This window comes from Sinorhizobium sp. BJ1 (assembly GCF_002531555.1).
Lineage (GTDB): Bacteria > Pseudomonadota > Alphaproteobacteria > Rhizobiales > Rhizobiaceae > Sinorhizobium > Sinorhizobium fredii_B.
In genome coordinates this window covers 1-57,000 of sequence record NZ_NWTH01000030.1, presented here as the reverse complement: position 1 = coordinate 57,000, position 57,000 = coordinate 1, and the positions used below count along the sequence as shown (strand labels likewise).

Below are 57,000 nucleotides of genomic sequence, written 5' to 3'. Positions count from 1 at the left end.
CGACGGCGATCCGGCACGGCTGCCAATGCTTCTGAGATGTACGGGCCCGTTGACCGACCCATCGGAGATTGTGGCGAAACGCTTTGCGAAGGGCGTTTCGCGCATCGTCGCCGCCACCATGCCAGACATGCTGATGATGGGCGGCGGCGACACGGCCTATGCTATCCTGCGGTCGCTGGGTGCTGGCGTCCTTTTGCCGAAGAGCGAGATCGAGGCCGGCATCCCCTGGTTCGAGACAGTGCGCCCGAACGGCGGCCGGATGCGCTGCGCGGTAAAGTCGGGGGGCTTCGGCAATGCGCAATCTCTGCTAAAGGTTTTGCAGGATGCGCCGGATTTGCGGTACGTCGGGCGATGAACAGGATGGATAAGAGAATGGCGGAGAATGTCGGCGTTGGCCAGGAGGCGGCAGCCGAAGCGAAAACCGAACGCGGCAAGTCGGTGAAACTCGTCGACCGCGTCTTCGACCAGTTGCACGAGCGGATTCGCACCGGCAACTACGCGCCGGACTCGCGGCTTCCGGGCGAACACGAACTCGCATCGATGCTGGGCGTTTCCCGCCCCGTCGTGCGCGATGCGCTCGGCCGCCTGCGCGAACAGGGCATGATCTATTCGCGTCAGGGCGCCGGCACCTTCGTCAGCGCCCAGGTCTCGGCCGCCGCCCAGCTTGCCTATTCACCCGTCAAATCGATCGCCGATATCCAGCGTTGTTATGAATTCCGCCTGACGATCGAGCCCGCCGCCGCCTACTATGCCGCCCAGCGACGCGACGAGGCGGCGATCGCAAGAATCGCGGCGGCGCTTGCCGAACTGCGCGAGGCGACCAGCCATCAGTTGCACCGCACGGACGCCGATTTCCTCTTTCACAAAGCGGTCGCCGAAGCGGCGAACAACCACTACTACACAGCCTCGCTCGAAGCCTTGAGAGCCCACATCGCCGTGGGCATGCACCTTCATGGCCTGTCGCTGATGGGTCCGCGGCCCGGCCTTGAGCAGGTCTACGAGGAACACCGCCAGATCTACCGCGCCGTTCAAGAGGGCCGCGCCGAAGACGCTCGCGAGCTGATGCGCAAACACCTCGAAGGTTCGCGCGATCGGCTCTTCGAGGGCAGGGTCCTCGATCTTTCCTTTTAGGCAAGAAGAAACTCAGCGAACGAAAAAGCCCGGCACAGAAGTGCCGGGCAGGAAGCAGGGTTTTGGCAATCCCTGCGGGGAAGCTAGGTTTGGCGGAGTTCGCGGATGCCGGCGGCTGCGGTCGATCAGTCCTGATCCTCCAGCCGCCCCACCCTTGGGAGCCTATCGCCCATAGGCACCGGCCGGCGCACCCTCGACGGCGCGCCGCTTGAACTGGCGGATCGACGCGTTCATCCAGATCATCGAGATCGCGACGATCGCGAAGAGCAGCATGAAACAGCTCGACCAGAGGCCGGTCCAGTCCTTGAGGAAGCCGAAGGCGACCGGCAGGATGAAGCCGCCGAGGCCGCCCATCATGCCGACGACGCCGCCGACCGCGCCGACATGCTCCGGATAATAGGCGGGAATGTGCTTGTAGACGGCCGCCTTGCCGAGACTCATGACGAAGCCGAGCACGAAGGTGACGCCGACGAAGACGACCGGAGTGATCTGGAGCAAGGTGCCGCCCTCAGGCACGGAGAGAATGAGCGTTGCCACGGCGGACACGGCGAACATCGCATACATGATCTTGCGCGCGCCGATCCTGTCGGAAAGCGCGCCGCCATAAGCGCGGAAAATGCTGCCGGGAATGGAGTAGGCCGCGGCGATCATGCCCGCCGTCTCGATGTTGAAACCGTAAACGCCGACCAGGTAACGCGGCAGCCACAGCGCCAGGGCAACGAAGCCGCCGAAAGCGAAGAAGTAGTAAAGCGAGAAGCGCCAGACCTGGACATTCCTGAGCGGGGCGAATTCGCTGAGGAAGCTCCTGCGCGGCTGGTTCACCTCGCGGCGGGCGCGGAACTTCGGGTCGTCCTCGGTCGTGAACCAGAAGACGATTGCGGTGAGCAAGAGCACGGCCGCCCAAACCTCTGCAACCATTTGCCAGCCGAATGCAACGAGAACGAACGGCGCCAGAAACTTGGTCACCGCCGCACCGACATTGCCGGCACCGAAGATGCCGAGTGCCGTGCCCTGCTTTTCCGGCGGGAAGAACGGCGAGACATAGGCCACGCCGACGGCGAAGGAGCCGCCCGCAAGGCCGACGCCGAGGCCGGCGAGCAGCATCTCGGGAAAGGTCGTTGCATGGGCAAGGAGGAAGGTCGAGAGTGCGGCCGCCACCATGGTGACCGTATAGACGAGCCGGCCGCCATAGCGGTTGGTCCAGATACCAAGCACGATACGGATCAGCGAGCCGGTGAGGATTGGCATGCCGATCAGAAGACCGAACTGCGCTTCGCTGAGGCCAAGCTCCTGCTTGATGCGCACGCCGATGATGGAAAAAATCGTCCACACGGCAAAACAGATGGTGAAGGCGGTCGTCGAGACCCACAGGGCGCGCGCCTGTTGCTTTGCTGTAATCTTCTGTGTCTCGTGAACAGCGGACATAGCTTCTCCCGGCGCAACAGCGCCATTCGATCGTTGATCCTGGAAATGCCCCGAACAAAGCGCCTCGCTTGATCAGCGATTGGCGCTTCCACCGTGCTTAAGCAACTTTGCTTCTGGTGCGCGACATTGGGCACCGCCGGCGGCCTGCTCGGGCTCGGTTTAAGGAACGCAAGTGACGTGCCAACTGAAGACTTCCGGGAAAATAAAACGAATTCAAATGATTGCCCTGCCAAGCAATCAAGGTCCGCACTTGAGGTGCTTAAATATTAGCCCGACACACCAGCCGTGATGAATTAATGGGCATGAACTAAGATCCCAACTGCATCGAGCTTCGCTGCAGCCCAGTTTGCCCCTTACAATGAGAGGCCAGACAGAAGTGCAGACCTCGTGCGGTCTGCGCCGGACGGGCAGGCGCTTGTGGCGGCCTGCCCGGCGAAATCGGTACAAAATACGCAACGAAATCCACGTTGCGCTGCAACACTCACCGTTCGAGCGCAGGAAAGTAATTTATTAACCTTTATAATAGATTACGTGCATGTGCATGCTTTGGTTGCAAGACCTTGCAGACATCCATGGCGAACGAACGCGACCACTGCCGCGCGAATGACTCGATCGGTACTTCTCACAGCTTTACCGGACAGGGGACATGACGACTTCCTGGATTTCGTTTTGACAGGAGGATCGGATGAACCGAATTTCAATTTCTCTCAAAGCGTCGCTGGTCGGCGCCTTCGCCTTGCTGCTGCTGCTGCTTGTCGGGCAGGGCCTCTTTGCTCTGTCACTCGTCGGCGGGGTCTATGAGGACGTCGAGACTCTGGCGACCCGCTGGGTGCCCAGCGTCGACATCACCAACAAGATCAACACGGCCATTTCTGACCTTCGCGGCTCGCAAAACCGCCATATTGTGAACCGCACGGACGCCGGCATGAAGCGCGCCGACGAGGCAATCGCCGCCGATGTCAAGAAGCTCGTCGAGAGAATGAAGATCTATGACGGGCTGGTTTCCGGATCGGAAGAGCGCGCGCTCTACGGCAAGTTCAAGGACGTGCTCGCCACCTATCTGAAGCAGCATGACGAGCTGATCGCGATGTCCCGCGCCGGCAAGAAAGACGAGGCGGGGGAGTTCCTGACAAGCGCCATGCGTCAGAGCTATAATGAACTGGATAAGCTCGCCGACGGCTTCCGCGATATCAATCTTGCCGGCGCGAAACAGAGCTACTTAGATAGTACGGCCGATTTCGCCAGTGCCCGCCTCACGACATTCGTGCTGCTCGGCATCGCCTGCCTTTCCGGACTCGGCGCCATGGCCTTTGCAATCGTTGGCATCTCGCGGCCGATCAATCGCACGACCGAGGTGATGCGCACGCTTTCTGACGGCGATCTCTCGGTCGAGATCCCCTTCACCGACCGGACCAACGAAATCGGCGAGATGGCGCGGGCCGTCGAGGTGTTCAAGCAGAACGGCATCAGGGTGCGCGAGCTGAACGCCCAGGAAGCGGCGCTGCAGGCGAAAAGCGCTGACCTGCAGTCGAGCATCGGTCAGGTCGTCTCGGCGGCGGTTGCCGGCGACTTCACCAAGCGCATCAGCAAGGCCTATGAAAACGCCGATCTCGACCGCTTCGCTGCCCAGGTCAACGAGCTCATCACCTCCGTCGACCGCGGCGTTGCCGAGACCCGCCGCGTCATCGCGGCGCTGGCCAAGGGTGATCTGACCGAAACGATGCGCGGCGAGTTCCAAGGCGCCTTCGGCGAGCTCAAGGACAACGTCAATCAGACGATGACGAATCTGCGCTCGGTGCTCGGTGAGGTACGCACCGCGATCGACACGATCAATGGCGGCGCCGGCGAGATGCGCATTGCCTCGGGCGACCTCTCGAAGCGCACCGAGCAGCAGGCCGCCTCCCTGGAAGAAACCTCTTCGGCGCTCGAGGAGATCACCGCCGCGGTGAAGAGCTCGACCGAGCGGGCGCTCGAGGCAAGCCACATGGTCGACGAGGCGCGGAAAAGCACCGAGCAGTCGAGCGCCGTCGTCAAGGATGCGGTCTCGGCGATGGGCAAGATCGAGCAGGCTTCCGGCGAAATCGGCCAGATCATCAACGTCATCGACGAGATCGCCTTCCAGACCAATCTCCTGGCGCTCAATGCCGGCGTCGAGGCGGCGCGCGCCGGCGAGGCCGGCAAGGGCTTTGCCGTCGTTGCCCAGGAGGTGCGCGAGCTGGCACAGCGTTCGGCCAATGCCGCGAAGGACATCAAGGCGCTAATCTCGCGTTCGGGCGAGCAAGTCGGCGCTGGGGTGAAGCTGGTGACGGCGACCGGCGCGGCGCTGACCCTCATCGAGAGCCATGTGATCAAGGTCAACGAGCACGTGCATTCGATCGCGACTGCCGCGCGCGAGCAGTCGACTGGACTGTCGGAGGTCAGCACGGCGGTCAACCAGATGGACCAGGTGACGCAGCAGAATGCGGCGATGGTGGAGGAATCGACGGCGGCGACCAACCGACTGGCCGACGAGGCGGCGAACCTCGCCCGACTGATCGCCCGCTTCCAGCTCGAAATCGGCGCAGCTCCGCGCGCTGCCGGCGCCGGCACGCGGCCAGTCGCCTCACCCGCTCGGGCCCTCACCCGTAAGCTCGCCGGCGCCTTCGGCGGCCGTGCGGCAACAGCCGCCGCCGCGGATTGGGAGGAGTTCTGACCGGGGGGCCGTCTCTCTTCCGGAAGGCAGGGCAACCAGCAATTCTGCACGATAGTCGATCCACGGGTCCACGAAGGGGCAGCGGCAACGCCGTTGCCCCTTCGCCGAGAACCGGCTGTTGCCCTCGGGAATCGCAACGAAACCGCCAAGCGCCTGCAGCAGGCCGAAAACGATGCCGAAGGCGAGAAGTCTGCGCAGGAAAGACTCGCCGCGAGGGTATCGGCGCTCGCGCCAACGCTTCTAGATAAAAACGCCTTCTAGATAAAATGGAATTACCAGATGGACCGCTAAGGCGAAGGCGAGGCCGAGCGGAACCGCCGCCGCGAATACCGTGCTCGCAGCCGCCGAGGCGGCAGAGTGGCGGCCAGCGCCAAGGTGACGGGCCAGCAAGGTGGCGAGACCGAAACCCAGCCCCTGCCCCACGGCCGAGACCGTGAGGAAAAGCGGCATGACGAGGCTGACGCCTGCGAGCGCCTCCGGTCCGAGAGCGCCGACGAAGAGACCTTTGATCGTATGGTGCCCGGCACTCGCGGTAAGTGGCTTTCCGAGCGGAGGTGATGACGGTCGCACCCGACCTCGCGTGGAGGGCAGGACCAGGCATCGAACACTCAGCTGGCCCGGTCGGGAACCGCTCGCGCGCGATTTCGTTCTCCCTTGTGACAAACGGAGTGTTGTACGATGTTCACCCGAAATGATCGCCAAACGCCCGAAAAGCGGGCCTCAGTCAGCTTCCCAATCGGGGTCCTGCTGCTCGCCATTTGCGCCATCTTCGTCTACCTGACGATCGGCGGCGGCCTCTTGGAGGACGGAACCGACGCGGTTGTCTACACGCCGCAGGTCGCAGACACGACCGGTAGGTGAATAGCCTGGATGCGAAGGTCCGACAAACGGTCGCGCGTCACCATCAGGCAAATCATTTCTGTAGGAACAATCGCAAGAACAGTGGGTTGTGCCGTCATATCAGGAGTTCCAGACGATGACACCCGACCCTCTTGGCCCCGGCCCCGGCCCCGGACCGGGAATAATCCCGCCCAATCCGGTCCCGCCGCTCGGCATTCCCGATCCGCCGACAAAAGAGCCGCAACCGGACAAGCTTCCCGACGAAGAGCCCGGTAAGCCTCCACGGGAAACGGAAGAACCTCCAAACGCGACCGAAAAAACCGGCGGTTTCCTGTAAGTCATCCGCTTTTGCAAGCGTGCGCGCTGACAAGACACCAGCCCGTTCCGGGGTCGCATCAATACAAGCGGCGATAGACGCTTGGGAACGAAGAGCATCGGCGGCAGTTAGGTGCGCCAAAAGCCAAGGGACGCCGACATGTTCAAGGCATGGAACGAATGCGTCATCGTGGATTTACCCGCTCTCGACGGTGTCCAGATCGTCTGGACACCGGCTGAAGCGGCAAGATTGCTCAGCGAGCATTGGCCGGTTACCCACGGGCGCGCCTACAACGCTGCCCTTAACGCCTGTACCGATGCCATGCTGGGAACCGCCTCAGACGATCAAGCGCGGCGGACCTTTATCGCCGCGGTCGAGGAGGCGAAAATCAGGACGATGCGGTGAGCCCACCACGCGCGGGCCGCCGCCCGCGACGTCGAGCGACGATATAACCCGATCCGCCAGAACCATCAACGCTCGTCGTCCGTCACCTTCGGGGGAACGCGGCCGGTATGGTGGACAGGATTGTCCTTTCCGCCTGCTTCAGTCGGCGTCTCGCGCCGCTCCGCAGTTCCGCTTCTGGCCGGCGGCCCGTCAGCCTGCTCGGTACCGGACTCCCGAGCCTGATCTGACAAGGGCTTCGGCTCCACAGGCATCTCCTTCGAATCCGGCTTCCACGTCGGAGACGGCATCGGCTGATTTGTGAGCTCGTCGCGCTTGGGATTGCTCATCGTCGTGATCCTCCTGCTCAGAGATTGAACCCCCGGTCCGCCCGAAGGTTCCTTGCCGCCGTCGAGCGTCTCGCAAATGGAACCTATCTTTTGACAAGTCCGTTCGGGTGGCGCCAAACTGCTTACAAAGGAGCGATTTCAGGTGGCGAAGGACGTTTCGGGCGAGGTAAAAGAAGCTCCAGATCAATTGCTGACAGCGCGACGCTCGCGGGCATTCGTCATCCTTGTCGCGATCGCGGCCGGAATCGTCGTCTGCTACCTGTTGGCCCTGCCCTTCCTGCCTGCCCTGACCTGGGCCTTGGTCCTTGCGATCATGTTCCACCCGCTTCACCGGCGGATCTCGAAGGACCTGCGCTATCCGGAAATCGCCGCCGCCGCGACCGTGGCAATCGCCGCTTTCATTGTCGCCGTGCCACTCACCTTGATTGCCGAGCGGCTGGTCAATGAGGCTGCCAGAGGCGCGCAGATCGTCGCGGAAGCGCTGAGGACCGGGAGTTGGCGCGACACCATCGCGAGCTATCCGCGCCTCGGGCTGGTCCTGCTCTGGATCGAAACCCAACTTGACCTTGCCGGCCTCGCAGGCAATGCCGCAACACTGCTTACCAATTTCAGTGCGTCCCTCGTCCGCCGCTCGGTGGCGCAGATCGTCGATGTCGTCCTGACGTTCTACTTCCTGTTCTATTTCCTGCGCGACGGGCGCGAAGCCTTGAACATGCTCAAGAACTACTCTCCTCTGACCTCCGCAGAGATGAACAAGCTGTTCCTTCGCGTCAGCGAAACGGTCCATGCGATCGTTTTCGGAACCTTCGCCGTGGCGGTCGTGCAGGGGATGTTGGGCGGTCTGATGTTCTGGCTGCTTGGTCTGCCGTCGCCGCTGCTCTGGGGTCTGGCCATGGGCCTACTGGCGATGGTGCCGGTTCTCGGCGCCTTCATCGTCTGGATTCCGGCCGCGCTGTCGCTCGCCTTGACCGGTGAATGGGGCAAGGCGTTGATCCTGACAGTCTGGGGAGCCGGCGTGGTCGCGACGGTGGACAATCTGCTCTATCCGATGTTCGTCGGAGATCGGCTGAAGCTGCACACGGTGTTGGCATTCATGAGCATGATCGGCGGTATCATCGTTTTCGGGCCGGCGGGATTAGTGATCGGGCCGGTGATCTTCACGATGACACTGCTGTTGCTCGACATCTGGCGCGCTCACAACAAAGAAACCGACATATAGTCAATCGCCGCATCGTCCATGTCAGCTTCGCTACCGCAGAACTGCTGTTGCCTCGTTGCCATGGAGTTGCTCCGCCCTCCGCGCGCCTCCTTTGGCAGGCGGCTCGATTTCCAGCTCCACCAGGATCGGGAGATGATCGGATGCGACCCGCGCCAGCGCACTACTGTGCACCTTGCATCCGCCCACGCCTATCCCTTTGCCGACGAAGACGTGATCGAGCCGCAGGAGCGGCAGTCGGGAGGGGAAGGTTGGGCGCGGCTTGGCATTCGACTGGAGTTGCACGTCCTTCATATGCGCGGCCAACAGCTTGTAGGCGGCCGAGCGTGCAATGGCGTTGAGGTCGCCCGCCAGGATCACCCGCGAGTCCGCCTGCGCAATTCCGCCGAGCCAGCCGGGGCCGAGCAAGGTCGTTGCCTGACGGACCCGTTCCGAACCGCGCAGCCCGAGATGCGTGACGATGACCTGAAGCGTGATGTCAGCGAGCTCTATCTCCACCCAGAGCGCACCGCGCGGCTCTCCGGACGACGGCAGCACGCCCGCCTTGACCAGGCGCATCGGCAAGGCCGTCAGTACCGCGTCGCCGTACCGCTCGTCTTTCAGGTGAAGGGCGGGATGAAAGTGCGCCTCCATGTTGAGGTGCGTGGCGATCATATGCGCCTGGTCCACGCCGCCGCTGCGAGCACGGCCGACGTCCACCTCCTGCAGGGCTATGATGTCGGGCCGGCATTCGCTGATGACCGCGGCGATGCGCGCCGGGTCGAGCTTTCGGTCGGTCCCGAAGCAGCTGTGGACGTTGTAGGTCAGGAAACGTAGCGGTCGAGGCATGATCCAGTTTCGGCCCTGTCTTGCCGTTCGGGAACACGCGGGACCTGCTTTTCGTTCCGATGGACGGGCACAGGAACGAGGCCGATGCCGAAGAAAATCATTGCCAGACTATTCATAGTCGCTGCCATTGGCGTCGCTGCCTGGCTGATCTACCGGACACTCCGCCAATATACATTCGACGAAATCGTCCGCTCCGTCCTGCAGATCCCCCTTGCGCATCTGTTGGCGGGGATCGCCTTCGTCTTCCTCTCCTATTTCTGCCTGACGCTGTTCGACACGCTCGCGGTGCGCTATGTCGGTCAGAAGCTCCCCTATCGTCACGTGGCGCTCGCCTCCTTCACCAGCCTGTCGATCGGCCACAATGTCGGCGTCGCAGCCCTGAGCAGCGGGGCGGTGCGATACCGATTCTATTCACGTTGGGGATTGAGCGTCGAGCAGGTCGCGAAAATCATTCTCTTCTGCGGCGTCACCGTCGGCCTCGGCCTCATGACCCTTGCCGGTCTTTGTTGCCTGATCATGCCGGGGAGCGTCGCGCAGATCATCGGCTTATCGGAAAGCGGCGCTCTATTTCTCGGCGTCACCTGCCTCGCCGGCGCGTTCGGCTATGTGACGCTCTCCGGTTTCTTGCGCGGTTCGCTTCGCCTGTTCCGCTGGTCGTTCGAAATGCCGCCGCTCACGATTGCCGCCGGCCAGGTCGTCGTCGGCACCGCCAACTTCCTTTGCGTCAGCGCCTGCCTGCACCAACTGGTGCTCGCGTTCGGAAACGCCGGCTTCTTCGTAACCGCGACGGCCTATGTCGGCGCCAATCTGACGGCGCTCGTCAGCCACGTCCCGGGCGGCATCGGTGTGCTAGAGGCAACGATTGCCTTTTTGCTCGGGCAGTCGGCGAGCATCGGCGCACTGATCGCCTTCAGGGCGATCTATTTTTTCCTGCCGCTGCCGCTCGGCTTGATTTCGCTGTCGATCGCGGAGTTGCGTCGCTGGGACAATGCAAGGAGCCTGGAAAGCAAGGCGAAAAGCTGAGCGACCCAGCGCCTGAGCAGGGCGCGGGTACGATGGAAGGGCCTGACCGGACTGTGCGGATCGACGATGTCGGTGGCCCAGACAAGGGCCGTCGCACCCTGGTTTTCGATCCCGTCGAAAGCCCGCAGACCGCGCTGACCCGTGCTCAGCCCGTCGACGACGGCGACGAGAGAACCGGTTTCCTGCAACATCCGTTCGACCTTGCGCGGCTCGACGTCGAGATGCTCCGCCAGGAGCGCGTTGCGCATGCCTGCGATCGCGGCACTTTGCTCCTCGTTCGCCGCCTCCACGGCGACGTCGCACTCCGTGTCGAACCCTTCCGAGCGATGGTTGAAGTTCGATGAGCCGACACGGAGGAACCGCTGGTCGATAACGACCACTTTGGAATGAATAATGACCTCCTGTTCCGAGCCGTCCGCTGCCGGAACGACAGGGTAGACGACCCGCAGCCTGCCATGGCGATCAGTCTGCTTCAGCCGCCGGATGAGGCGGTCGCGATTGCCGCCCATCACCACCCTTTCGAGAAAGCCATGCGAGCTGCGGGTGGTAACGACGATGATCTCCGGACCGTCGGGCTCCTGCAGTCGCTGGCCCAGCAGCTTACCGATCCGATGCGAGGCAAAATACTGGTTCTCGATGTAGATGTGGCGCCGGGCGCTGCGCAAAGCATCGAGACTGAGCCGCAGCGCCTCCTGTCGGCCCCGTCTTTTGCCGAAGCCCGGCTCGGTGCGGGCGATGGCAATCCGGCAATCCGTCAGAACCGGCTCAATGCCGGGCGGCCATGCGACCGCCGTTGAACTTGGAGCGCTTATGGCTTCGCCGACCGAGGACTTCCAGCGGGAGCGGCAGAGGTCTCCGATCGCTCGGCTCGCCTCCCCTTCCAGCAGCACCTGGATGTCATGCACCGGATCGTAGGCATTTCCGTCCGGATCGCGGCGCAGGTCATTCTCGGCCAGATGATCCGGCGTATCCCAGCGCCGCGCGGTCAGATCCATGCCGCCGGCGAAAGCGATGCGGTCGTCGATCGACACGAGCTTCTGGTGATGGGAGCCGCGCAGTGCGCGGTGGCTGGCGAAGCGAAGCTCGATCTGGGGATGCGAAGCCCATTCCTGCCTGCGAAACAACCGCAACGACTTTCCCGAATAGATCGGCCCCATCGCCCAAATCAGGATTTGGATTCTAAGCTTCGGCTTTTGCGCCACCAACCGCTCCAGCTTCGTGCCGAGCGCCTCGGCGTCCGGATCGTCCGGACGCAGCTTGATGCGTGGATCGAAATCCCATCCGGTGATCCAGACCTGCTCTTCCGCCTGTTCGAGCACTCGATCGAGACAGGCATAATAGGCGGCCCCGTCGATGAGGAAGGACACCCGCTCGGCGGGCGCGCTGCGCCAGATATTCTTCGCTTCTCTGATGATCGGTCGGCGTGCCCGGCGCCATCGGTTGGGCGGGCTTCCGGTGAAAGCGGTCTTCCAGGCCAAGCTTTTTTTCCCATCGGTGGCGGACTGCAAAAAGAATCCATTTCAACCGAGATTGTTCCCGTTGCACCTTCGCGGAACAAAGCTCGCGCGAATGGTGTTGTGCCGCAAGAGATGTCAAACCGACCCGCCATGCCTCTGCCCAACGCGACATACCGGCTGCAATTCCGAAACGGGATGGACTTCGAGAAGGCCGCCGGGTTGATCCCGCATCTCGCCGGGCTCGGCATCTCTCATCTTTATGCCTCGCCGATATTTTCCGCGGTTCGCGGCTCGGGGCACGGCTACGACATCGTTGACTTCGACGAGATCGATCCCCTTTTGGGCGGCCTCGACGGATTTCGCCGGCTCGCCAGCGACCTGAAAGCCCATGGGCTTGGGATCATCCTGGACATCGTGCCGAACCACATGGCCGCGCATTTCGAAAACCGCTGGTGGCACAGCGTCGTCGAATGGGGCCGGTCGAGCGGCTTCGCCGGTCATTTCGACATCGACTGGCGGCAGCCGCTCACCCTGCCCTTCCTGGGCGGGAGCTTCGAGGAGGAGCTCGCGGCTGGAAAGATACGGCCGGCATTCGACCGCGACCGGAACTGCCTGGCCTTCGCCTATCATGACGCGCTCTATCCTCTCAATCCGGGCTCCTATCCGGTCGTTCTTGAAAATTGCAGTCCCGCTCTCGACAGGCTTATCGCCGTCGCCAACAGAGCGGAACCGAGCGATGCGGCAGCCTTTCGCGCCGGGATAGCCTCGGCCGTGGAGACGCCCTCGGTCGCAGCCGCCCTGGACGAGCATCTCCAACGCGTCTCCGCCGACAGGCCGTTCTTAGAGCGGCTGCACCAGATGCAATCCTGGCGGCTCACAAGCTGGATAACCGCACGGGACAATCTCAGCTACCGGAGGTTCTTCGAGATAGCCGGCCTAGTCGGGCTGCGCGTCGAAGATCCGGCCGTCTTCGAGGCCACCCATCGATGCGCCCTTGGTCTCGTCGAGGCCGGTATGATCGATGGGCTCCGGGTGGATCACATCGACGGGCTTGCCGATCCCGAGGATTATCTTCATCGGCTGCGTGAGCGCGCCGGCGAGCACACATATCTCATCGTTGAGAAGATATTGGAAGCCAGCGAGCTACTGCCGGAGAACTGGCCGGTCGATGGTACCACCGGCTACGAGTTCATTTCGACTCTCGCCGAGCTCCTCACCGACGAGTCTTCCAAGCTTTGGAACGACGGCCACCGATCCGCGACGAAGATGGCCGTCACCGCATGCAAGCTCCAGGTGCTGCGCCACAATTTCAACACTGAAGTCAAAAGGCTCGCCGGACTTGCGGCTTGCCTGCCGGACGATGATGCTCCATCGACCGACGACAAACGGATGGCCGAGGCCATTCGTTTGTTGATCGCGGCGATGCCTGTCTACAGGACCTATCTCAGCGGTCGCGGCGCAAGCGAGCGCGACCGGCAGATACTCGGCGAGATCGCGCCCGAGGCGCGCGCTGCCGCACCGGAGGTCGGCGCTGAGATCGCTACGATCGTGGCTCGCCTGAAGTCGATTGACGGTTGCGCGGATCGACAAATGGCGGCCCAGTTCCGGACGCGCTTTCAACAGTTGAGCGGCGCCGTCATGGCCAAGGCCGTCGAGGATACGTTCTTCTATCGCCGAGGCGACTATCTCGCCGCGAACGAGGTGGGGGCCGCGGCCGACTGGACACCGCGTGGCGTCGACCGCTTTCATGAGAGGATGCGGGAGCGCGCCAGCAGAAGCCCCAGCGGCCTGTCGGCGACATCGACCCATGATACGAAGCGTGGCGAGGACGCACGTGCCCGGCTCCATGTGATCAGCGAGGCGCCTGAGCTCTGGGCCGCCGCAGTTGCCCGCTGGCGCGACATGAACCGCGCTCGCCATCAGCAGGGAGCCGACGCGCCGGAAGCATCGGTCGAGCAGTTCCTCTACCAGAGCCTGCTCGGCACCTGGCCCCTCGAGCCGCTGAGTGACCCTAAGGATCTCGCCTTCTTGCAAGAGCGCATGTCGAACTTTGCCGTGAAGGCGCTCCGCGAGGCCAAACTGAGGACGAGCTGGGACTCGCCCGACGAGGAATATGAAGCGGCGGTCACCGCATTTCTGCGCGACATGCTCGATTGGCGGCACCGAGAGTTTCTCGACGACTTCGAGAAAACGGCCAAACCGTTTGTCCATGCCGGGCTGATCAACAGCCTTTCGCAAACGCTGGTGAAACTGACTGCGCCGGGCATTCCGGACATTTATCAAGGCAGCGAGCGCCTCGATCTCTCCCTGGTCGACCCCGACAACCGCCGCGCTTTCTCACCGCGGCCCTCGCTGTCCGAACTGCCGCAACGGCCGACGATCCGCGACTTCGAAGACTGCAAGCAGGCCCTGATCGGGCTTTGCCTGAACTATCGCCGCGGCAGGGGTGCGGAGCTCCTGGCGAAGGGCGGATATCTCCCCCTGGACGTCCAAGGCCCCGCCGGCCGACACGCGGCTGCCTTCATGCGCTGCGCGCAGGATGGTCTTTCCGTCACCGTGGTCCCGCGGCTTGTCTTCCGCCACCTTGATGGGGACAGCCTGTTCCTGCCCGCCGGCCTTTGGCAGGACACCCATCTCCTCTGGCCCGAAGACCGTGCGCCCACACGATTGCGGAACCTCGCAACCGGCGAAACCGTCGAGCCTCGGCGCAGCATCCCAATGAGGGAACTTCTCGGCAGCTTCCCCGTCGCGTTCCTCTTTCCGGAATGATCCTGGCCGGACTCTCAGCGAACCCGGCGGAACCAGTCCTGCTCCTGCAGGGCCTTGATCCGGTCCAGATCGAAGTCCGCGATCACGAGCTCCGGCTGCGGTCCGCCCATGGCGAGGACCTTGCCCAACGGATCGACGGCAAATGACCGCCCGTCATCCTTGGGCGCCGGATAGTTCGCTACGGCCACGCCAAGGACGGACTGGAAAGCTAACGCCCGCACCCCTGCGACGCGCACGTCCCCGATCGCCGGATCGTCGACCAGCGGACAGCTGTTCGGAACGAGAATGAGCTCGGCGCCGTCTCGCACGAGGTCCGAAGCAACGTCCGGAAACTCCCGATCCATGCAGATCATGATGCCGATAGCGACCTCTCCGGCAGCCGTACTAAGCCGGGCTACCCTCGAGCTCTCGCCGGCGGCGCAGGCCTCTTCCGGAACGTCGAAAAAGCAGATGTGCCGCTTCCTCTGGTGGAGGAGCACGTCGCCATTGCTGTCGATCAGGACGGCCGAGTTGAAAGGTTTGGGGTCGCCGCACTCGAGAAAGGTCGCCACGACCGCCAGGCCGTTGCTGCGCGCCGCCTGCCGGAAACGCTCCACATAGGAGCAGTCGATCGGCACCGCCGCTTCGATCCAAGCCCGCCGGGCGGCCTCGTCTTCCGGATCGAAGCGGCTGTACCCGTTGGAAAACATTTCCGGAAAGACGACGATGTCGGCGCCTCTTGCGGCTGCCGACGCGAAGAGTGCGTCGACATCCGCATCGTTCGTCACCTGCGCCATCGCGACACGAAGGGACTTGCCTGCCAACGGATTTCTCCCAATGACCATTTAAACCAGCAGGCATCTAGGGGCTGTTCGGGCAGAATCAACGCTCAGACCCCTATGCTGCGCCTCGTGGCCAGAACAAAGAGCGCGCTGGCAAGCGTTGCGGCGGCACAATAGCTGATGGCGCCAAGCGGTCCGAAGCCGTCGACGAAGAGACCACCCAGAACGGCTCCGCCGGCAATCGCCACCTGAAAGGTCGCGACGATCAGACCGCCAGTGCTCTCCGCATGGTCCGGCGCGGCACGCACCATCCAGGTCTGGACGGCCACCGGCAAGGCCCCGAAGGCGAAACCCCAGAGGGTCACCGCGCCGGCCGAAACGAGCTTATTCGAACCGAAGACCACTAATGCCAGCGCCATGGCCGCGATGAGAAGGGTGCCGAGGCTGACGGCGGCCGTGATGCTGCGCTCAATGATCAGGCCGCCTGCAAGATTGCCGAAGAAGCCGCCAACGCCGTAGGCGAGCAGGATCAGCGAGATCGCCTCGATGCCAAGGGCAGGCACCTTTTCCAGGAAAGGGCGCACATAGGTGAAGCCGGCGAAGTGACCGGAGACGAAGAGCAGGACGGTCACGATACCGATGCTGATGCTCGGCCGGCGCAAGAGGTCGAACAGGAGCCTGAGGCTCGGCGCCGATTGCGGCGGCAGCCGCGGCACGCTTGCCATCTGCACGAGCAGGGTGACGGCGCCAAGTGCTGCCGCTACCAGGAAGGTGACGCGCCAGCCCCAGAGGTCGCCGATATAGGCGCCGAGGGGCGCGGCGCAGACCGTCGCGAGCGAGACGCCGGTGAAGATGATCGACATGGCGCGCGGCACGAGACGCATCGGTACGAGGCGCAGCGCAATCGCTGCCATCATCGACCAGAAGCCGCCAAGCCCGATCCCGAGGATGACCCGAGCGGCAAGCAGCATGGTGAGATTGGTGGCGAATGCCGCCAGCAGGCTGGAGAGGATCAGGGCAAGGGTGAAGCCCCACAGAACAAGCCGGCGATCGAAGCCGCGGGTGACGATCGCGATGGTTGGTGCTGCGATGGCGCCGACAACGGCGGTCGCCGTGACCGTCTGTCCCGCCGTGCCGTCGCTGATGCCGAGATCGGCCGCCATCGGCGTCAGGATGCTCGCAGGCAGGAACTCTGCGGTCACGAGTCCGAACACGCCTAGCGCCAGTGAAATGACGCCGGCCCAGGTCGGCTCGCTGCGTTCGTCGGTCGCATTCGCCACAAGGGGCGCATCGATGCTTGTCGCTATGTCTGTCATGGGGAATCTCCAACAATCCGGGTCCCGGTTAGATAAGCCGCGACGTCATGGACATTCCATGTTAGAAATTCCGGAATGCTTGATCATTCGTCCAAATTTCCGGCCTCAACCGCGGACGATTCCCTCACGGAGATGCTACGAGGCCTGCGCCTCGACGGCGTCGATTACGGCCGCTGCGAATTGGCGGCGCCCTGGGGAATCCGTTTCCCGCCACAGGAGGCGGCGCGGTTCCACTTCATCTGCGGCGCCTGCTGGCTGCGTGTTCCGGGTGATGAGTGGATCGAATTGAAGCGCGGCGACGCGGTGCTGCTGCCGCGCGGGATCGAACATGCGCTGGCGAGCGAGCCGGGTGAGCCTCTATCGCCGCTCGAAGCCTATTCCGTCCGCGAGGTCTGCCACTGCGTTTACGACGTCTGCGGAGGCGGGCGGGGCGAGACGACGATCCTGTTCTGCGGCAGCCTGACATTCAACGTCGATGCCATGCACCCCCTCTTGCGCATGATGCCCGACGTGATGCGCATCGATGCGCTGACCGCCAGCGAGCCGGCGATCCCGCACCTGCTCGACGCGATGGCGCGTGAAGTCGGTGCAAGCCGCGTCGGCTCGGGCGGCGTGCTGGCGCGCCTCGCCGATGTGCTCGCCGCCCTGATCATCCGCTCCTGGGTGGAGCACGGATGCGGCGACACGAGCGGCTGGATGGCCGCGGTCCGCCATCCGGCCATCGGCCGCGTCATCGCCGCCATTCATCTCGATCCCGAAAAGAACTGGACGGTGGATTTGCTCGCCAAGGTGATGGGCGCCTCGCGATCCGGCTTTGCCCAGCAGTTCCATTCCGTGGTCGGCGAAACGCCGGCGCGCTACCTGACGCAGGTGCGCATGCATCAGGCGCGGCAGTGGCTCAGCCGCGATCGGATGCGGATCTCGGTGGCGGCGCGGCGCTTGGGCTATGACTCGGAGGCGGCTTTCAGCCGCGCTTTCAAGCGCGTCATCGGCGTTCCGCCCAGCCACTATCGCGGCGCCGAGGAGCCCAAGATCGGTATCGGAAGCGACCGGTAAATCGGTAAACGCAAACACCCGGCATTGCTGCCGGGCGTCGACGCCGCACCGCACGAGGGAGGATCACGAGCGATGCGGAAATGAAGCTCTATTTACCGGCGTCGAGGCGATCGATTGCCTGGACATTGCCGGCCGAAGGGCCGTGCGGATCGAATTCGGAGGCGAGCCAGGTATCGACGATCGATTTCGCCAGCTCCGGGCCGATCACCCGCGCCCCCATGGTGATGATCTGCGCGTTGTTGGACTTGGCCGCGCGCTCGGCCGAATAGGTGTCATGGGTAAGTGCCGCTCGAATGCCGGGCACCTTATTGGCGGAGATGCAGACGCCGATGCCGGTGCCGCAGATCAGGATGCCGCGGTCGTTCTCCCCGGCCGTAATTGTTTTTGCGACTTGCTCCGACAGGTCCGCGTAGTAACCGGCCTGGCTCAGATCCTTGATCTCGACGTCACTCCGCGCGGCGAGATGCGCGGCGATGACGTCGAGCAACGGCTTGCCTGCACTATCGGCTCCGATCACGATTTTCATGGGGTTTCCTTTCCGCACTTGTTTTAATCCCTCAGCCGGTCAGATCGCGCCGGCGACACGCTTCAGAATGTCGAGATAGCCACCGACCTCCCAGGCGGAGCGGCCGATGAAGAGGCCGTCGATATAGGGCTGGGCGATCAGTTCCTCGCAGTTGCCGGGATTGACGCTGCCGCCGTAGAGCACCGGCACAGCGACGCCGAGAGCGGCCTCGGCCACCTCGGCAATCCGCCGGTGGCGGGCGTCGGCATAATCGGCGGTCGCCGGGATGCCGTTGACGCCGATCGCCCAGACGGGCTCGTAGGCAAGCAGGATCGACGCCCGCTTCGCGTCACCATCAAGGAAGGCGAACGCTCCTTCCACCTGACGCTTCAAGACCGCATCCGCCTCGCCCGCCTCCCGCTCAGTGAGCGTCTCGCCGATGCAGATCAGCGGAACGAGACCGTGCCTGACGGCCGCCGCCGTCTTGAGACCGACGGTGCGATCGGTCTCGCCGAAGTGTTCGCGGCGCTCGCTGTGACCGAGTTCGACGAGATCGAGGCCGCAATCCTTCAGCATTAAAGGAGAAATCTCGCCGGTCCAGGCGCCGGCATCCTCCCAATGCATGTTCTGCGCACCGACCTTGACGCTCGTCGCCTTCAGTCGCTGCTTGACCTCGCGGACCGTCGTAAAGGGCGGAATAACGAAACGCTGGATGCGCAGGTCGCGCTCCGCGTCGGCCGCCGCCAGGCCATCGGCGAAGGTCAGCGCCTCCGCAAGCGTCTTGTTCATCTTCCAACTGGTGCCGACCCAGAGCCGCGATTTGCTCATGCCTCTTCCGCCATTTTCCGATTGCTGACTGTGATGAGCGTGACACCGGCATCGCTGAGCGCTGCAGCGTCGCCTTCCGAGACCTCGCTGCCGGTCAGCACCGCATCGAAGACGTCGAGCCCGGTCAGGAAATGCAAGGCCGAGCGCCCGAACTTGCCGTGATCGACGAGCAGGTATTTGCGCGTCGCCGATTTCACCATCTGCCGCTTGGTCTGCACGACCTCCTCGTCCTGGTGGAAGGCGGTCGCGCCGTCGATTGCGGAGCTCGACAGGAAGGCGACGTCGGCGCGCAGCGAGCGCAGCGCCTCCTCGGTGACGATTCCAAAGAAGCCATTGAATTTCTTGCTGTACTGGCCACCGAGCGCGATCAGGCTGATGCCCGGGGCGCCCGATAGTTCGGCAATGACGCCGAGATTGTTGGTGATGACGGTGAGCGGGCGGATCTCCTTGAGACAAGCGGCAATCGCACCGGCGGTGGAACTATCGTCGATGATGACGCTCTGGCCGGGTTCGATCAGCGTCGCCGCATGCTCGGCAATACGCCGCTTCTCGCTCGTCGCGACCTTCTCGCGGTAGCGGAAATCGCTTTCGAACTGCGGGCTCGATTGGATCGAAGCGCCGCCATGGACCTTGCGCAACAGCCCCGCCTGCTCGAGGTCGTCGAGATCGCGATGCACCGTCATCTTGCTGACGCCAAAACGAATGGCGAGGTCTTCGACGGAGGCCGTTCCCGCCTCCATCAAAATGTCCATGATCGTCTGTCGCCTGTCTTCCGGTTTCACTGCCATCGTCCTCTTCGGTACGGAACTGCCTCCGTAACCTAAACAGGAATTAACATACCGATGTGATTTTTCAACTTACACTCTGAGCTTTTGTGATATTTCGATGTGATTTTTATCGACGGGTTACCCCCGTATCGATGTAAGGTTCCCAGAATTCCACCGACTCGCGGATCATCTCGACCACTCGGTGATCGGTCGGCTCGCGTTCGCGAAACGAAAGTTCGAGGCAGATCTCGTTGTCCGTCCCGCCGCCCCTTCTGACGGCATCAAGCAGCCGCTCGGGCGTGATGCGGCCATCCTTGTTGTAGGCGGCTGTAAAGGGCCAATGGCCGCCCTTGTTCATCGACGACTGCTTGATGTGGATGATCGGCGATTGCCGCGGAAAGGCTTCCGCCCAGGCATAGGGATCAATGTCGGCCGGGTTGTTCGACGTCACGTCGCCATGGTCGATATCGACCATCATCTTCATCGGAATCGGCAGCTCGGCCCGCGCGAGACGGCGGTCGAGCTCACGGCAGGCCTCGATCGTATGGCCGAATTCGCGGCCGACCGACATCGGTTCCCAGAAGACATAGGAGAGGCCAGCCGCCCTGGCGTGCTCTGCCACCTCGCGCCAGCAGTCGATGGCAATCGCCATCAGGTCCTCGCGCCGCACCGGATCGTGGTAGTCCCTCAGGGTGAAGATCGCGAATTGTGTACCGACCCCGGATGCGCCGAGCTCGGCCGAGATGTCGGCGAAAGTCTTGAACCAGTCGACATAGTAGCGTCGCACATCCGGGTCGGGATGGCCAAAATGGTTGAGCCGGCCATAGGGACCTGTCATCCCGGAGGTGATCTTAACGCCGGTGCGGGCAAGTGCGGCCCGGAATTGCCGGGTCACCTTGCTGACCGTCGCCGCCGGCCAGCCCGGATTGACGAATTCGTGGGTGAGTTGCACATAGCCGATGCGGATCTTCTCGGCGATCGTGTCGATCAGGTCGTCCGGCTCGGCGAAGCGGTTGACGAGGGGATTGGTGTTGAGCGACAGCGTGAAGGCCATGGCCGGTCTCCTGGCTACCAGAGAAATTGCGGGAGAATGAAATCGGGCATGGCAGCGTGCTCGGCGAAGAGCCGCCGGCGCTCACCCTCCGACTGGTGCTCGAGAATGCCGGTGGCGACCAGCACCGAACCGAACCCGGCGGCGGCCGCACCGGCGATGTCATGCTCGACGCTGTCGCCGATAGCGCAGACCCGCTCCGGATCGGGCCGGCCGAGGAAATCGAGCGCGAAGTCGTAGATGTCGGGGAACGGCTTGCCGATCCAGCGGACCTTGCCGCCGAGCCCTTCATAGCGTTCGGCGATGCGCCCGGCGCCGAAGGCCAGACCGGTCCTCGTCAGCATCAGCTTATCGGGGTTTGTGCAGAGGCAGGGGACACCGCGCCGCGCCGCGGGTCGAAGCAGGTCCTCGTAATGGACAAGCGGATGGACGTCGCCCTCGCTTCCCGCAAGCAGCACGATATCGGCCTCCTCGCCGCTCTCGGTCCGGACGAGATCGAGGCCCTTCAGCGGCGACAAGTCGCCGTCGCGGCTGATCAGCAGGCATTTACGCGTCTTGCCCTCTGCGGCCGCCCCCTCCAGCTTCAGGAGCTGCCAGGCAACCTCCCCCGACGTCAGGAACCAGTCCCAGCTGCCGGGCTCGAAACCAAGTTCTGCCAGGCGGCGGTCGTTTTCCGCCGAGCGCTTGCCGGAATTCGATAGGATGATGACCCGCTTGCCAGCCTGCTTGAGGCGGACAAGCGTCTCGGCGGCACCCGGATAAGGTTCGCGTCCGTCTCTCAAGACGCCGAACTGGTCGACCAGGAAGGCATCATAGCTGTCTGCGATCGCCGATATGCCGGGGATTGTGCGGATGGCGCTCATAGCACGCCCGCCTCCCTTGCGCCGGACAGCGCAAGCCGCGCCGTGCCGGCGGCCGCCTCCTCGGAGCGCGCCGGCAGGAACGGTACGCCGAGTTTGCGCGCCCGGATCGCCGTCCAGGCCGGGTTCCTGGCGCCGCCGCCGACGGTGCGGACCGAGCGAAGGCGGGGGCTGCCGAGCGATACGAGCCGCTCATAGGCGAGGCTCTCGACGCCGGCGATCCCCTCGAAGATCGCCTTTAAGAATTCCCCGTCGTCGGCCGGGCGCGGCGTCATGCGCGGCATAAGCTTGGGATCGGCGATCGGAAAGCGTTCACCGGGTTTCGTCAAGGGGTAGAAATCGAGCCCCGTCTCCGTGTTGGGATCGATCGGCGCCGAAAGTTCGGCGATCCGCTCGGCGCTGAAATGCGCGGCAAGCACCGCGCCGCCCGTGTTGGAGGCACCGCCGGCAAGCCACATGTCGCCGATCCGGTGGCTGTAGAGCCCATAGTCCGGGGCAAACAGCGGCCTGTCCGACAGCATCTTCACCGTCAAGGTCGTGCCGAGCGCGCTGACGCCGTCGCCCGGCTTGTCGGCGCCGGTGGCCAGGAACGAGGCGCAGCCGTCCGTTGTCCCGGCAACGACAACCGTATCGCCCGGCAGTCCGAAGGCTGCCGCCGCCGCCGGCGAGATCGTCGCAACGGGCGCGCCGGCCGGCATTACGTCCGGCAGCAGTTCGGTCCTCGCACCGGTGTGGGCGAGCCAGTCAGGCCAGCATCGGCTGACCGGATCGTAGCCGCTCTTCAGCGCATTGTTCTCATCGGTAACGTCGTAGAGGCCGGTAAAGTGCCCGGCGAGCCAATCCGCCTGGTGGATCACACGGAAGATGCCGGGGAGCGGTTGAAACGCCAGCAGCTTGGCGAGGCCGGAGGTCGTACCATGCGCGGCGCTTTCCTTTGGAGCATGCGCAGCAATGCTGTCGAGGATGGCAAGGTCGGCGACCGGATCGTTATACATCAGTGGCGTCGCGAGCGGCGCGCCGTCAACGCTGACCGGCAGCATCGTGCCGGAGGTGCCGTCAATGCTGATCGCACGCACGCGCGCCGGATCGATCGCCGCGAGCGTCTCCAGAAGGGCCGCCTGCAGAGCCTTCCACCAACCGAGCGGATCACGATGATCGGAGGAGAAGGCGGCAAGCTTGGCGGTGCCCGACGCGACGATATCGCCGCCGCTGTCCATCGCAACGGCGCGGACGCCGGACGTGCCGACATCGATGCCGAGGACGAGCCTGCCTTCCCCGCTCATTGCAGCACCTGCCCGGCCCGGTTCAGCTGCTGGCGGTATTTCTCCGCATCCCAGCCGAGCAGCTCGGCATTCTCCGCGTCCGTCAGATAACGCAGTCGCGCGCTTGCCGGAATGCGCGAGGCTACATCCGAGAGGCAGCGCGCCATGGCGAGCGCGCCGGCGGAGGCGTCCTTGAGGACCAGTACGCCCTTGCCCGGAAAAAGAAGAACCGGCGGCAGGGTCTCTCCGGCGGCGCGAAACCGCTCCTCGAGCGAAAGCGCCGTATCCTCCGGAGCGGCGATCACCGACCCCTTGCCGAGAAAGATCACATGATCGGGATAGAGGCTGCCGCCGGCAGCAATCCTGCAGCTCTCGAGATCGGTTGCGGCGTCGTGCAGTCTTGCGTCTTCGGGGAGGCGATAGGCGCTGTTGACGGCAAGGCGCGACAGCGTGGGCAGGTCGGCTGCCGGAGCCGTGCGGACGAGCCCGGCAAAACGATCCGAGACGTCGACAAGAAGAAGCGCTGCATCCTCGATCGTATCGCCGGCGACCGCAAGCCCGTGATTGCCGAGCACCAGCACGGAGGTGTCCGCGTCGATCCGTTCGCCGATCGCCCTGGCGAGCGGCAGGCCAGGACGGGCATAGGGAACGAAGGCATGAGGAATGCCGGCAAGCCTTTCGGCCGCGATGGCCGCAGCATTGGTCTGCACCGCGGCTGCGATCGTCGCGACGCAATGAACGTGGAGCACCACCTTCTGCGGCATCAGCGCGTGCACCGTGGTCTCGATCGACGGCCTGAGTCCGGAAGGGTTGAGCGCCTCGATGACGAAATCCTGGGCCTTCTCCGCCGCCGGGTCGTCCTGCTCCAGGGCGTCGAGCAACGGGTCGAGCGCGACCGGCACCATAATATCGCGCTTACTGGCCTCGGCTAGCCAGAGGCCCGAAGCCTTGATCCAGAGGGTGTCGCCCTCCTTGATCGAGGTGTTGCCGCCCGCGCCCTGGACGAGCTCCGGATCGGCGCCGATGCGAGCTGATAGATCCAGAAGCGCTTCGAATTCGGAGCTTCGCAACATCGCCTGCCCCTTTCTCATGCTGCCGCCTGCTGACCCTCGAGCCAGCCGGCGAAGGCCCGCTTTTCGGCTTCGCTCATATGAAGGCCATGTTTCGTGCGGCGCTCGAGCAGATCTTCCGCCGTACGCGCCCATTCGGTGTCGATCAGGAAGCGGGCTTCGCGCTCGCGGAAAAGCCGGCTGAAGGCCGTGCCGAGCTCCTCGATCGAGGTGGCGCCGCCGATCAACGCGTGTGTCCGCGTGCCGTAGAGCCGGGCATAGTGCTTGGTGAGATCGGCAGGCAGCCAGCGATAGCGGGCGCGAAGCTCGCCGAGGAACTGGTCAAAATCCGCATCCGCCATGTCGCCGCCGGGCAAGTGGGCACCCGCCGTCCAGGCCGTCCCGATCTTTGGAAAGAATGGCTTCAGCCGCTCCAGCGCATGTTCGGAGAGTTTGCGGAAGGTGGTGATCTTGCCGCCGAAGACGGAAAGCAGCGGTGCCTCTCCATTTGCCGCATCCAGCTCGAAAATATAGTCGCGCGTCACCGCCGAAGGGTTCTCGGCATTATCGTCATAGAGCGGCCGGACCCCGGAGAAGCTCTGGATGATGTCCGTATCGGTGAGCTGCTGCTTGAAATAGCGGTTCACCGACTTCAGCAGGTAGGCGATCTCGCCGGCATCGGCCGCGACGTCCTCCGGCCGTCCCTCGTAGGGAATGTCGGTAGTTCCGATCAGTGCCAGATCGTTCTGATAGGGATTGACGAAGATGACACGCTTGTCGGGATTCTGGACGAGATAGGCCTGCCGCCCCTCCCAGAACTTCGGCACGACGATATGGCTGCCCTTGACCAGCCGAACGCTGCGGCGCGAGTTGAGCCCGGCGACCCGGCCGATCACGTCATTGACCCAGGGGCCGGCGGTGTTGACAATGCAGCGCGCCTTGACCTCGGTCTTGGCGCCGGTCTTTGCATCGGTCAGCTCGACATGCCAGAGATCGCCGCGGCGGCGGATGCTGGTACAGGCGGTGCGCGTCAGGACCCGGGCACCCCTCTTCGCTGCATCGAGCGCGTTCGAGACGACAAGCCTGGCGTCGTCCACCCAACAGTCGGAATATTCGAATGCCTTGCCATAGGCCGGCTGGACCGGAGCGCCTTCCGGCGCGGTCCTGAGGTCGAGCGTCCGGGTGCCCGGCAAGCGCTTGCGGCCGCCGAGATGGTCGTAGAGGAACAGGCCGAGGCGGACGAGCCAGGCTGGGCGGTCGACCGGATTATGCGGCAGCACGAAGCGCATTGGCCAGATGATGTGCGGCGCCGATTCCAGGAGCACCTCGCGCTCGATCAGCGCCTCGCGTACCAGCCGGAACTCGTAATATTCGAGATAGCGCAAGCCGCCATGCACGAGCTTTCCGGATCGCGAGCTGGTGCCCTGGGCAAGATCGTCCTTCTCGCAAAGCAGAACGGAGAGCCCCCGCCCCGCCGCGTCGCGGGCAATGCCCGCGCCGTTGATGCCGCCGCCGATGACGAAAAGATCGTATGTCCCGGTGTCGCTCATCGCCGCCCTCAACACGGATTGACCGGCGGCAGGCCGGCGATGTAGCGGCGCACCTCTTCCGCCGCCATTTCGGCCGCATAGGTGACGGTTCGGACCGAAGCACCTGCGATGTGCGGCGTGAGGGTGACGTTGGGGAGCTTCAGCAACGGCCAGTCTTCCGGCACCGGCTCGACCGCGAAGGTCTCCAGCATGGCGCTTGAAAGGTGGCCGCCGACAAGGTTTTCATGGAGCGCCTCATAGTCGCAAAGCGGCCCGCGTGCGGTGTTCACGAAGATCGCCCCCGGCTTCATCTTCGCGAAGGTCTCCGCGTTCATCATGTTCTGCGTTTCTGCGGTGACGCGCGGATGCAGCGTCACCACGTCCGATCGCGCCAGCAGGTCGTCGAGCGAAACGTGCTCGACACCGGCATTGCGGTCCTCGGCGCTGAGCTGCACATAGGGATCATGGACGAGCACCCTGGTGCCGAAGGCGCGCAGCAGTCTGACAACCTTGGTGCCGATGTTGCCGTAGCCTATGACGCCGACGATCATCTCCGAAAGCTCCCGCCCCGTGCGGTCGGCGCGATAGAGATCGCCGCGCCATTCGCCTCGCCTCAGCGCCTCGTGGCCCACCCGGATCAGCCGCGTCTCGGCCAGGATGGCGCCGATCGTGAACTCCGCCACCGCACTCGCATTGCGGCCGGGCGTATTGACGACCCGTACGCCTGCATCGCGGGCGGCATCCATGTCGATATTGACCGGACCGCCGCGCGAGACGGCGACGAGCTTCAAGTTCGGCAGTTGCGAAAGCATCGCCCGCGACACGGGCGCAAGCTGCGTGACCAGGATTTCGGAGTCGCCGATGAAATCGACGATTTCGTTCGGCTTGCCGAGATATTCCTTCAGTCCATCCATGCCCTCGATCGCATAGCCATGTTCCATCGCCACGTCCGGCCAGGGCTGTTCGAGGGTGCGGATCTCATGCCCGTCGCCGCAGGCCGCGACGATCTTGTCGCGGAACACATCCGGCAGCATGAACCGGTCGCCGATGATGGCTATCTTCTTCATTTCGGTCTTTCCTGTTGATCTGCCGATCCGGCCGCGTGGGAGAGCGCGTGCCAGACTGGCCTGAGCGCGAGGCGCGACTGCTGGTAGGCGGGGAAAAGCGCGTCATAGCGACGGACGAGCGCCGCGTCGGCCGGTTCGGCCGGTCGCTGGTGCGGCCGCACCCACTCGCCGACGCAATCGGCCATCGAAGGATAGATGCCGAGCGAAACGGCGGCGATCATCGCCACGCCCGCGGCACCCGCCTCTTCGCGTTCGCTGGTCTGGATGCTGGCGCCCAACGCACCGCCGAGGATGCGGCGCAAAGAGGCGCTCCGCGCCGCCCCGCCGGTCAGGCGAATGCATTCGGGCAGCGGCCCCATTTCGGCGTAACAATCGCGGGCCGCAAGGGCGAGGCCGTCAAAGACGGCGCGCACCATGTCGCCGAAGCCGTGGGTGCTGGACAGCCCCACGAAGGAGGCGCGCGCCGAGGCGTCGACGAAGGGCCCCCGCTCGCCGGCTTCGGAAATATAGGGCTCGAAAAGAAGCGGCGTGCCCTTCGCTTCCTGCAGCCAGCCATCCACATGCGCCAACAACTCGCCCTTGGACTTCTCGACCCCCATCCCCTTGAGCACGCCGCCGGCGATCGAAAGGATCCAGTCGATATTGAGCGTCGCCGCCATGTTCGACTGCATCTGCGTATAGGTGTTCGGGATCGGCATGCACATCGTGTAGCCGGTCAGGTCCCGGTTGAGCCGAACGTCATCGGCGCTCGTCGCCAGGCGCATATGCATGCCGGTCGAGCCGATAATCGAACAGCCGGCGTCGGTCCCCGGGTCATAGAGCCCGGCGCCGAGCGCCGTGCACACCACGTCGACATAACCGAGCACCACGGGCGTCCCGGCCGGGAGGCCGATCGCCGACGCGGCGGCCTGCGACAGCGGATGATGCGATGTTGCGCCATCGACAATTTCCGGCAGCAGATGCTTGAGACTTTCGAGGCCGAGAAAGGAAATCACCGCATCGCAATATTGGCGCGTGCGGAAATCGCCGAAGGTGAAGTTCGCCTCCGATGGATCGGTGGCGCGCTTGCCCGTGAGGTTGAAATAGAGCCAGTCCTTGCAGTGGAAGGCCGTGGTCGCGCCGGCAAGCATCTCCGGCGCATTGTCCTTCATCCAGCGCAATTGCGGCCCCTGCTGGCAGGCGGCGAGTCCGGAGCCGGTGCGCGAGAACCGCTCGACATCGCCGCTGTCGCCACGCAGCCGCTCGACCGTCTCGCTCGCACGTGCGTCGAGCCAGAGCCAGCCCTTGCCGACCGGCTCGCCGACGCTGTCGATCATCCAGGTGCCGTCTCCCTGACCGGTCACCGCGATCGCAGCAACACGGCCAGGGAGGTTCTCGATCCTGGTCGAAAGCTCGACCAGGGTTTTCACGGTATCCGTCCAGGTGCGGCGCAGGTCCTGGACGCTGCCGGTGCGCCCCACCGCCTCATAGCTGTTCGGAACGGCTGCCATGGCGATCTGCCGACCGCCGAGGTCGAAAGCCACCGACTTGATGACCGACGTCCCCGCATCGATGCCGATCAGGATGTCGCGCATCAGGCGAGCTCCTCTCCATGCGAGATCGCCATGCCGCTATCGCCATCGAAGACGTGGAGGCTCGCCGGTTCGAGGCGGATTCCGATCGGCTGCCCGACCTCGAGATTTGTCCGATCGTGCTCGACCAGGACCAAGGTGCCGCCGGCGAAATCCGCCGCGATATGCGTCTGGTCGCCAAGCCACTGATTGACGGCGACGCGGCCGGTGACACCGTCGGCACTGCGCTTGACCGCATAGGGCCTGACGCCGAGAACCACCTGTTGGCGTTTTGTCAGCGCGTCGCGGACAGCATGCGAGAAATCGGAAGCCGCGTAGTCGAGCCGGATACCGTCCTTGAGCCCAAAGGCAAGGCGGCTTTCGGAGGCCGTGACGCTCGCCTCGAAGACGTTCATCGGCGGCTCACCGACGAAGGTACCGGTGAAGAGATTGGCCGGCCGCTCCTTGATCCGCTGCGGCGTGTCGAACTGCTGCAGCACGCCGCCTTCCATGACGGCGATGCGGTCGGCAAGCGCATTTGCTTCGGTCTGGTCGTGGGTGACGAGAATGGCGGTCAGGCCGCGTTCCTTGATGTAGTGCTTGATGCGACCGCGCAGCACGGCGCGCAATTGCGGCTCGAGCTGCCCCATCGGTTCGTCGAGCAGGTGCAGGCTCGCGTCGCGGATCAACGCCCGCCCCAGCGAGGCACGCTGCTGCTGGCCACCGGAAATCGAGCTCGGATAGCGGCCGAGTATATCCTCGATCTCGAGCAGCTTGGCGATGCTCGCCACCTTCTCGTCGACAGTGCTGTGCGCCAGCTTCGAAGCCTTGAGCGCGAAGGCGATGTTTTCCCGCACGGTCAGCGGCGGATAGAGCGAATAGCCTTCGAACGCCATTGCCACGTTGCGGCGAACCGGCGGGAATGTCTGGATCTCGCGGCCGCCAAGCGAGATCTTGCCGCGCGACACCGCCTCGAAGCCGGCGATCATCCGCAAGGTCGAGGTCTTGCCGCAGCCGGACGAGCCAAGGAGCGCGATGATCTCGCCCTTTCTGACATTCATGCTGAGTTTCTTGACGGCGTGGACGCCGTAATCGATCGGGCCGTAGAACTTGTCGACGTCCTTCAACAAAAGCGCGATGTCGCTCATGCCGCTTCTCCATTGCGCTTGGAGGCAACCTCCGATGGCCGCATCAGCCGGCCGCTTTCCTTGTCGAACAGCAGGGTCGCCCGGCTGTTGACGGCAAGGTGCGCGGGTCCGGCCACCGGGCCCGGCGTTCCGGCCGGACGCGAGACAAGGATTTCCCGGCCGCGCGCGGTCAGCGTCAGGGTCACGGTCTTCTCGTTCAGCGGCGTTTCCGCCTCCACCCTGACGGGGATCGCACCCGGCGCCGAGGCTTCGGTGAAGGCGATGCTTTCCGGCCGGATGCCGAGGACGCACGATTTGCCGACGATTTCCGCCCCGAAGCCTGGCAGGCGGAGGCGGACGCCGGAGAGTTCCGCGAAGGCGCCGTCAGGGCCGCGCTGCGGCACGACGTCGAGCAGATTGATCGTCGGGTCGCCGAACAGCCGGGCGATCTCGATGTCCGCTGGCGTGTTGTATATGTCCGCCGGTGTGCCGACCTGGCGCAGGCGTCCCTCAAACATGACGGCGATCCGGTCGCCGAGCGCCATCGCTTCCTTGTAGTCCTGGGTGACGTAGATGACCGTCGCGCCCTGCGCGGCGAGAAGCCGGGGCAGTTCCAGGCGCATCTCGAACCGCAGCTTGGCATCAACGTTGCGCAAAGGGTCATCGAGCAGCAGCAGCGGCGGCGAGCCGACCAGCGCGCGGGCAAGCGCCGTGCGCTGCTTCTGCCCGTTGGAAAGCGCCTTCGGATGGTGAGTGAGCACGTGGTCAATCTTCAGGAGCTTCGCCACCTTCTCGACCCCGGCAGCGATCGCCTCCTTCGACGACCTGCGAGCCGTCAGTGCGCTGGCGATATTGTCGAAGGCGCTCATATGCGGGAACAGCGCGAAGTTCTGGAAGGCCATGCCAACGCCGCGATGCTCCGCATCGACGTCCGTCATGTCCTCGCCGCCAATCAGCACCCGGCCCGCGTCCGGATCGATGACGCCGGCGACGAGCCTCAGAAGCACCGTCTTGCCGGCACCGGACGGGCCGAAGAGCACCAGCCGCTCGCCATCGCCGACATCGAGCGAGAGGTCGTCGAGGACCGTCTGGCTCTTGTAGCGCTTGACGATGTTCTTCAGTTGCAGGGTGGTCATATGCGATTATCCCTTCACCGCACCGAGCGACAGGCCTTCGACGAGGTAGCGCTGGGCGTAGAGTGCGAGAGCAAGCGTCGGCGTGATCGACAGCACGATGGCCGCGGCGATCTGGCCGTATTGGATGCCCGAGGCGGTGACGAAGGCAAGCGCGCCGACCGTCACCGGCTGTTTGTCGGCCGATGCCAGCACCAGTGCGAAGACGAAATTGTTCCAGGCGAAGATGAAGGCGAGCAGGCCGGCCGCCGCGATCCCCGGCCCCGCCAGCGGCAGGGCGATCTTGCGGAAGGTCGCGAACCAAGAATGGCCGGCGATGCGATAGGCATATTCGACATCGGCCGAGATGTCCTCGAAATAGCCGCGCACGATCCAGAGGATGAGCGGCAGGCAGATCAGCTGGTAGACCCAGATGAGGCCGAAATAGGTGTTCGAGAGACCGAGCCACTGGAAATATTGGGTCAGCGGCAGCAGCACGAGCAGAGGCGGTGCGAAGCGGAAGGAGAGCAGCGTGAAAGCGATGTCCTCCGAACCCCTGAACTTGTGCCGCGCGAAAGCGTAAGCGGCGGGTACGCCGAGGAGCAGCGCCACGGCAACTGAGACTACGGAGAGGAACACCGAGTTCCCGAGGTTGCGCATAAAGGCGATGTCGAGCGTTCCGGCGGCGGTCTGCAGTCTGCCGGTGATCAATGCCGCATAATTGTCGAGTGTAGGCGTGAAGACTACCGATGGCGGTATCCTGAGAATCGTCTCGTTTGTCTGGAAGGACATCAGCAGGATCCAGACGATCGGGAACATGAAGAAGACGACGACCAACGTCAGGGCGACGCCGCGCAGGGCCCGTTCGAGCGGAGACATGGTTTCCATCTTGACCTCCTACGCCTCGCCGCGGGCGCGTTCGCGCAGCCGTAGCCAGTTCTTGATAAAGACGTTCGACAGCGCGTAGGTGATTGCCCACAGGATGATCAGCAGCGCGGCGGAGCGGCCGACATTGGTCGACTGGAAGAAGTTGAGATAGGCCTCGACCTGGAAGACGGTCAGCGTATCGCCCGGACCACCCTGGGTCATCGCATAGATGATGTCGAACTGCTGGATCGAGTCGAGCAGCCGGAAGAGCGTCGCCGTCAGGATATAGGGCGTCAACATCGGCAGGGTGATGCGGAAGAAGACGAAGGTGCGCGGTACGCCGTCGAGCGCCGCCGCCTCGAAGGGCTGGGTCGGCAGCGAGCGCAGGCCGGCCAGCAACAGGATCATGATGAAGGGCGTGTAGACCCAGATATCGACGAGTACGACGGTCAGGAGCGCCGTGTCCGGTGAGGATGCCCAGCGGAAGTTCTCCAGTCCGATCAGACTGGCGAAATAGCTCAGGATCCCGAAGCCGGGATTGGTCATCAGCTTCCACATCAGCGCTGCCAGCGCCGGTGCCGTCATCAGCGGCAGCAGCAGCATGATCGAGATGAAGTTGTTCACGGTCGAGCGCCGCTGCAGGAGCAGCGCGATGCCGAGGCCGAGCAGAAGCTCCAGGATCACCGTGGTGCCGGCATAGAGCAGCGACACCCTGAGCGTGTTCCAGAAGCCCGGATCGGTGAAGAAATTCAGATAGTTCTCACCCCAGTTGAACTGGCGTGCCCAGGGCTGGCTCAGCCGGTAGCGCTGGAAGGAATAGACCACCGCCGAGAAAAACGGGATCAGGATGCCGATGCAGACGAGAAGCGCCGGCAGGGAAAGCACATAGGGCAGAACCCTCTTGCTGATCCTGAACCCGCGGGTCCTAGCCCCGGATAGCGTCACTGAAGCCATGGCCAGCTCCGTTCAATTGCTTGTCGATGGCGATGAAGGGGCCGGCCGCGGCCGGCGCAGCCAGACCCCCTCCTCGTATGCCCGGTTAACGTCAGTGGACCGGCCCGCCCAGGGACAGACCGGCATCGCCGCAAATCAGCCGAGACCAGCTTCCGCAAGCTGCCGGTTGATGCTTTCGGCTAGCTTGTCGAGGCCCTCGTCGACCGGCACTTCCTTCGCCACCATCTTCTGGAGCGTCGCCGCCCATTCGGTGGTGAGGTCGAAGAACAAAGGCTGGGCGGTGAAGTGGATCTTGGCGCCCGGCGCGGAAATGTCGTGCATCTCGACATAGCCCGGATAGCTCTTCTTCAGCCGTTCGCGGAAGATCTCGTCCTTCCAGACGGAAGCCCGAACCGGATTGACGAAATCCATCTTGGTCGCGCCGAAGATCGCGTGCTCGAGGCCGCTCGCCCATTGCAGGAAGTACCAGGCCGCATCCTTGTCCTTGGAGAAGTTGGACATCGACAGCGACCAGATCCAGATGTTCGGCGTCGGTGCCGATGCGGCCGGATTGGCGGCGAAGGGCGCATAGGCGAGCTTGCCGGCCATCTTGTTATCGCCGCCGTTCATGAAATAGCCGAGAATGTCGGCGTCGTAGATCATGGCGGAGGCGCCGGCGCCGAGGTCGGTGCCGACCTGATACCAGGTATAGGTCGACCAGTCCTTCGGGCCGCTTTCCTGGATCATCTGCACCCACTTGGCGTGGAAGGCTTTCGACTCCGGCGTGTTCATCGCGGCCGATAGCTTGCCGTCGGCCGAAACGTTCAGGTCCTTCTGGCCGAAGTTCGCGTAGCCGGAGAGGAAGCCCGGATGGATGGTGGCCCAGGAACGCGAGCCGCGCACGCCGATGCCGTAGACGCCACCACCGACGTCCTTGGTGAGCTTTGCGGCGGTCGTCAGCAGTTCATCGAGGTTCTTCGGAACACCGACCCCGACCTTGTCGAACATCTCCTTGTTGTAGGAGAGGTTGTTCTGCTCATAGCCCCACGGAATGCACCATTGCTTAGCGTCTTCCGAACCGAGCGCGCCGCCCGGCTGGCCGTTCCAGGCGCAGGATGCCTTGACGCCCGGCAGGAAATCGTCCCAGCCATATTGCGGGTTGGTCTTCGACGCATCCTTGATCCACTCGTTGAGGTCGGTGATCCAGCCGGCCGGACCGTAGGTCCAGGTCATGTAGGCACCGGTCATGAAGGCATCGTATTCCGTCGAGCTCGATGAGAGCGCCGCCGTCACCTTGTCGAAATAGACGTCCTCGGGGAAGACGTCGTAGGTGACCTCCATGCCTGTCAGGTCCTTGAAGGCCTGCAGGTTGGCGATCATAGCGTCGGCATAGGGATGCTTGTTCAAGAGCAGCTTCACCGACTTGCCGGAATGCGCCTTCCAGTCGAAGTCGGCGGCAAGCGCCTCGGTCGACATCATGTTGAACAAAGTCCCTGCGGTGCCGGCCGTCAGACCTGCCGCACCCAGGCCCTTCAGCAGGCCGCGGCGGTCCACCTCCCCGCGCAGGAATGCGCTTATGAGGTCTTTCTCCTTTTCATACATCTGTTCTCTCCTCCGTTGCGGGTAAGAATGCTCCGCTGAGCTGACCGGCTACCCGACCGGCATTGCCTCCCGGCCGCGGTGGTTTCCTCCCCTTACCGCGGCCTCAAATGTTGCCCGCTAGACGGCGAGCGCTTGCGCCGTTCGCTCGTCGGTGATGAGCCCGTTCAGGAGCCCGCTTTCGAGCACGGCACGGATCGCCCGTGCTTTGATCCTGCCGCCGGCGACCGCCACGGTGCGGCGGTCCCGCAAGTCCTCCCGGCCGAGCGTGAAGGTGCGGTTGGAAAGCGCCGTCTCGATCGGCCTGCCCTTCGCGTCGAAGAAGTGACCGAGCAGTTCGCCCATGGCGCCGCTTTGCTGGATGTCCTCGATTTCGCTCATCTCGATCATGCCGGTCGCGACCAGCGATGCCTCTCGCTCGGCCGTGCCGATACCGACCATCAACAAATCGGCCGACTTCGCCAGTTCGAAGACCTCGCGAACGCCGCGCTGGCTGAAGAGCACGTCGCGGTCCTCCACCGTGTTGGCGAAGAACGGCACCGGCATCACATAGGCTTCCGCACCGGTGCGTTCCGCCAGACGGTGGATCACGTCGTGCGGATTGGCCGAGAATTTGCGCGTCAGGCCGCCGAGCAGGGAGACGAAGCGCGTGTTGTTGCTGGCGGTGCGCGGCAGGTATTCGACGCAGGCGGCAAGCGTTCGCCCGTGGCCGACGCCGATCAGCGCCGTCTCGCCGCGCTCGATCTCCCGCCTCAAAAACTGTGCCCCCGATATGCCGAGCGCCTTCAACGGCAGGTCGTCGCTGTCGAAATCCGGCACCACCTCGCAGTAGTCGAGACCGTAGCGGCCGGAAAGCTTCTGCTCGAGCTCGACGCATTCGGAAACGTCGCCATCGATGTAGACCTTCACCAGGCCTTCCTGATTAGCCCTCATGATCAAGCGGTGGGCTTTCAACGAGGTCAGGCCCAGGCGCTTGGCGACTTCCGCCTGCGTCAACCCGCCGGCGTAATGCAGCCAGGCAGCTCGCGTCGCCATGCTTGCCTCATCATCTCGAACCGCCAATCCCCCGATGATCGCCATTGCTCCGCCCGATGCTGCGCCGCGTGATAATTTTTGCATTGCATGATATTTTTATCGCCTTCTGAAAGAAATTTCATGTTCTGCAAAAAATGTCAACAGCCGGAGAGTTGCAGGAGCCGGTTACGAACAATGGCCGGTCGATGCCTTAGCGGATGCCCGATGGAGGAGCATTCCAGTGGACACTAGAAAATCCGCCGCTTCGTCCCGCCGCGGATAATCGAACTCAGACGGTCGTGAGCAGGGTGACGTGCAGTACCTCGATGCTGAAGAGCTGGGTGTCGCAACGGACGACACAACGAAGCAGTGTCGCCCGTCGAAGTGGACCGGGCCGCGGCGATCGTCGATCTGCTACGGGCCGCGCGGAAACGTCACTCCCGAAGCGCTTCGCGGACACGCTCCCGGGCGGCGTCGTGCGCTTCCAGTGCGGCAGCACCCGTCCTATCCATCGCTTCCTGTGCCGTCCCGATTGCGTCGCCGACCGCAGCATTCGTCTTCGCGGCTAGGCTGCTGCGCATTTCGTCAGCCGCCTCGCCCATGGCTTCGTCCTCGGTGTCCGTGTGGGGCAGCGCCGCCCCGATCGCCGCGCCGACGGCGAAGGCAAGCGCCCCGCCGACGAGCGGCTGATCGCGGAAATGCTGGAGGATCGCCGCATTCAAACGCGCGCCCTGATCTTCCAGCGATCGGCCGGCCGACTGTACGCTGCCAGCGAGAGACCTGCCGGTCTCCGCAATGGAGTCGGACATGCGGCTCGCCGAAGCACTCACCTGTTGCCATGTCCTGGACGCCCAACCGGAGGCCTCGTCGAACAGGGCACCGGTCTCGTCCCTTATGTCTTCGATCTGCTTGCCGGCTGCGTCGGCAAAGCCGCGATAGACCTTGCCGCTCTGGTCGACGAAGTGACCGGCGCGGCGCCCGGCAGCATCCGTCATCGCCCTGAAGCGATTGCCGCTTTCATCAGCGAACTGGCTGTAGCGCTCGCCGAAGCTCTCCTCGACCGGACCGGTTCGTTTCACGGAACCCGTGACTGTCGCGAGCGGATACTCGTCAGCGGCGTTGTCCGTGAATCGTGGCGCGCGTGAGCCCGGATTGGCGAGCAGCCAGGCGAGGCTTACCCCCATCAGCGCCACGGGTAGGGGATTTGCCTTGAGTGCCACGCCGAGATTGCTCAGATATTCAGCGCCGCCGCTCGTCTTGGCATAGTCGAGCACCTCGTCCATCAGTTGGCCCGGCGACATGCGCTCCTGGATGGCGTGGAGCTTTTCCTCGATCCGCTGGCGATCGGCCTCGATCTCTCGCTGCAGTTCGGCGGCCGAGTGCGTGTGGGAATAATCGTTCATTGCACTCTCTCCTTAACAACGTCGATGTCGCGCTGCAGCGAACTGGCCGTTCTCTCGAACTTGAGACTGCTGCCCCGCAACGTCGAGAGACTGCGCGAGATCATCGCCCAAGCGAGGAGTGCGATTGCGACGCCTATGACGACAGCCGACAAGGCATCCGCGTTTGGTTCGGTCACGCCCTGTGCGACGAGAAAGGCGGCCAATCCCTGGACGGCCGCGCTCAACAGCACGCCGATGGCACCGATCGCGAAGATCAAGCCGATGAGAAGCGTCTCCAGGCTGCCTATCGCCCGGTTCACATTCTCGGATGCCTCGGCCTTGGCCAGATCGATTTCCTTGCGGAAGAGTCCAGATATGTCCGCCACCAGCCCGGTCATGAGTTCCGACAGGGGACGGTCGTCCCGATGATTAGCCATTGCGCCGATCCTCCTCAAAATTCCACCCGCCTTCACCGGGTTTGTTGCTTGCCGATGGCGATGGCGACGGCGACGATGGTTGGGAAACGCTCCGCCTGCTGCGGCGATGAGCCGAGGCCGTCAGGAAGCGACTGGCGGCCAATCCGGCGATCGCCGCCATGCCCAGAAAGGCGAGCGGCTGTTTTCGGCCGAAGTCTTCCGCCATTCCGGCAATGTCGCTGAGGTCGCGCCCCTCGATGTCGCGCGCGAAACCTTGCAGCGAACTGCCCATCCGTTTGGCATATCGGCCGAGCGCCCTTTGGTCCGTCTGTTCGAGTTCGCCACCGACTTTCTCAAGGGCCATGGCGACGCTGCTCAGTTGGCGTGCCGTCAGGTTTTTCTCTTCCTCGGCGATTTGGCTGACAGCTTCCTTCGCTTCTTCTGTCCGCTCATCGGCAAATTGCCGGAGCTCATCCAGATCCTCGCGCACGGCTTGCTGCAGCGACCGGTCCGTGGCGCCCTCGGCTCCGCTTGATCCCGCGCCAGGCTGACTGCCGGCACGTTCCGGCGTCGTTCCAGGCCAACTGGGTTGGTCACCCAGACCGCGGCCGCTTGTCTCATTGTTCATTTTGGCTCCTCCCGTCGCGAAACGCGACTGTTTATGTCATTCAAACCAGCCACTTGCAGCCTTGTTCCATAGAGGCAAGGTGAGGTGCGCAGCCGGCGCCGTTCGACGCCTGGGTGGCGCCAGTGCAGTGGCCCTCGGCTGGTCAAGATGATCTGGCGCTCTCGTTATCCTGGCGCTCACTTATTTCCCCGAGGCCCGGAACAAAATTCGGAGGCTGTTGTTAACGAACATTCGCGGGCGCCCGCGGGGCCCCGGCGCGCGTGCCAAGGGAAGCGCCATGTCTTCTGCGATCGTCGACCCTCCGGTCCCCGAGCCGCCCGAATATTCGGTTGCGGCATCCACTTCCCTGCAGGAGCGGCGCCCGAACACCTTGAAGCATGGTGATACCTTCGCCGTGTTCGACCATAACGGCGATGCCTATTGCGGATCTGGCAGCCCCGAAGGGGTGTTTCATCGCGATACCCGCCATCTCTCCCATCTTGCCGTGACGATCAATGGCACTCGACCATTGCTTCTCTCCTCGACGCTCAGAGACGACAACGCGACGTTGACCTGCGACCTCACCAATCCCGACTTTCTGGACGAGAGTGGCGCTGTCGCCCTTGCCCATGATTCGATCCATCTCAGGCGATCCCGCTTTCTCTGGAATGGCACCTGCTACGAACGGATTTTGGTGCGCAACTTTCACGAGAGGCCGCAGCAGATAGAAATCAGGCTGGCCTTTGCGGCCGATTTTGCGGATTTGTTCGAGGTCCGCGGCAAGCAGCGCAAGCTGCGCGGGCAGATGCATCCGCCGACAACCAAGCGGGGCGAGGTTCATCTCTCCTATACTGGTCTCGACGGTCAGAAGCGGACGACCCGCCTCGGCTTCGATCCGCCGCCCTCGCATCTGTCGGCAGCCGAAGCGGTTTACGAGATCGGTCTTACACCGGGTCAAAGCCGAACGCTGTTTTTGGAGATCAATTGCCAGCGTGAGCCAGCGATCACGATCGGTCACAGGTCGTTCTTCTTTGCGCTGAGGGATGCTCGGCGGGCCCTGCGCTCATCATCGGGACGGGCGGCGTCGATCGTGAGTTCGAACGAAGTCTTCAATGAGGTCGTCCGCCGCAGCATATCCGACCTCTATATGCTGATCACCGACACCAACGAGGGGCCCTATCCCTATGCGGGGATTCCCTGGTTCAGCACGGTGTTCGGCCGCGACGCGATCATCGCCGCAATCGAAACCCTGTGGCTCGATCCGGAGATTGCGCGAGGCGTTCTCGCGCATCTCGCCGCCAACCAGGCGACGGATTTCGACCCCCTGTCGGATGCCGAGCCCGGCAAGATCCTGCACGAGGTTCGCTTCGGCGAGATGGCCGAATTACGGGAAGTGCCGTTCCGCCGCTATTATGGCAGCGTCGATTCGACGCCGCTTTTCGTGATGCTGGCCGGACAGTACCTGCAGCGTACGGGCGACATCGCAACGATCCGGACGATTTGGCCGAATATCGAGGCTGCGTTGAAATGGATCGATGACCACGGCGATCGGGATGGCGACGGCTTCGTCGAATACGGCCGCCGGACCGAGGAGGGGCTCATCAACCAAGGCTGGAAGGACAGCCACGACTCCGTCTTCCACGCGGACGGGACGCTCGCCAGAGGGCCGATCGCCATTGTGGAGGTACAGGCCTATGTCTACGGCGCCTGGGAGGCAGCCTCGAGGATGCTCCGGGTTCTGGGTCAAGAGGATCGGGCCATAGAGTTCACCCGCCGGGCCGACGATCTGCGGCATCGTTTCGACTCGGTCTTCTTCGATGCCGAGCTCGGCACCTATGTGCTCGCCCTCGACGGCGACAAGCAGCCGTGCCGAGTCCGCTCCTCCAATGCCGGCCACGCCCTGCTCACCGGACTTGCCATTCCGGAGCGGGCCGAAGTGGTCGCAAAAACGCTGATGTCCGGCGCCTCGTTTTCGGGCTGGGGAATCCGCACCGTGCCGGTCACCGAAAGACGTTTCAATCCGATGAGCTACCACAATGGCTCGGTTTGGCCGCATGACAACGCGCTGATCGCACTCGGTCTGGCACGTTACGGCTACCGCCAGCAGGCCGCCCGGATCTTCGAGGGCCTGTTTGCCGCCTCGACTTATATCGAGCTGCGCCGCCTTCCGGAACTCTTCTGCGGTTTTCCGCGCCAGCGCGCCCAGGGCCCGACCTTCTACCCGGTCGCCTGCAGCCCACAGGCATGGGCCGCTGCAGCGCCCCTGTCGCTGATCCAGTCCTGCCTCGGAATTGAATTTTATACGAAGCAGATGCAGATCACTTTTGACACGCCCTACCTGCCCGATTTCATCGAGGAGCTCGAAATCGGGAACCTGCAGATCGGCTCTGGTTCCGTCGACGTTGCGGCAAACCGTTCCGGCACACGGGTCGTCATCGACGTCATCGAACGGCGCGGACATGTGCGCGTCGTAACGCTCATTTGACTGACCAAATCGTGGATGCGCGCGGCGTAGTGATTTTTGATGTGGCGGGGCAGAAATGCGGAGCCCGGAGGCTTTCCGCCCCTCGGACGAAGGGCGGAGCTCGCGCGGGCGAGGAAAAGCTTGAGCGCCTTTCACCCGCAGGCGCTTCACTTTTAGAAGCGATCAGCGCGTGCGCGCCACTTTCTTCGGCGAGGGAAGAAGGCCTTCCCGCTGCAGTTTCTTGCGAGCAAGCTTGCGCGTGCGGCGAACGGCCTCGGCCTTTTCGCGAGCACGTTTTTCGGAGGGCTTTTCGTAGGCGCTGCGCATCTTCATTTCGCGGAAGACGCCTTCGCGTTGCATCTTCTTCTTGAGAACGCGGAGAGCTTGGTCGACGTTATTGTCTCTGACGAGTACCTGCAAAATACATCCTTTCCGTGTCGATAAGGTTACTACATGATCCCGTCAATAGAACCGACGGGTGGCAATTCAAAATGCTACAGCGACCTTGGCGGGGTTACCGACCACGTTGGCGCTGAGGGCAGGCATTTCACTTGGCTGTCCTGACGCGCAACGGCTTGAGCCAGGGCTTGCCTGCGACCGCCGCCGCCGGACTGTGTGCCTTGGCCGGCAAGGCCGTTTCCGAAGCATCGATATCGTGTTCGAAGATGCGACGTTCAAAGGTCTCGGTACCGAACCGGACGCGATACTGCGCTTCTCCGTGTTCGGCTGCGGGCAGAATGCCGACGATGCGGCAGGTCCTGTTGGCGGCCAACGTGCGCACAAGGTCGGCTTTCAACACAACCGTATCGCCAACATTGTAGATGTTCCGGCTCATCGCATCTCCTTCGTCTGTGCCCTTCGGGGCACAAGCAAAAAAGGCCGGGCGTTACCCCGACCTCCTCTTGAGCGCCGCGCGTCCTTTTCGAACACGCAGGGCGCTCCGTCATTCAAACGCTCCCTGCCAGTACATCCGTGGTCAGCGGAGGCGAATGACGAATTATGCGGCTCGCAGATTGTCTGCCGAGCTCTTGCCGGACCTGTTGTCGCGGACGATGTCGTAGGTAACCTTCTGACCTTCGACGAGCGAGCGCAGTCCTGCTCGTTCAACGGCGGAGATGTGGACGAATACGTCCGTCGAGCCGTCGTCGGGCTGGATGAAACCGAAACCCTTGGTGCTGTTGAACCACTTTACGGTGCCTGAACTCATAACAATTTCCTTTCAATGGTGAGATTACGGGCAAATAATCACCCGAGTGGATCGATATTTGAAAGGAAATCTGACGAAGCGCTTCGGCGCGTAGACAAAGGTCACAAGCAATGTTCGACGCCGTATATATAGACGCTGCCTTGAGATATGCAATGGCAAAACCAAATTTAATGGCCCAAGTCGTCTGGGCATTACAGAAATGACAAACAAGCCGCTGTTTCTAAATCAGAAATTATGTTTCCCGGAAATAGCGGAAGTGGCGAATTGCGGCGCGCCGTCTACCTTTGCACTCAGTCGACGACGGGGTGAAGCCGGTTCGCTTCGCCACGCAGAAGCAGTGCCTTTACTTCTAGGGCAACGAAAACCGCATGCTCCGTCACCTGAGGCAGACCCATCAATTCACCGAAGGTGCCACGCGCCAGCGGCCCGGCGATGAAAAGGTTCGGCTCCACACGCCGGTCGGCGCCAACGGCCCGAGCGTGAAGATCGCAAGCGATCCCAAGGCCGGTTTCGCAAACGGTGAGCACCCCTCCCTTCTCGAGGCCAGCCAGGAAAGGCTGGGACTTCAGGATCCCGCCATGGGCCGGGCCGGTGGTCACGACGATCGCGTCCACGATAATGCTGCGTAACGCGTCTAGACCCCGCTGCCTGAGGTCGACCCTGATCTCCCCGCCATCGATCGTAGCCGATGCGACCGAGGCGGAAAGAATTTCGAGCCGGCCATTCTCGATCGCCTGGTCAAGCACATCCTCGACCTGCGGTGCTATCCGAAACCGATGCACGTCCCAATAGACCCGCGCCAAACGGGCGATGCGGCGACGCTCGACGACTGACAGGGCCTGCCAGATCTGCTGGCCCTGCGCCCGAACGGCATCGATGACCGGGTGCCAGCTCAACCCCCGTTGCCGGGCGACCCGCAGCGTCCGGCGAATGCGGCGGAGAAGCTCGGAGGCGCGGGTGACCGGCTCGGAGACGAAGTCGCCGAACGGGTCTTGCACGACGGCCGGATGACCGCGGGACCGCAAGCCGCGCCGCGATATGGAGATGACCGGACCGCGGTGGCCTCTTTCGGTGAGAGCGGCGACCACATCTGCCGCCGTTAGACCATTGCCGACGACCAGGACCCGATCTGCCGGCGCGATCCCATCCAGAGCATTGGTCCTGGTCGAATCGGCAACCAGTTTTGGAATAGACGAAATCGGCAGCAATGCCTTCGGCAGCGACGGCGGCGGATGGGAGACCGCAAGAACGACGATGTCGGCGACGAGCACCTCCCCATCCTCCGCAAGGATCGTCCATCGGCCTTGAGATCGCTTGACGCCGAGCACCCGCTTGCGCCGATGCTCGATCAGCCCGCCCGCAAGACAAGGAGCGAGCTCGGCCGCGACATAGTCGCCGAACACCGATCGGCGCGGATAGGCTACGCCCTCGACGCTGCAGGCGACCGGATCGGTGGCGAGCGTGTCAGCCCGGACCAGATAGTCTGCAAAGCTTTCCGGCTCGTCCGGATAGAGACTCATCTTGAAGGCCGGCACATTGATGCGATGCGCAGGCTCCGCCGTGTCATAGGCAAGACCAGCACCGAGCCTGGCGCGCGGTTCGAAGACAACGATACGCGCCCGACGCTCCGCGCCCAGATTGCGTGTGAGATGCAGTGCAACGGCGGCGCCGCTGAAGCCACCTCCGATGATCGCCACGATCGGTAAGGGCCTGAGTTTTCGCATGCCGCACCCTCGCAGTTCTCCGGCGCTCGAAACGCGGTCGGACGGGTGGAACGCTAGCGTGCCACCGGCGGCCAAAGGCGCAATGCCAGCCTCGCATGCGATGCGGCCGAAGGAAAGATGTCGCACGCGTCTCTGCAGCGATCGCCGATCGCGCCTACGATCGGACCTCGCCCCGCAAGATCGAGGCGATCGCTCCGGCGACGGCTTGCGCCTGCACCCGGATATCCGGCACCGCCGTGATCTCCCAGAACTGGCCGGCCGTCAATGCGCCAACGGCATACAGGCCGGGCTGCGGCTCCTCGTTTCGGCCAAGGACGCGCGAGGCCGCGTCGACGGAAAGACCGAGACCGAGCGCGTCTGGCGTGATCAGCCCCTGCCGCTGCATGTGCTGCAGCAGCGGCGAATGGGCGACGCCGGCGCGCTCCATGCCGGTGCAGTTGACGATCCAATCCGCATTGAAGGAAAGGTGCCGGCCGCTTTGCCTCTCCCTGTAGCTGACCGACGCCCCGCGCGCGTCCTCCTCGATCGCCTCGAGAAAGCCGGCGTGAACTATGACGATGCCGTCTTTCCGCAAGGCATCGAAACGCGCGGCGACTTCCGGGGCGATGCGGTGGCGATGGGCGTTCCACCAGGCAAGGCCATGGCGCAGAAACCGGGCGCGTTCGTCTCTCGTCAACGACTGCCAGAGCCCTTGCGTGATCGGCCGCAGGCCATCCATCAGGCCACGCCAGTCTGCGCCGCTGCGAACCTGCCGGCGAAAGCCGGAAAGCAGGGCGCTGATGCTGCGCGATGGCGCAAGCTCAGTTTGGAGAGGCGGCGAGCGCTCGCCGGCCGGCGCATGCGCACGCGGCAAGAGGCCCCGGCGTGACAGCACGCGAATGGGACCGCGATGGCCGTGAACCCTGAGTGCAAGCACCTGGTCGATCATCGTCAAACCTGAGCCGAGAATACAGATCCGGTCGCCACGGCCGACTTTCGAAAGCCAACTCAGCCGCCAGGGGTTGCGCACGATCCGCTTTTCCGCGCCAGCTTCGATTTTGCCGCGTTCGAGCGGCAGGTCGGCATTGCCGACCCCGAGACAAAGCACGACGTTACGCGCCCTCAGCTCAGCGCCATTGTTGAGATGAAAGACCATCCCCGCGTCATTGCATTGGACGCAATTCGTCACCTTTGCCTTTATGAAATCGAAGCGGGCGCGTCGATCGTCATCGCGCAGCAGCGCGGCGAGCCGGTCGCGCAGATAGAGACCGTAATCTCCGCGCGATGCAAAACCGTCGGCTGTCGCCTGCCGCCCGTGCCGTTCAAGCCATTGGACGAAATCGTCCGGCTCCTCCGGCAAAACGCTCATGCGACCGGCGGGCACATTCAGACGGTGGACATAGAACTCCGTCCGATAGGCGGTTCCACGCCCGAAGCCGGGATCGTCGCCGACCACTGTTATCGAAGCGGAGGACGGCAACAGGCGAAGAAGGTGGATCGTTACGGCGATCGCCGAAAATCCCGAACCGACGACAGCGACATCGTAGAGCAAGAGCGCCTCCTGATGGTTGTCACCATTTTTCCAGGCGCGCGAACGCCTTTGTGCGCGCCATAATACAATGACCGTGCAGCAGAGTATATCTACAGAAAATATCAAATTGAAGCCGCACGGAGTCGAAAACTGTCCTACACGTTAGGCCAGCATCTTCCGATGCGAACCGATCAGCGTTAACGCGCCAGCCACCCGCCGTCGACGGCGAGCACCTGCCCGGTCACATAGCCGCTCGCAGGCGAAGCAAAGAACAGAACGGCAGTGCTGAGATCGCTCGGCTCGCCCCATCGGCCGCAGGGAATGCGCTCGAGGATCGCCCGGAAACGCTCCGGATCGTTGCGCAGCGCTTCGGTGTTGTCGGTCGCCATATACCCTGGCGCGATCGCATTGACGGTAATTCCCTTGGCAGCCAGTTCGTTGGCCATGAGCTTGGTCAGCCCGGCTACGCCATGTTTGGAGGCCGTGTAGGAGGCGACGCGGATCCCCCCCTGGAAGGAGAGCAGCGAGGCGATATTGACGATCCGCCCTTGGACGCCCCGGTCGAGCATATGCCGGACGACCGCTTGAGAGAGCACGAAGGTGCTCTTCAAATTGATGTTGAGGACGTCGTCCCAATCCTCTTCCGTGAAGTCGGTGAAGTCGGAGCGGCGGATCTGCCCGGCATTGTTGATCAGGATGTCGACCGTCGCGCCGACTTCAACGAGGCGGGCAAACATCTCCGGGATGTCGCGCGGATTGGTGAGATCGTAGATGACCTCTTCAAATCGCCGCCCGAGCGCCTCGACCGCGCGGCGCGTCTCGGGCATTGCCTGCGACCCCAGCCCGATGATATCGGCGCCGGCGGAAGCAAGCGCCAGGGCCAGCCCCTGCCCCAGGCCGGTGCGCGCGCCGGTAACCAGGGCACGCTTGCCGGAAAGGGCGAAAAGGCCGGCGCCCGCGGTCATCGGATATCTCCCATCGGCACGAAATCCATGTCCTTGAAGGACTTGTTGTCGCCCGCCATGCTCCAGATGAACGCATAGGACGAGGTGCCGGCGCCGCAATGGACCGACCAGGGCGGCGAGATGACCGCCTGTTCGTTCCTGACGATCAGATGGCCCGTCGCTTCCGGCCGGCCCATCAGGTGAACCACGAAAGCGTCCTGCGGCACTTCGAAATAGAGATAGGCCTCCATCCGCCGATCATGCGTATGCGCCGGCATGGTGTTCCAGACGCTGCCCGGTTCGAGGCGCGTCATGCCCATCAGCAATTGGCAGCTCGGCATGACATCCGGGTGGATATATTGGTAAAGCGTCCGCTTGTTGGAGGTCTGCCCGTCGCCGAGATTGAGCTCGATCGCTTCCGTCTTGCGGATATGCCGGGCCGGAAAGGCGGCGTGCGCAGGCGCGCTGTTGATGTAGAACTTGGCAGGCGCCGAAGCATCGGCGCTTTCGAAGTAGACATCCCTGGTCCCCATGCCGAGGTAGAGCGCGTCCTGGAAGCCGACTTCGAAAACCGCGTCTTCCGCTCGGACGATCCCCGGACCGCCGATGTTGATCAGCCCCAGTTCGCGTCGTTCCAGAAGGAATTCGCCACCGACGACGCAGGCCATGTCCTCGCCGAGGCTGATCGCCTCCCGGTCCGGCATAACGCCGATAAGGAGAAGGCGATCGTAATGGGTATAGACCGCGTTCGCGCTTCCAGGCGTAAACAGTTCCTCGATCAGGAAGTTCTGCCGCAACGCGCTCCCGCTCATTGATTCCGACTGCGAATAATGAACCGCATGGCGAACAGTTATGGACGACTGCATGGCATTCCTCTTCTTCTTGCCTTGATCGCGGCGACGACGCGCCCGCCGATCGGGCGCGTCGTCCAGAGCCTGGGAGGGCTTAGTCAGAATGGCGTTTTACTGCGATGCCCGGACCTCGTTGATCTTGCGCACGTCATCCTCCAGGACCTTGTAGGTTTCCTCGAGCGACAATTCGCCGACGATCAGCTGGCTCATGCGCTGCACGATCTGCTGATACATCGCCGATCCGCCCTTCTGGCGCTCGAAGTCGCGCGCGGCCTGCGGCACGTTCTTCCTGTTGTCGAGGAAGACCGCCATGGCGGACTTGGCGTTCTCGCTCGAAAGCTTGTACTGCGGGTCCTTGATCTCGGCGCCGGTCAGGATGACGTAGTTTTCGGCGATCTCCCGCTGGATCTTCTCGGAGCCGAGAAACTCGATGAACTCGGCCACCGCCTCGGGATGCTTGGTCCGCTTGAAGCCGACGATCGCCGTGGCACCGGGCATGGCGTAGCATCCAGCCTCGCCGCAGGGCGCATTGATCGCCGTCCAATCGAAGGCATCGCCGATCTTCGTCTGGAACGGATTGACCATCCAGTTGCCAGCCAGATAGGTCACGACGTTGCCGTTGACGAACTCGTCACCCATGTTCTTGTACTGCGATCCGCCGGCCGCGCCCCACATCTCCTTGGGGAAACTGCCGTCCTGGGTCCAGGCATAGACGTCGGCGATATATTTCTTGGCCGCCTCGTCCGGGAAGCTGAACTTGCCGTCCTTCACGTAGGTCGAACCGTAGGAGAAGGCCGCGCCCGAGAAGCGGTGGCCCGAGCGGTCCATCGTGAACGGTATCTGCACGCCCGTCGCCTTTGCGACCCGCCCCGAGGCTTCGACGATCTCCTTCAGCGTCGCCTTCGGCCCTGGCAGGGGCTCGCCGGCCTGCTCGAACAGCGTCTTGTTGACAAAGGGCAGATTGAGCGTCTGCGACGCCACATAACCATTGATCGAATTCGGCTCGTTGATCGCCGGCAGGCGCAGCTGCTCGAGGCTTGCGCGGTGGAGCGTGGCGTAAGCTTCCGGATCCTTCATGTAGGGACGCATGTCCAGGTAATAGGGCGCAAGCTGCCAATCGGTGATCTTGGCGAGATCAGGGCCCTCGCCGACCGCAAGCTGCACCGGCAGCTGCTTGGCGACGGCGTCATAGCCGGACGACACGAAATTCACCTTCACGTCCGGATGGGTGCTCTCGAATTCCTTGCTGAGCTCGGCCATGCGCTGGACATAGCCCTGGTCGTCATCCGTGAACAGGAATGTGATCGTCTTGGTTTCGCCCTGAGCCGAGGCCACGCCGACGAAACCGGCGATTACTAGTGCACTGACGCCCGAAAAGAGCTTCGACATACTCATCCTCCATATGAAAATATTTTCATTAAATCGGACCGGAACTCCTCTCCCAGTTCGATTTTGATCTTTTTGCGACTTGACAGCGCAAACGTCAAGCTGTTTGTTTCGCGGAAAGCTTTACGCGCCGTTTTGGCAATAATGAAAACATTTTCATTCGATCGACGGGAGGCGATCTATTTTGGGCAATTCTCCGATCGAGACAGTGTCTCTTGATCCGACCTATGACGTTGCAAAGGGCGAGACGATCACCGCCTGGATCGTGTCCGACCTGATCAGCTCCGGCTTCCCCGGCATCGCGACGCCGGCGGAGGATCGCGTCAACTACCGCTTCATCAACGGCTTCGTCGATGTCGGCGACCTGCCCTGCCGCAAGGCCTTCTGGGCCGAGATGGTCGGCCGCGCGATCGAACCGGAATGCGACTGGCCGGCGGCGCGTCTGAACCTGCCGGGGTCGAACCGCCGTGTCGAGTTCACCGGCTTCTGGTATGTGCCGACCCATATTCGCCGGTGGCTGAAAGGCACCTTCCGATCCGAAGCCCCGCGCCGGCTTCACCTCAGGCTCCGGACCTGCGGCGGCGTGCGCATCTGGGTGAACGGCGTGGAGCAGGTGCGCTTCGAGCCTTTCCGCCGCAATGTCGAAAGCACGTCCGACGTGACGCTCGAGCTTCAACCCGGCGACAACGAGATCCTGCTGCACACGGAGGATCTCGCCGAAAGGGACACGATCTGGTTCTTCGAGCTCGAGCTCCTGGACGAGGCGCCGCTGACGGTCGCCCTGCCAGTCCCCCTCGACAGCGATGAGGTCGGCCGCCTTGCATCACTCGTGCGCGACGTCCGCCCGAGCCGCGACGTCTTCGTCGGGTCGGCGCTCGAACTGGTCTTCGACGCCTCGCCCGGACGCGATCTTCCGCTTGTCGTAGAAGTCTATAGCCATGGCCACGACCGGGCCGTTCTGGCGCGGGCCGCGGCGACCCTCGGCGCAGCCGAGACGCGGCTTGCCGTCCCGGAAACGCTCGGCATTCCCGATGGCTATCACGGCGTGCGGCTGACGATCGGATCCGGCGCCGGCACCGTCACCCGGGTCATCGATGCGGCCTTCCTCGGCCGGCTTTCGCCGGGCATGACCGCCGCCAGCATCGCGGCGCGAAAGCGAGCGGCCCTCGATTTCAGTGCACGTTGCGGCGCAGAGCGCATCGGCCGGGTCCTCGCGATGGTCGCCGCCGGCAGCGACGACAGGGCAACGATCGATCGGATCATCTCGGCGACGCTGATGTCGATCGACCGCCGCGAGGATTGCTCCGACTTCGTCCTGGTGCCGCTGCTCTGGCTCGTCCGCGCCTATGGCGAGCGTCTTGGTCCGGAGACGGTCGGGAAGATCCGGGCAGCGGTCCTCGGCTACCGCTACTGGGTGGACGAGCCCGGCAACGACGTCATGTGGTTCTGGAGCGAGAACCATGTGCTGTGCTTCCATGCAAGCCAGTTGCTCGCCGGCGATTTCCTGCCGGACGCCGTCTTCGAGACTTCGGGGCGGACCGGACGCGAGCAGGCGGCGCTCGCCAAGGCACGGCTTCGTCGATGGTTCGACAGCGTCGAAGCGCATGGCTTGGCGGAATGGAACTCGGCCGCCTATTACCCGATCGACTTTATCGGCCTTCTGGCACTCGAGCATTGGGCCGAGCCGGAGCTTGCGGGCCGTGCCCGGCACCAGCTCAATCTGATCTTCGAAATGATCGCGCTGCATACGCTCGCCGGCGTGCCGGCGGGCTCGCAGGGGCGTGCCTACGACAAGGAATTGCGCGCCGGACCGCTAACCGAGCTCGCGCCCTTCGCCGAGGTCGCCTACGGTGAAGGTTGGCTGAACGGCGGCGTCGCCTCGCTGCCGATGTTCTGCTGCTCGAACTACATCCCGCCGGCCCATCTTGCTCGGCTGGCGCGGCTGGAGGCCGGCCGTGCCATCGAGGCGCGATACGCCCAGGGGCTGGATGCCGGCAAGCTCGTTCTCTTCAAGAACGAGGCGGCACAGCTTTCCACCGTCGTCGACCACAAGACCGGCCAGAAGGGGCACCAGCAGCACGTCATGGACATCCGCCTCGCCGGCCATCCGATGGCGCGGCTCTGGGTCAACCATCCGGGTGAGGACGACCCCTGGGGTACCCAGCGGCCCTCCTATTGGGCAGGCAGCGGCATCCTTCCGCGTGTCGCCCAGCACCGCGATTTGGCGCTGATGATCTTCGACACGCAGGACCACCGCAACGGCTGGACGCACGCTTATCTCGGACGCGACGGTCTCGACGGCATTCTGATCGAAGGCAATTGGCTGATCGTTCGCTCGGGCGCCGGCTTCGCCGCCCTTCACGCCACCAACGGCATCGCGATGGTCACGAAGGGTGCCACGGCCGGACGGGAGCTCCGCTCCGAGGGACGTCTCTGCGGCTGGATCGGCACTGTCGGCTGCGGCAGCGACAACGATTTCGCGCGTTTCCGCGAGAGGATCCGCTCGACCGTTGTAGTCTTCGACCGCGATCGACGCGCGCTCTCGGTCACCCCTCCGGATCGGCCGGCGTTGCGGCTCGCCTATGACGGGACCTTCTCAATTGGCGAAGAGCCGCTGGCCTTCGACCACAAGCAACCGAGGCCCGAAGTCACGTTCGACAGCGCCCGTTTCGCCGACCGGGTAGACCGCCTCTTTTATTCATGAGTGGACCATGCAGATGAACCAGATCAGCATCGAGCGATCGACGCTCAAGACCCAAATCGACAAGGTCGCGGCCGCCTTCAGCCGTTTGAAGGGCATCAAGGAAGGCCTCGTCGGCGCGGATCATGCCGGCGGCATCCAGTTCGACGAATGGGACTGGGAGGTCGGCGTCGGTCTCTATGGTTTCTTGCGCCGTGCGATCGCCACCGGTGACCGCAAGGCCATCGACGATCTCGTCGCCTGGTATGCCTGGCAGATCGAACGCGGCCTGCCGCCGCGCCAGATCAACAGCTCCGCGCCGATGTTGCCGCTTGTGATCCTGACCGAGCATGTCGACCGCCCGGACTTTCGCGCGCTCGTCGAGGACTGGGCCGACTGGCTCGTCAACAGCCTGCCCAAGACTGAGGACGGCGGCTTCCAGCACGTGGTCAAGGAGCGGATGAACGATGGCGAGCTCTGGGACGACACGCTGTTCATGGCCTGCCTGTTCCTCGCCCGCGCCGGCGTCATCTGCGATCGCCGCGACTGGATCGACGAGGCGGTCTACCAGTTCATGATCCACACACGCTATCTCTCCGACCCCGCCACCGGCCTCTGGTATCACGGCTGGACGTTCAGCGGCCGCCACAACTTCGCCAAGGCCTTCTGGGCGCGGGGCAATGCCTGGATCACCGTGGCGATTCCCGAACTCTTCGAGCTCGTGCCCTCGCTCAACCCGAGCGACAGGCGTTTCCTCTCCAATGTGCTCGCCAGTCAGGTCCGGGCGCTGAAGCGTCACCAGCGCGACGACGGCCTGTTCCACACGCTCGTAAACGATCCCACCTCGCCCGTCGAGACGTCCGCCACCGCGGGCATCGCCTACGGCATCCTGCGCGGCATCCAAGCCGGCATCCTGAGCAAGAACGATCGTGTTCATGCCGAAAGGGCGCTGATGGCGGTGCTCGGCCAGATCGATGCGGAAGGCGTCGTGCAGGGCGTCTCGGACGGAACGCCGATGGGCCACGACCTCGACTTTTACCGGCGCATCCCCAACCTGCCGACCCCCTATGGCCAGGCGTTGACCATGCTGCTGCTGATCGACGTCCTCCTCGAGGGGGATGCGAAGCCGTGACGACGCCGCACGAAATCGGCATAGAGGCGACCGGCCGCGACGCGACCGCCGAGATCCAGGCAGCGATCGATCAGGCTTCAGCGCGCGGCGGCGGCCGTGTGTCGCTTCTGGCCGGCGAGCATGCGGTGGGCGGGCTCGTCCTCAAAAGCGGCGTCGAACTGCATCTCGCCGACGACGCCGTGCTTCGCCCCATCCCGGACTACGAAGCTTACCGGCATACGACCGTCAGCGTCATCGCCGAAAAGTCCAACAGGGGGATGATCGTCGCCCGAAACGCCGAAAACCTGCGGATCACCGGCCCCGGCAAGGTTGAGGCGGGCGGCGAGCATTTCATCAGGGGCGACGACCCGGACGTCGGCACCTTCATCCCGGCGGAGTTCCGGCCGCGGGTGATCGTCTTCGAAGGCTGCCGAAACGTCGAGCTTGACGGACTTGAGGTGACCGGTTCGCCGATGTGGACGCTGCATCTTGCCGATTGCGAGGACGTCGTCATCCGCAACGTCACGATCGCGAACGACCGGCGTCTGCCGAACACGGATGGCATGGTCCTCGACGCCTGCCGTCGCGTGGTGATTGAGGATTGCGCCATCTCCACTGCCGACGACGGCATCTGCCTGAAGACGAGCGCCGGGCCGGACGGCAAGGCGATCGGGGTCTGCGAGGATCTGACGGTGCGCCGTTGCACGGTCTCGAGTCTCAGCTGCGCACTGAAACTGGGGACGGAATCCCACGGCGATTTCCGCAACGTCCTCTTCGAGGATTGCCAGGTCAGAGAGTCCAATCGAGGGCTCGGAGTGTTCTCGCGCGACGGCGGCCAAATGAAAAACATCCGTTTCTCGCGGATCGCCGTCGATTGCCACGAGACCCTCGACGGTTTCTGGGGCTCCGGCGAGGCGCTGACCGTAACGGTTGTCGACCGGCGTCCGGAGCGCCGGGCGGGTGCCGTCGAGAACCTGCTCGTGGAAGAGATCAGCGGCCGCATGGAAGGCGCGATCAACCTCGTCTCCACCTCCGAAGCCGGCATCCACAATGTCGCGCTTCGCGGCATCACGATCACTCAGGAGCCCGGGCCACTCGGCACCGGCCTTCGCTACGATCTGCGGCCGACCTTCGCGGACATCGCCCCAATCACCGAGGCGGCGGGGCGTGCCAATGCCTGGACGCGCGGCGCCGACGGCCGGATCGTCGGCCTTCTGGACTATCCGGGCGGTATGCCCGCGATCTACCTGAAAGGCGTCGAGGGGCTGATTGCGCAGGATGTGGCGGTCAAGCGTCCGGCGCCTCGGCCGTCAGGCTGGAATGCAACGGATATCGTCGAAGAGACAAACTAACTGAGCGGGACGGGAGAAGTGCAGCGCGGTTTTCCGCCCGCAACCCGCTCCAACTTCTTAGACTCGATTACGTCCATGATTTTCGGTCGGACCGACCCAAACCATGGTGACCTACCGGGAGCAAGCGATGGGCGATCTCAAGCTTACGAATCTCAACAAGTCGTTCGGCGCGGTTGACGTCCTGCACGACGTAAACCTGCAGATCGACAATGGCGAATTCGTCGTCTTCGTCGGTCCCTCGGGCTGCGGCAAGTCGACCCTGTTGCGCATCATCGCCGGTCTCGAGGACGTCACCTCCGGATCGATCGCCATCGCCGGACGGGATGTCAGCGCATTTTCGCCGGCCGAGCGAAAGATCGCCATGGTTTTCCAATCCTACGCCCTCTACCCGCATATGAGCGTGCGCAAGAATCTCGCCTTCGGCCTCGAGAACCTCAAGTTCAAACGGGCAGAGATCGACGCGCGGATCGCGGAAGCCGCCCGCATGCTGGCAATCGAGCCCTATCTCGACCGCAGGCCGAAGCAGCTTTCCGGCGGGCAGCGCCAGCGCGTGGCGATCGGCCGGGCGATCGTGCGCGACCCGGACATCTTCCTCTTCGACGAGCCGCTCTCCAATCTCGACGCGGCGCTTCGCGTCCAGACCCGCGCCGAGATCACCAAGCTGCATCGCGAGATGCAGACGACGATGATCTATGTCACCCACGACCAGGTCGAGGCGATGACCATGGCCGACACGATCGTCGTGCTCAGGGCCGGCCGCATCGAGCAGGTGGGAACGCCGCTCGAGCTCTTCGATCATCCGCGCAATCTCTTCGTCGCGGGCTTCCTCGGCTCGCCGCGCATGAACATCCTCAAGGGCGAGATCGTGATCGACGATCGCAGCGTGTTGGTCGATGTCGGCTACGGCACGCTGCTCAGGAGCGACGTCGATCCCGCCACCGTCAGCGCGGGACAGGAGGTCCTTGCCGGCGTCCGGCCCGCGCATTTCGCCCTTTCCGACGGCGAAGGCCTGCCGTTCGAGGTCCAGTATCACGAGAGCCTCGGGACGGAGACCTACATCTATGGCAACCTTCAAGGGCAGGCGGAGCAGATCATCGTCCATCGGGCCGGCCATTTCGCGCGCTCGCCCGGTGCCGTTCTGAGGATCATGCCGCTCGAAGGCCGCCTGCATGTCTTCGATCCGGCTAGCGAGCTCGCGTTCGCCCGCACCGGGCGCGGGGGGGCCTGACCATGGCTGGGGCGACAGGACTCGCGGACCGCGCACTCGACCTCGTCATGGCGCTCTTCGAAGCGCCGATCAACGCCGTCGAGCGGCTGATCGGCAAGGGACGGATGCCCTATGTCTTCCTCGCGCCGAACCTTGTGCTCTTCGGCATCTTCACCTTCCTGCCGATCGCCATCGCCATCGGCTACGCATTCACCGGCGGTACCGAGCTCCTGATCTCGGACCGACCCTTCGTCGGCCTCGACAATTTCCGCAAGCTCTTGACCTGCGACAGCTACCTCGTGCCAGGAAGCTGCGAGGAATCGCTATTCTGGACGGCGATCTGGAACACGCTCTGGTTCGTCGGCTTCAATGTCGCCGCCACCCTTCTCGTCGCCCTCGTCACGGCTTTGATCCTCAATCGGGCGATCGCCGCGCGCGGCTTCTTCCGGGCGATGTTCTTCTATCCGGTTCTGCTGTCGCCCGTGGTCATCGGCCTGATCTGGAAATGGTTCCTGGACCGCAACGGGCTGCTCAATGTCTTTCTGCAGATGCTCGGCGTGCCGCCGGAAATCTTTCTCCTCGACGTCGGCTGGTCGCGCTTCTTCGTGGTCGTCGTGTCGGTCTGGTTCCACATGGGCTTCTACACGCTGATCCTGCTCGCCGGCCTGCAGGCGATCCCCAAGGACCTCTACGAGGCGGCGGCGATCGACGCGGCCACGCCGTCGCGCACGCTGTTCCGGATAACCCTGCCCTTGCTCGGCCCGAACCTGCTCGTCGTGCTGATCCTCTTGATGATCCGCTCGGTGCAGATCTTCGACGAGGCTTGGGTGCTGACCAATGGCGGCGGCCCCGGCACCGCGAATACTTTCCTCGTCCAATACATCTACCAGATGGCCTTTGCCGGCGACCTCAGGCTGTTCGGCCTCGCCTCGGCCGCCTCGGTCCTCATGGGGCTGGTGCTTCTGGTGCTCACCCTGGTGCAGCTGCGCCTGGGCAAGAAGGTGGAGTCCTGATCATGTCCGGCAATGTCAGCGCCATCGGCTTTTTCACCCGCACCCGGCGCGCCGGCCGGATCGACATCACCGACATCCTCTCCTGGCTGTGGCTGATCGGCGGAACGCTCGCCGTGCTCGTGCCGGTCCTCTGGGCCGGCATGTCCTCGCTCAAACCGGAGGCGGAGATAACCCGCTTTCCGCCGACGCTGCTGCCGCGCGCCGCCGTGCAGGTGGAGGTTCAGGGCTTCGACAAACCCTTGAGCCTCTGGAACGTCGCGGTCGATGGCGAGACCCGGGAAATGGCCATGGTCCGCCGCATCGGGCTCAAGGCACAGATGGTCGATCCGCAAAATCCCGGCAAGCCGGTCAGCGTCGACACCAGGACAATTTCACCGGTCCAGCGTCTGACGGTCGCGACAGAGAACTACACGGATCCTCTGACCCGCTTCAGCTTCCTGACCTTTCTCAAGAACTCGGTCTTCGTCACCTTCGTCGCCACGCTCCTGACGCTGATCGTCAACGCGCTGGCGGCCTTCGCCCTGTCGAAATACCGCTTCCGCGGCGACAAGACCATTTTCGTGCTGATCATCTCGACGCTGATGATCCCGCTGACGGTCGTGATGGTGCCGGCCTATCTCGTCATCGTCGGCGTTGGCCTTGTCGACAATCTCTGGGGGGTGATCATCCCGACGGTCGCCTCGCCGACCGGCGTGTTCCTGCTCAGGCAATACATGCTCACCATTCCGGACGAACTGATCGAAGCGGCGCGGGTCGATGCGGCAAGCGAGTTCCGCATCTTCTGGCGCATCGTTCTGCCGCTGACCGCCCCGGCGCTCGCGGTTCTGGCGATCTTCTCAGTGCTTTGGAGGTGGAACGACTTCCTCTGGCCGTTGATCGTCTTGAGCAGCCGTGAGAACTTCACCCTCCAGGTTGGGCTCAATGCCTTCCAGGGCGAGTTCTCGGTCCAGTGGCACTATATTCTCGCCATGACCTTCCTGAGCCTTGTCCCGGTAACATTGGTGTTCCTGCTCCTGCAGCGCTACATCACGACCGGCATCGCCGGCACGGGCATGAAGTAAGGATTACGCCCTGAGCCTCGGGGGCGCCGCGATGCTGCCCCTCAGGATCAGCCGGCAACCGAGCTCGAGCCGATGGGCCGGGCGCAACGGATCGTTGGCGATCAGACGTTGCTCGAGCAGCGAGAGCGCCGCCGCACCCAGGCGGTCGGCCGGCATCTGGATGGTGCTGAGCGGCGGCGCGCTGAACTCTCCCGGCACGATGTCGTCGAAACCGAGCACCGAAACATCCTCCGGCACGCGGATGCCGGCTTCGGTGAGCGCCTCGAGGCAACCAAGCGCCAGATTGTCGGCGGCACAGACGATCGCCGTGGCGCCCCTCAGCTTGTCGTCCGCCTTCAAGAGGGCGCGGATCACCTGCTCGCCATGCCGTGGCTCGTAGCTTTCCGCGACCACGACCATATTCTCCGGCGCCGGTAGGCCGGCAGCCAGATGGGCATCGACGTAGCCGTCGTAGCGCCGCCGGATCGTCGTGCGCCCCTGCCATGTCAGGTGCAGAATGCGGCGGTGACCGAGCGAGAGCAAATGCTCGGTGCCGAGCCTCGCCCCGAAACGGTTTTCCACCGTTACGGTATCGACCAGCATCGAGGGGTCTTCACCGTTGAGGATGACCATCGGCTTGACGAGCGTCGAAAGCGCCCGGATGAGTTCCGGTCTGTCGTCGTTCAAGACGAGGATGCCGTCGACATTCTCGTCCTCCGCTGCCGCGCGAACCTCGGATGGATCGAGGCGCGTGCTGGCGCTGACGAAAGGGACGATGCGGATCCCTCGCCTCTCGCATTCGCGCCGCACCCCATTGAGGATCGTCCAGCTCACCATGTTGAGGTCGCTCTGCGGCGCCGCGTCGCTCGTCAGGGCGAGCAGAACGATGCGCACGGTCGCGATCGTCGCCTTTTTCCGCCGGCTTTCGAGATAACCGAGCCGGCGTGCGGATTCGAGGACCCGCTCGCGCACCTCGACAGTCAGCGGCGCGGTGCCATTCAGGGCATGCGACGCCGTACTGAGCGAGACCCCCGCCTCACGCGCCACGTCCTTGAGATTGGTTTTTCGCTCCACGATCCGACCCGTCCACCGTCCTGCCCTGCTGCATGCACTTGCCTTGGATCTTTTAGGCCGGTGCCCCCACGGTTCCTTCCGAAACCGCACCTTGGAGATTGTGGAGGCGAGCGTAGAGACCGTCCGGCCGCCGTGCAAGTTCCTCATGCGACCCCTCCTCGATCACCGTGCCGTCCTTCATGACGACGATCTTGTCGGCGTTGACGACGGTCGACAGTCGGTGGGCGATGACGATCACGGTGCGGCCGCTCATTGCCTGTTCGAGCGCCTTCTGGACGGCGGCTTCCGATTCGGTGTCGAGCGCCGAGGTCGCCTCGTCGAGAAGCAGGATCGGCGCGTTGCGGACCAGCG

General features: G+C 63.7%; 52 protein-coding genes and 1 pseudogene (1 of these 53 only partly in view). 17 read left to right on the top strand and 36 right to left on the bottom strand.

Annotation, left to right across the window (positions count from 1 at the left end; all coding sequences use genetic code 11):
* Both CO676_RS27585 and CO676_RS27580 read left to right on the top strand, forming a co-directional pair.
* Window positions 1-355, top strand: the 3' portion of a protein-coding gene (locus tag CO676_RS27585) for a four-carbon acid sugar kinase family protein (RefSeq protein ID WP_097523424.1). 722 nt of this gene lie to the left of the window's left edge; only the last 355 of its 1,077 coding nucleotides appear in the window; the start codon falls outside the window, past its left edge; it ends in the stop codon at window positions 353-355.
* Window positions 356-372: 17 nt separating this feature from the next.
* Window positions 373-1,131 carry a FadR/GntR family transcriptional regulator gene (locus CO676_RS27580; RefSeq protein WP_014762047.1) on the top strand — a complete coding sequence of 253 codons (759 nt, stop codon included), beginning with the start codon at window positions 373-375 and terminating at the stop codon, window positions 1,129-1,131.
* 162 nt (window positions 1,132-1,293) lie between these two features.
* Here CO676_RS27580 and CO676_RS27575 read toward each other — a convergent pair whose 3' ends face one another.
* Complete coding sequence (locus CO676_RS27575) at window positions 1,294-2,556, bottom strand: nitrate/nitrite transporter (RefSeq protein WP_014762048.1); 1,263 nt, start codon at window positions 2,554-2,556, stop codon at window positions 1,294-1,296.
* Between the two features lie 685 nt (window positions 2,557-3,241).
* On the opposite strand from CO676_RS27575, the gene CO676_RS27570 reads away from it, so the two are divergent.
* On the top strand, window positions 3,242-5,248 hold the full coding sequence (locus CO676_RS27570; RefSeq protein ID WP_097523423.1) for a methyl-accepting chemotaxis protein: 2,007 nt from the start codon (window positions 3,242-3,244) through the stop codon (window positions 5,246-5,248).
* A 240-nt stretch (window positions 5,249-5,488) separates the two neighbouring features.
* Here the strand turns inward: CO676_RS27570 and CO676_RS27565 are convergent, their stop codons facing one another.
* Window positions 5,489-5,818 (bottom strand): MATE family efflux transporter, encoded by a 330-nt coding sequence (locus CO676_RS27565; protein ID WP_014762050.1) that lies wholly within the window; start codon window positions 5,816-5,818, stop codon window positions 5,489-5,491.
* A 108-nt stretch (window positions 5,819-5,926) separates the two neighbouring features.
* On the opposite strand from CO676_RS27565, the gene CO676_RS27560 reads away from it, so the two are divergent.
* From CO676_RS27560 to CO676_RS27550, 3 genes are all read left to right on the top strand, one after another.
* A complete protein-coding gene (locus CO676_RS27560; protein ID WP_014762051.1) occupies window positions 5,927-6,109 on the top strand; it encodes a hypothetical protein in 183 nt (60 codons plus the stop codon).
* A gap of 115 nt (window positions 6,110-6,224) precedes the next feature.
* Window positions 6,225-6,425, top strand: a complete 201-nt coding sequence (locus tag CO676_RS27555) for a hypothetical protein (RefSeq protein ID WP_097523442.1) — start codon at window positions 6,225-6,227, stop codon at window positions 6,423-6,425.
* Between the two features lie 138 nt (window positions 6,426-6,563).
* On the top strand, window positions 6,564-6,809 hold the full coding sequence (locus CO676_RS27550) for a DUF982 domain-containing protein (RefSeq protein ID WP_097523441.1): 246 nt from the start codon (window positions 6,564-6,566) through the stop codon (window positions 6,807-6,809).
* Window positions 6,810-6,874: 65 nt separating this feature from the next.
* Here CO676_RS27550 and CO676_RS27545 read toward each other — a convergent pair whose 3' ends face one another.
* Window positions 6,875-7,135: a hypothetical protein gene (locus CO676_RS27545; protein WP_097523422.1), complete on the bottom strand. Its 261-nt coding sequence runs from the start codon at window positions 7,133-7,135 to the stop codon at window positions 6,875-6,877.
* A 142-nt stretch (window positions 7,136-7,277) separates the two neighbouring features.
* Between CO676_RS27545 and CO676_RS27540 the strand changes: the two genes are divergently transcribed.
* Complete coding sequence (locus CO676_RS27540; protein ID WP_097523421.1) at window positions 7,278-8,354, top strand: AI-2E family transporter; 1,077 nt, start codon at window positions 7,278-7,280, stop codon at window positions 8,352-8,354.
* Window positions 8,355-8,384: 30 nt separating this feature from the next.
* Here the strand turns inward: CO676_RS27540 and CO676_RS27535 are convergent, their stop codons facing one another.
* The gene (locus CO676_RS27535) at window positions 8,385-9,179 is read right to left on the bottom strand and encodes an endonuclease/exonuclease/phosphatase family protein (protein WP_097523420.1); all 795 of its coding nucleotides are present in this window, start codon (window positions 9,177-9,179) and stop codon (window positions 8,385-8,387) included.
* An 84-nt stretch (window positions 9,180-9,263) separates the two neighbouring features.
* Here CO676_RS27535 and CO676_RS27530 point away from each other — a divergent pair, with 84 nt between their 5' ends.
* A complete protein-coding gene (locus tag CO676_RS27530) occupies window positions 9,264-10,202 on the top strand; it encodes a lysylphosphatidylglycerol synthase domain-containing protein (RefSeq protein ID WP_097523419.1) in 939 nt (312 codons plus the stop codon).
* On the opposite strand, the gene CO676_RS27525 is transcribed toward CO676_RS27530, so the two are convergent.
* Window positions 10,100-11,680 (bottom strand): phospholipase D-like domain-containing protein, encoded by a 1,581-nt coding sequence (locus CO676_RS27525; RefSeq protein WP_179875669.1) that lies wholly within the window; start codon window positions 11,678-11,680, stop codon window positions 10,100-10,102. The genes CO676_RS27530 and CO676_RS27525 overlap by 103 nt on opposite strands.
* A 129-nt stretch (window positions 11,681-11,809) precedes the next feature.
* On the opposite strand from CO676_RS27525, the gene CO676_RS27520 reads away from it, so the two are divergent.
* The gene (locus CO676_RS27520) at window positions 11,810-14,428 is read left to right on the top strand and encodes a malto-oligosyltrehalose synthase (RefSeq protein WP_179875668.1); all 2,619 of its coding nucleotides are present in this window, start codon (window positions 11,810-11,812) and stop codon (window positions 14,426-14,428) included.
* A gap of 14 nt (window positions 14,429-14,442) precedes the next feature.
* On the opposite strand, the gene CO676_RS27515 is transcribed toward CO676_RS27520, so the two are convergent.
* Together CO676_RS27515 and CO676_RS27510 are read right to left on the bottom strand one after the other, a co-directional pair.
* The gene (locus CO676_RS27515; RefSeq protein WP_097523416.1) at window positions 14,443-15,231 is read right to left on the bottom strand and encodes a carbon-nitrogen hydrolase family protein; all 789 of its coding nucleotides are present in this window, start codon (window positions 15,229-15,231) and stop codon (window positions 14,443-14,445) included.
* A gap of 65 nt (window positions 15,232-15,296) precedes the next feature.
* Window positions 15,297-16,505, bottom strand: a complete 1,209-nt coding sequence (locus CO676_RS27510) for an MFS transporter (RefSeq protein ID WP_097523415.1) — start codon at window positions 16,503-16,505, stop codon at window positions 15,297-15,299.
* Between the two features lie 75 nt (window positions 16,506-16,580).
* On the opposite strand from CO676_RS27510, the gene CO676_RS27505 reads away from it, so the two are divergent.
* Window positions 16,581-17,561, top strand: a complete 981-nt coding sequence (locus CO676_RS27505; RefSeq protein ID WP_097523414.1) for an AraC family transcriptional regulator — start codon at window positions 16,581-16,583, stop codon at window positions 17,559-17,561.
* Between the two features lie 88 nt (window positions 17,562-17,649).
* On the opposite strand, the gene CO676_RS27500 is transcribed toward CO676_RS27505, so the two are convergent.
* From CO676_RS27500 to CO676_RS27410, 19 genes are all read right to left on the bottom strand, one after another.
* Entirely contained in the window at window positions 17,650-18,087 is a 438-nt protein-coding gene (locus tag CO676_RS27500) for an RpiB/LacA/LacB family sugar-phosphate isomerase (RefSeq protein ID WP_014762063.1), read from the bottom strand.
* Between the two features lie 39 nt (window positions 18,088-18,126).
* A complete protein-coding gene (locus CO676_RS27495; RefSeq protein ID WP_097523413.1) occupies window positions 18,127-18,894 on the bottom strand; it encodes a triose-phosphate isomerase in 768 nt (255 codons plus the stop codon).
* Window positions 18,891-19,676 carry a DeoR/GlpR family DNA-binding transcription regulator gene (locus tag CO676_RS27490; RefSeq protein WP_097523440.1) on the bottom strand — a complete coding sequence of 262 codons (786 nt, stop codon included), beginning with the start codon at window positions 19,674-19,676 and terminating at the stop codon, window positions 18,891-18,893. Before CO676_RS27490 ends, CO676_RS27495 begins: the two co-directional genes overlap by 4 nt.
* 112 nt (window positions 19,677-19,788) lie before the next feature.
* Window positions 19,789-20,715, bottom strand: a complete 927-nt coding sequence (locus CO676_RS27485) for a TIM barrel protein (RefSeq protein ID WP_097523412.1) — start codon at window positions 20,713-20,715, stop codon at window positions 19,789-19,791.
* A 14-nt stretch (window positions 20,716-20,729) separates the two neighbouring features.
* The gene (locus tag CO676_RS27480; RefSeq protein WP_097523411.1) at window positions 20,730-21,575 is read right to left on the bottom strand and encodes a TIGR01459 family HAD-type hydrolase; all 846 of its coding nucleotides are present in this window, start codon (window positions 21,573-21,575) and stop codon (window positions 20,730-20,732) included.
* Window positions 21,572-22,855 carry an FGGY-family carbohydrate kinase gene (locus tag CO676_RS27475; RefSeq protein WP_097523410.1) on the bottom strand — a complete coding sequence of 428 codons (1,284 nt, stop codon included), beginning with the start codon at window positions 22,853-22,855 and terminating at the stop codon, window positions 21,572-21,574. Before CO676_RS27475 ends, CO676_RS27480 begins: the two co-directional genes overlap by 4 nt.
* Window positions 22,852-23,907 (bottom strand): class II aldolase/adducin family protein, encoded by a 1,056-nt coding sequence (locus tag CO676_RS27470; protein WP_097523409.1) that lies wholly within the window; start codon window positions 23,905-23,907, stop codon window positions 22,852-22,854. The genes CO676_RS27475 and CO676_RS27470 overlap by 4 nt, the downstream gene beginning before the upstream one ends.
* 14 nt (window positions 23,908-23,921) lie before the next feature.
* On the bottom strand, window positions 23,922-25,433 hold the full coding sequence (locus CO676_RS27465) for a glycerol-3-phosphate dehydrogenase (RefSeq protein WP_097523408.1): 1,512 nt from the start codon (window positions 25,431-25,433) through the stop codon (window positions 23,922-23,924).
* Between the two features lie 8 nt (window positions 25,434-25,441).
* A complete protein-coding gene (locus CO676_RS27460) occupies window positions 25,442-26,479 on the bottom strand; it encodes a 2-hydroxyacid dehydrogenase (protein WP_097523407.1) in 1,038 nt (345 codons plus the stop codon).
* Complete coding sequence (locus CO676_RS27455; protein WP_097523406.1) at window positions 26,476-28,053, bottom strand: FGGY-family carbohydrate kinase; 1,578 nt, start codon at window positions 28,051-28,053, stop codon at window positions 26,476-26,478. The genes CO676_RS27460 and CO676_RS27455 overlap by 4 nt, the downstream gene beginning before the upstream one ends.
* Entirely contained in the window at window positions 28,053-29,177 is a 1,125-nt protein-coding gene (locus CO676_RS27450) for an ABC transporter ATP-binding protein (protein ID WP_097523405.1), read from the bottom strand. Before CO676_RS27450 ends, CO676_RS27455 begins: the two co-directional genes overlap by 1 nt.
* Complete coding sequence (locus tag CO676_RS27445) at window positions 29,174-30,292, bottom strand: ABC transporter ATP-binding protein (RefSeq protein WP_097523404.1); 1,119 nt, start codon at window positions 30,290-30,292, stop codon at window positions 29,174-29,176. The genes CO676_RS27450 and CO676_RS27445 overlap by 4 nt, the downstream gene beginning before the upstream one ends.
* A gap of 6 nt (window positions 30,293-30,298) precedes the next feature.
* Window positions 30,299-31,156, bottom strand: coding sequence for a carbohydrate ABC transporter permease (locus CO676_RS27440; RefSeq protein WP_014762075.1), 858 nt, complete (start codon window positions 31,154-31,156; stop codon window positions 30,299-30,301).
* Between the two features lie 9 nt (window positions 31,157-31,165).
* A complete protein-coding gene (locus CO676_RS27435) occupies window positions 31,166-32,089 on the bottom strand; it encodes a sugar ABC transporter permease (protein ID WP_097523403.1) in 924 nt (307 codons plus the stop codon).
* A 135-nt stretch (window positions 32,090-32,224) separates the two neighbouring features.
* Entirely contained in the window at window positions 32,225-33,670 is a 1,446-nt protein-coding gene (locus tag CO676_RS27430; RefSeq protein ID WP_097523402.1) for an extracellular solute-binding protein, read from the bottom strand.
* A 117-nt stretch (window positions 33,671-33,787) separates the two neighbouring features.
* Window positions 33,788-34,747, bottom strand: a complete 960-nt coding sequence (locus CO676_RS27425) for a sugar-binding transcriptional regulator (RefSeq protein ID WP_097523401.1) — start codon at window positions 34,745-34,747, stop codon at window positions 33,788-33,790.
* 368 nt (window positions 34,748-35,115) lie between these two features.
* Entirely contained in the window at window positions 35,116-36,084 is a 969-nt protein-coding gene (locus CO676_RS27420; RefSeq protein WP_097523400.1) for a DUF3618 domain-containing protein, read from the bottom strand.
* Complete coding sequence (locus tag CO676_RS27415) at window positions 36,081-36,500, bottom strand: phage holin family protein (protein ID WP_014762080.1); 420 nt, start codon at window positions 36,498-36,500, stop codon at window positions 36,081-36,083. Before CO676_RS27415 ends, CO676_RS27420 begins: the two co-directional genes overlap by 4 nt.
* On the bottom strand, window positions 36,493-37,107 hold the full coding sequence (locus CO676_RS27410; RefSeq protein WP_097523399.1) for a nutrient deprivation-induced protein: 615 nt from the start codon (window positions 37,105-37,107) through the stop codon (window positions 36,493-36,495). Before CO676_RS27410 ends, CO676_RS27415 begins: the two co-directional genes overlap by 8 nt.
* 277 nt (window positions 37,108-37,384) lie before the next feature.
* On the opposite strand from CO676_RS27410, the gene CO676_RS27405 reads away from it, so the two are divergent.
* Complete coding sequence (locus CO676_RS27405; protein ID WP_097523398.1) at window positions 37,385-39,571, top strand: amylo-alpha-1,6-glucosidase; 2,187 nt, start codon at window positions 37,385-37,387, stop codon at window positions 39,569-39,571.
* Between the two features lie 162 nt (window positions 39,572-39,733).
* Here CO676_RS27405 and rpsU read toward each other — a convergent pair whose 3' ends face one another.
* The 8 genes from rpsU to CO676_RS27365 all read right to left on the bottom strand — a co-directional run bounded on the left by rpsU (window position 39,734) and on the right by CO676_RS27365 (window position 47,175).
* Window positions 39,734-39,970 carry a 30S ribosomal protein S21 gene (gene rpsU, locus CO676_RS27400; protein WP_014762084.1) on the bottom strand — a complete coding sequence of 79 codons (237 nt, stop codon included), beginning with the start codon at window positions 39,968-39,970 and terminating at the stop codon, window positions 39,734-39,736.
* 127 nt (window positions 39,971-40,097) lie between these two features.
* The gene (locus CO676_RS27395) at window positions 40,098-40,385 is read right to left on the bottom strand and encodes a hypothetical protein (RefSeq protein WP_014762085.1); all 288 of its coding nucleotides are present in this window, start codon (window positions 40,383-40,385) and stop codon (window positions 40,098-40,100) included.
* A 162-nt stretch (window positions 40,386-40,547) separates the two neighbouring features.
* Window positions 40,548-40,757 (bottom strand): cold-shock protein, encoded by a 210-nt coding sequence (locus tag CO676_RS27390; protein ID WP_014331580.1) that lies wholly within the window; start codon window positions 40,755-40,757, stop codon window positions 40,548-40,550.
* Between the two features lie 290 nt (window positions 40,758-41,047).
* Window positions 41,048-42,481 carry an FAD/NAD(P)-binding protein gene (locus CO676_RS27385; RefSeq protein ID WP_097523397.1) on the bottom strand — a complete coding sequence of 478 codons (1,434 nt, stop codon included), beginning with the start codon at window positions 42,479-42,481 and terminating at the stop codon, window positions 41,048-41,050.
* A gap of 154 nt (window positions 42,482-42,635) precedes the next feature.
* Complete coding sequence (locus tag CO676_RS27380) at window positions 42,636-44,012, bottom strand: FAD/NAD(P)-binding protein (protein ID WP_097523396.1); 1,377 nt, start codon at window positions 44,010-44,012, stop codon at window positions 42,636-42,638.
* A gap of 176 nt (window positions 44,013-44,188) precedes the next feature.
* Complete coding sequence (gene kduD, locus CO676_RS27375; protein WP_097523395.1) at window positions 44,189-44,956, bottom strand: 2-dehydro-3-deoxy-D-gluconate 5-dehydrogenase KduD; 768 nt, start codon at window positions 44,954-44,956, stop codon at window positions 44,189-44,191.
* On the bottom strand, window positions 44,953-45,801 hold the full coding sequence (gene kduI / locus CO676_RS27370) for a 5-dehydro-4-deoxy-D-glucuronate isomerase (RefSeq protein WP_097523394.1): 849 nt from the start codon (window positions 45,799-45,801) through the stop codon (window positions 44,953-44,955). The genes kduD and kduI overlap by 4 nt, the downstream gene beginning before the upstream one ends.
* A gap of 96 nt (window positions 45,802-45,897) precedes the next feature.
* Window positions 45,898-47,175, bottom strand: a complete 1,278-nt coding sequence (locus CO676_RS27365) for an ABC transporter substrate-binding protein (RefSeq protein WP_097523393.1) — start codon at window positions 47,173-47,175, stop codon at window positions 45,898-45,900.
* Between the two features lie 181 nt (window positions 47,176-47,356).
* On the opposite strand from CO676_RS27365, the gene CO676_RS27360 reads away from it, so the two are divergent.
* From CO676_RS27360 to CO676_RS27335, 6 genes are all read left to right on the top strand, one after another.
* Window positions 47,357-49,876 carry a hypothetical protein gene (locus CO676_RS27360; RefSeq protein WP_179875667.1) on the top strand — a complete coding sequence of 840 codons (2,520 nt, stop codon included), beginning with the start codon at window positions 47,357-47,359 and terminating at the stop codon, window positions 49,874-49,876.
* A 13-nt stretch (window positions 49,877-49,889) separates the two neighbouring features.
* A complete protein-coding gene (locus CO676_RS27355; RefSeq protein ID WP_179875666.1) occupies window positions 49,890-50,984 on the top strand; it encodes a glycoside hydrolase family 88 protein in 1,095 nt (364 codons plus the stop codon).
* The gene (locus tag CO676_RS27350) at window positions 50,981-52,315 is read left to right on the top strand and encodes a glycoside hydrolase family 28 protein (RefSeq protein WP_097523390.1); all 1,335 of its coding nucleotides are present in this window, start codon (window positions 50,981-50,983) and stop codon (window positions 52,313-52,315) included. Before CO676_RS27355 ends, CO676_RS27350 begins: the two co-directional genes overlap by 4 nt.
* 127 nt (window positions 52,316-52,442) lie before the next feature.
* Window positions 52,443-53,543 carry a sn-glycerol-3-phosphate ABC transporter ATP-binding protein UgpC gene (ugpC, locus tag CO676_RS27345; RefSeq protein WP_179875665.1) on the top strand — a complete coding sequence of 367 codons (1,101 nt, stop codon included), beginning with the start codon at window positions 52,443-52,445 and terminating at the stop codon, window positions 53,541-53,543.
* A 2-nt stretch (window positions 53,544-53,545) separates the two neighbouring features.
* Entirely contained in the window at window positions 53,546-54,535 is a 990-nt protein-coding gene (locus CO676_RS27340; RefSeq protein ID WP_097523388.1) for a sugar ABC transporter permease, read from the top strand.
* A gap of 2 nt (window positions 54,536-54,537) precedes the next feature.
* Complete coding sequence (locus tag CO676_RS27335) at window positions 54,538-55,596, top strand: carbohydrate ABC transporter permease (protein ID WP_097523387.1); 1,059 nt, start codon at window positions 54,538-54,540, stop codon at window positions 55,594-55,596.
* A gap of 3 nt (window positions 55,597-55,599) precedes the next feature.
* On the opposite strand, the gene CO676_RS27330 is transcribed toward CO676_RS27335, so the two are convergent.
* Entirely contained in the window at window positions 55,600-56,649 is a 1,050-nt protein-coding gene (locus CO676_RS27330; protein WP_097523386.1) for a LacI family DNA-binding transcriptional regulator, read from the bottom strand.
* Window positions 56,650-56,701: 52 nt separating this feature from the next.
* A pseudogene (locus CO676_RS27325) lies at window positions 56,702-57,000 on the bottom strand (ABC transporter ATP-binding protein); the annotation flags it as partial.

Excerpts from the sequence above, each read along its gene's own strand:
- CO676_RS27580 (WP_014762047.1), top strand. The coding sequence starts at position 373 with ATGGCGGAGAATGTCGGCGTTGGCCAGGAGGCGGCAGCCGAAGCGAAA.
- CO676_RS27575 (WP_014762048.1), bottom strand. The coding sequence starts at position 2,556 with ATGTCCGCTGTTCACGAGACACAGAAGATTACAGCAAAGCAACAGGCG.
- CO676_RS27570 (WP_097523423.1), top strand. The coding sequence starts at position 3,242 with ATGAACCGAATTTCAATTTCTCTCAAAGCGTCGCTGGTCGGCGCCTTC.
- CO676_RS27560 (WP_014762051.1), top strand. The coding sequence starts at position 5,927 with ATGTTCACCCGAAATGATCGCCAAACGCCCGAAAAGCGGGCCTCAGTC.
- CO676_RS27555 (WP_097523442.1), top strand. The coding sequence starts at position 6,225 with ATGACACCCGACCCTCTTGGCCCCGGCCCCGGCCCCGGACCGGGAATA.
- CO676_RS27550 (WP_097523441.1), top strand. The coding sequence starts at position 6,564 with ATGTTCAAGGCATGGAACGAATGCGTCATCGTGGATTTACCCGCTCTC.
- CO676_RS27545 (WP_097523422.1), bottom strand. The coding sequence starts at position 7,135 with ATGAGCAATCCCAAGCGCGACGAGCTCACAAATCAGCCGATGCCGTCT.
- CO676_RS27535 (WP_097523420.1), bottom strand. The coding sequence starts at position 9,179 with ATGCCTCGACCGCTACGTTTCCTGACCTACAACGTCCACAGCTGCTTC.
- CO676_RS27530 (WP_097523419.1), top strand. The coding sequence starts at position 9,264 with ATGCCGAAGAAAATCATTGCCAGACTATTCATAGTCGCTGCCATTGGC.
- CO676_RS27520 (WP_179875668.1), top strand. The coding sequence starts at position 11,810 with ATGCCTCTGCCCAACGCGACATACCGGCTGCAATTCCGAAACGGGATG.
- CO676_RS27510 (WP_097523415.1), bottom strand. The coding sequence starts at position 16,505 with ATGACAGACATAGCGACAAGCATCGATGCGCCCCTTGTGGCGAATGCG.
- CO676_RS27505 (WP_097523414.1), top strand. The coding sequence starts at position 16,581 with ATGCTTGATCATTCGTCCAAATTTCCGGCCTCAACCGCGGACGATTCC.
- CO676_RS27500 (WP_014762063.1), bottom strand. The coding sequence starts at position 18,087 with ATGAAAATCGTGATCGGAGCCGATAGTGCAGGCAAGCCGTTGCTCGAC.
- CO676_RS27495 (WP_097523413.1), bottom strand. The coding sequence starts at position 18,894 with ATGAGCAAATCGCGGCTCTGGGTCGGCACCAGTTGGAAGATGAACAAG.
- CO676_RS27485 (WP_097523412.1), bottom strand. The coding sequence starts at position 20,715 with ATGGCCTTCACGCTGTCGCTCAACACCAATCCCCTCGTCAACCGCTTC.
- CO676_RS27480 (WP_097523411.1), bottom strand. The coding sequence starts at position 21,575 with ATGAGCGCCATCCGCACAATCCCCGGCATATCGGCGATCGCAGACAGC.
- CO676_RS27475 (WP_097523410.1), bottom strand. The coding sequence starts at position 22,855 with ATGAGCGGGGAAGGCAGGCTCGTCCTCGGCATCGATGTCGGCACGTCC.
- CO676_RS27470 (WP_097523409.1), bottom strand. The coding sequence starts at position 23,907 with ATGTTGCGAAGCTCCGAATTCGAAGCGCTTCTGGATCTATCAGCTCGC.
- CO676_RS27465 (WP_097523408.1), bottom strand. The coding sequence starts at position 25,433 with ATGAGCGACACCGGGACATACGATCTTTTCGTCATCGGCGGCGGCATC.
- CO676_RS27460 (WP_097523407.1), bottom strand. The coding sequence starts at position 26,479 with ATGAAGAAGATAGCCATCATCGGCGACCGGTTCATGCTGCCGGATGTG.
- CO676_RS27455 (WP_097523406.1), bottom strand. The coding sequence starts at position 28,053 with ATGCGCGACATCCTGATCGGCATCGATGCGGGGACGTCGGTCATCAAG.
- CO676_RS27450 (WP_097523405.1), bottom strand. The coding sequence starts at position 29,177 with ATGAGCGACATCGCGCTTTTGTTGAAGGACGTCGACAAGTTCTACGGC.
- CO676_RS27445 (WP_097523404.1), bottom strand. The coding sequence starts at position 30,292 with ATGACCACCCTGCAACTGAAGAACATCGTCAAGCGCTACAAGAGCCAG.
- CO676_RS27440 (WP_014762075.1), bottom strand. The coding sequence starts at position 31,156 with ATGGAAACCATGTCTCCGCTCGAACGGGCCCTGCGCGGCGTCGCCCTG.
- CO676_RS27435 (WP_097523403.1), bottom strand. The coding sequence starts at position 32,089 with ATGGCTTCAGTGACGCTATCCGGGGCTAGGACCCGCGGGTTCAGGATC.
- CO676_RS27430 (WP_097523402.1), bottom strand. The coding sequence starts at position 33,670 with ATGTATGAAAAGGAGAAAGACCTCATAAGCGCATTCCTGCGCGGGGAG.
- CO676_RS27425 (WP_097523401.1), bottom strand. The coding sequence starts at position 34,747 with ATGGCGATCATCGGGGGATTGGCGGTTCGAGATGATGAGGCAAGCATG.
- CO676_RS27420 (WP_097523400.1), bottom strand. The coding sequence starts at position 36,084 with ATGAACGATTATTCCCACACGCACTCGGCCGCCGAACTGCAGCGAGAG.
- CO676_RS27415 (WP_014762080.1), bottom strand. The coding sequence starts at position 36,500 with ATGGCTAATCATCGGGACGACCGTCCCCTGTCGGAACTCATGACCGGG.
- CO676_RS27410 (WP_097523399.1), bottom strand. The coding sequence starts at position 37,107 with ATGAACAATGAGACAAGCGGCCGCGGTCTGGGTGACCAACCCAGTTGG.
- CO676_RS27405 (WP_097523398.1), top strand. The coding sequence starts at position 37,385 with ATGTCTTCTGCGATCGTCGACCCTCCGGTCCCCGAGCCGCCCGAATAT.
- CO676_RS27395 (WP_014762085.1), bottom strand. The coding sequence starts at position 40,385 with ATGAGCCGGAACATCTACAATGTTGGCGATACGGTTGTGTTGAAAGCC.
- CO676_RS27390 (WP_014331580.1), bottom strand. The coding sequence starts at position 40,757 with ATGAGTTCAGGCACCGTAAAGTGGTTCAACAGCACCAAGGGTTTCGGT.
- CO676_RS27385 (WP_097523397.1), bottom strand. The coding sequence starts at position 42,481 with ATGCGAAAACTCAGGCCCTTACCGATCGTGGCGATCATCGGAGGTGGC.
- kduD (WP_097523395.1), bottom strand. The coding sequence starts at position 44,956 with ATGACCGCGGGCGCCGGCCTTTTCGCCCTTTCCGGCAAGCGTGCCCTG.
- kduI (WP_097523394.1), bottom strand. The coding sequence starts at position 45,801 with ATGCAGTCGTCCATAACTGTTCGCCATGCGGTTCATTATTCGCAGTCG.
- CO676_RS27365 (WP_097523393.1), bottom strand. The coding sequence starts at position 47,175 with ATGTCGAAGCTCTTTTCGGGCGTCAGTGCACTAGTAATCGCCGGTTTC.
- CO676_RS27355 (WP_179875666.1), top strand. The coding sequence starts at position 49,890 with ATGAACCAGATCAGCATCGAGCGATCGACGCTCAAGACCCAAATCGAC.
- ugpC (WP_179875665.1), top strand. The coding sequence starts at position 52,443 with ATGGGCGATCTCAAGCTTACGAATCTCAACAAGTCGTTCGGCGCGGTT.
- CO676_RS27340 (WP_097523388.1), top strand. The coding sequence starts at position 53,546 with ATGGCTGGGGCGACAGGACTCGCGGACCGCGCACTCGACCTCGTCATG.
- CO676_RS27335 (WP_097523387.1), top strand. The coding sequence starts at position 54,538 with ATGTCCGGCAATGTCAGCGCCATCGGCTTTTTCACCCGCACCCGGCGC.